The organism is Aquirufa rosea, from assembly GCF_004118285.1.
Lineage (GTDB): Bacteria > Bacteroidota > Bacteroidia > Cytophagales > Spirosomataceae > Aquirufa > Aquirufa rosea.
The window spans coordinates 57,672-115,342 of the sequence record NZ_SDHY01000001.1 but is presented as its reverse complement, the minus strand read 5'-3'; the positions used below and the strand labels follow the sequence as shown (position 1 = coordinate 115,342).

The window sequence follows — 57,671 nt, the reverse complement described above, 5'->3', positions numbered from 1 at the left end:
AAGCACCAGTTACTAATACAACTTTGTTTTCAACTAATTTCATACTAATTATTTAATCGATTTATAGGTTTTTTCTTGTTAAAACTAAATCTGTAGCTCCCTCCGGGAAATCTAACTCAATCACTTCATTCTCTGCCAAAGGTCCTTTCAAAATTTCTTCTGCAAGCGGATCTTCTACATATTTTTGGATAGCCCTATTTAACGGCCTTGCACCATATTGAGGATCATATCCCTTTTCTGCAATATAATCTTTTGCCTTTTCGGTCAATGTTACCGTATATCCAAGATTTGAAAGTCGAGTTTTTAATTTAACCAACATCAAATCAATAATTTGATGCAGATCAACTTTTTCTAGAGAATTAAACACGATGATATCATCCAATCGGTTAATAAACTCCGGAGCAAAAGCCTTCTTCAGCGCATTTTGAATGGTGGATTTTGCATGCTCTTCTACATTATCTAATCTTGACTTAGTAGAGAAACCGATACCTGTACCAAAATCCTTTAAATCTCTAGCTCCAATATTGGAAGTCATAATGATAATCGTATTTCTAAAATCGACTCTTCTTCCAAGACCATCCGTTAAAATACCATCATCTAACACTTGAAGTAATAGATTAAAAACGTCCGGATGCGCTTTTTCAATTTCATCTAACAATACCACAGAATAAGGTTTTCTGCGAATTTTTTCTGTCAATTGCCCACCTTCTTCATAGCCCACATAGCCTGGAGGCGCACCTACTAATCGCGATACACTGAATTTCTCCATGTATTCACTCATATCTATTCGCACTAGAGAGTCCTCTTTATCGAACAGATAAGTGGCTAATACCTTGGCCATCTCCGTCTTGCCTACACCCGTTGGGCCTAGGAAAATAAATGAACCAATCGGCTTTTTAGGGTCCTTTAAACCAACGCGAGTACGTTGTATGGCTTTAACTAATTTCTTGATGGCATCACCTTGTCCAATCACATGTTTAGACATTTCTTGCTCCATCAACAAGAGTTTTTCACCTTCTTTGGCAGCCACACGATTTACCGGAATACCCGTCATTTGTGCAATAACTTCGGCAACATGTTCTTCGGTAACCGTAAATTTCTGCTTCTTGGACTCTTCTTCCCAGATGTTTTTAGCTTGCTCTAATTGATCGATCAATTTCTTTTCACGATCCCTCAATTGAGCAGCTTCCTCATATTTCTGCGACTTAACAACTTGATTCTTTTCTTTCTTAACAATCTCAATCTGAGACTCTAATGCCACTATATCAGCAGGCACATTGATGTTAGAAATATGTACACGAGCCCCTACCTCATCCATGACATCAATAGCTTTGTCTGGAAGAAAACGATCAGACACGTAACGATCCGACAATTTAACAGCGGACACAATGGACTCTGGAGTATACATCACATGATGATGTTCCTCGTATTTATCTTTAATATTATTCAATATTTCAATCGTCTCATCCACGGTGGTAGCATCTACCATGACGGTTTGGAAACGACGAGCTAAAGCTCCATCTTTCTCAATATACTGACGGTATTCGTCTAGAGTAGTTGCTCCAATAACTTGAATATCACCCCTTGCTAAAGCTGGCTTAAACATGTTGGAAGCATCTAAAGACCCCGATGCTCCACCTGCACCAACAATGGTATGCAGCTCATCAATGAACAAAATAACGTCTGTTGACTTCTCTAATTCATTCATCACCGCCTTCATACGTTCTTCAAACTGTCCACGGTATTTAGTACCAGCCACTAAGGATGCCAAATCTAGAGTAACTACGCGTTTTCCAAATAATACGCGAGAAACTTTCTTCTGAATAATCCTCAGAGCTAAACCTTCTGCAATAGCCGTTTTACCTACACCAGGCTCACCTATCAAAATCGGATTGTTTTTCTTGCGACGAGATAAAATCTGTGCTACACGCTCGATTTCTTTCTCACGACCAACAATTGGGTCTAATTTGCCATTTTCCGCTATTTTGGTCAAGTCTCTACCAAAATTATCTAAAACAGGAGTTTTACTTTTTTCTGCGCTTTTGGTGCCCGATGAAGTAGAACCCGATCCAGATGAACTGCCTGAACCAGAAGAATATAAACGACTGTCATCATCGTTGTCATCCGTATCCGAACTAGCTTTAGGTGAATTTTCTTGACCAGCACCATTTTGGAACTCCACCATTTCTTTGATCAAATCGTAATACACCTGGTACTTCTCTAAAATCTGAGTAGCGACATTGTCTTCATCGCGTAAAATGGCCATTAATAAATGATCTGTACCTACCAAATTGGTTTTAAAATACTTGGCTTCAAGGTAAGTCAATCTCAGTACCTTCTCCGCTTGTTTGGTCAAAGGTATGTTTAACATATTTTGCCTGTCAAAGGAAGAACGACTCGTAGATGCAGTTGAATGCTCAATGCTTTGCCTTAGTTGATCCAATGACACACCTGTCTTTAACAATAAATCAATACCTGGACCCTCACCATCACGAATCATTCCTAACATCAGGTGTTCTGTCCCAATGTAATCATGTCCTAAACGCAAGGCCTCTTCTCTTGCTAGAGAAATCACTTCTTTCACTTTATTTGAAAACTTAGCCTCCATATATATAATTTTTATGCCGAGAACAAGAACACCGTTCTATTTGTTCAATTTTTCTTCATTTAACCTAAAAAAAGATTAGCATCCCTTCCTTGATTCATCAATAAATCTAAGAGCGACAAATTGGCTTGGAATTTTTCTCCAAAACATTGTGTGTAAGCTAACTCTTTATAAACGCTTCTATTCTTCCAATCTTGCTTAGCCTGAATATAATTCCAAAATACATCATTCTCTTCAATTTGAAACGATTCTGTCAAAGAATAATTCCACTTTTTACCCAAAACTCTGGCGTACAATTCGAGAAATTCGATATTTAAATCTACTAAAAAATTTATTTTTTTCGCAAAAATAGCACGTATAAATGGCTCAAAATGTTCAAAATAAGGAGCTTTTCCATAAGCCGCTTGGATGGCCCCTTGATGCACTTTAACCCAATTTTGGGCATAATCAATTCGTACCTCTTTCGTTAATTGTTTTCCTTGCGGAGCGTGTTGAATAGGAACAATTAAAGTCTGGACTCCATTAGCTCCTAAAATATGTGCCCTGTTTCGAAATGTTTGCTTGGGGAAATTTTCGTGCACTTCAAATTGAATATCTTCTTGACGAAGCAATAGGCTTACATATTCAATGTTAGGTAAATAATGAATCTCAATGCGCATTCCCAAAAATTAATCGGATATTTGCAAAATTAATAGATTACCGCCAATAAGCCCCCGAAAGCTCATGATGTTTTTCTTCAAATTACTAGGCAGCTTACCTTTGTTTGTGTTGTACGGAATTGCCAACTGTTTGAAATGGATATTTTACGCCGTAATCTCTTATCGTAAAAAAGTCATTAAGGAAAACTTACAGCGTTCATTCCCAGAAAAATCTGCCAAAGAAATCAATGAAATTGCCTTTAAATTTTATGGTTATCTAACGGACCAATTGGTTGAATTCTTCAAAGGGGTTTCTCTCTCTGAAAAACAAGTTTTGGACCATGTGGAATTAAAAAATCCAGAAATAGTTCAAATTTACTTGGATCAAGGAATTCCTGTCATCATGGTAGCTGGCCATCAAGGAAATTGGGAATGGGCTATTCATCGATTGGCCTTAACAAAAAATACCTATGATATCGTCTATCAAAAATTAAACAACCCCGCTTTCAATCAGTTTAGCATGGAAGTAAGACAGAAATTTGGACATATCGTTTTGATGGAAAAGCGAGAATCAGTCATACTTACTCGTGACAGGAAATTAGTTCCCAGAGGAATTTGCTTGGCCGCAGATCAAGCTCCACAAAAACCAGAGTCGGCTTATTGGACGAATTTTTTGAATCAAGATACAGCCTTCTTTACAGGTATGGAGCGTTTTGCTCGGGAATATCAATATCCCGTAGTATTCGCTGAATTACTCAGAAAAGGTAGAGGTCAATATTCCATGACTTATGAAATTTTAGCAGAACCCAGTTTTGCAAATTTACCTCACGGAGAAATCATTGAGCGCTTTGCTCGTCGACTAGAAAAGTCCATAATAGAAAACCCAGAACAATATCTATGGTCACATCGAAGATGGAAGCATAAAAAACCTGCAAAAATCAGTACCAAGTGGAATTAAAGGAAATCAATGCAATCTCCTGCCCCTTCCCGTATCACCTCAATTTCATCGTTTTGTAAATCAATGATACTGGAAGCTTGTATTCCTCCAAAGTCACCGTTGAGAACCAAATCGACTTTATTTTGATAGGCATCAAAAATCAAACTTGGATCTGTGAAATCCTCAATATCTAAACCCTCTTGTGGTAAAGTAGTCGTCAGTAAAGGGTGCCCCAAAGCTTTCACAATTTCCAAAATAGGCTCATAATCTGGTATTCTGATACCGACAGTTTTTTTACCTTGAACTAAGATAGAAGGCACTTTAGAACTAGCTGGTAACACAAATGTATATGGACCTGGCAAATACCTTTTAAGAATTTTAAATGCAAAATCACTCACCTTAGCAAAACCAGCAATAGAACTTAAGTCAGCACAAATAAATGAAAAGCGATTTTTATTAGGCTTAATTTGTTTGATTTCACAGATTCTTTCTACCGCCTGCGTGGATTGAATAGAACAACCCAAAGCATACATGGTATCTGTAGGATAAATAATTACCCCATTTTTCTTCAATATTTGAACGACTTGGTCAATCAGTGCCTCCGAGTTATTCTTCTCGTAAATCTTTAAAAAAATTGCTTCCATTTTCTATGCGAGAAGGTGGATAAAAGAAATCATTAGGTTCTTGCTCATTATCCTCGATTTTTACCTGATCGATACTGGCATTAATTTCAAAACCTACCAATAGAATTAAGGCAAAAAAGTACAACCAAACCATCAGAGCTATCAGTGAACCAATAGAACCATACACCTTATTGTAACTTGCAAAATTCAACAAATAATATGAGAATATATTGGTAATCAAAATGGTCATAATGGACGCAGTAATGGAACCTGCATTAAAAAATTTCCATCTTTTGTGAATAGCAGGCGCATAAAAATAGATGATGGAAATGGTCAAAAAGAAGACAGAAAAAATAACAAAATAAGTTAATATCTTGATGATATAAAAGGTAAAGTCATAGTTGATCAAACCCCGATTTGCCAAGCTATGAACAATTAAATTCCCAACGATAAAAACCAAAAAAGCAGTTATCAGCACAAATGTTAATAAAAAATTCAGAGTGACAGCTATGACTCTTTCCTTGATAAAACCTCTATTTTCATTGGTCTTATAAGTTAAATTGAAAGACCTAATCAAGGCCATTATACCACTTGTAGAGGCGTATATAGCCAAAATAAAACCAAAGGAAAGAACACCTCCCCGCTTTTTACTTACCAATTCTACAATTAACTCAGATAAATCCTTCAACATGCTTTTGGGTATGGAACCCTTCAAAAAGCCAATCATTTTTGTGTCTAAATGATCAATGGGTAAATAGGCCAATAAAGAAAAAAGGAAAATAATGGCAGGAAAGAAAGCTAAAGTGAAATTATAAGCCACAGCTGCGGCCCTCACATCGATATCAAACTGGAATATTTTTTGATAAAGTATACTTAAAATCCGAGCCAAAACATAGTGCTCTTCTAGTTCCTTCCAAATTACTTTAAGTTCACGAAGTATACTTTTTTTCATATTAGAAATAGGGCTTCAAGACCTCAATCAAGTAATCTGGTGCCTTGACCATTTTTTGCCTTTTCATATCCATAAAAACCAAAGTCGTTTTTCCCTCGTGAATCAGTTCATTTTTTGAATTGAAAATTTGATAGGAAAATTGAATACGCACTTGTGGCAAAGACAACAACGTACATTTAATGGTCAACAATTCATCATAATACGCCGGAGCCAAAAACTTGGAATAATTTTCATAAACTGGTAATCCAATCTGTTGATCTTCCAATTCCTTATAGCTTACACCTAAACTACGAAGTGTCTCCACACGAGCTATTTCGAATAAGCGGGCATAATTACCATAATATACATATCCCATCTGATCCGTATCAGCATAACAAACTCGATATGTTACTTCATGGCTGTACATAATTACTTGATTTTCAATGCATCTAAGGCATTTTGGTATCTCTTGGCATTCTGCATATGTTCCTCATAACTTGTTGCAAAAGAATGGTATCCAGAGAAATCCTCTTTTGCGCAAAAATATAGGTAACTGTGTTTCTCTAAGTTTAACACCTTATCCATTACTTGAGGCGATGGAATGGAAATGGGGCCAGGAGGCAAACCACTTAAACGATAAGTATTGTAAGGTGAATTAATGGCCGTATACTTTCCCGTTACTCTTTTAATAGTAAAATCCTTCCAGGCAAAAACGATGGTAGGGTCAGCTTGCAAAGGCATACCTGTTTTTAATCGGTTCCAATAAACACCTGCAATTCTAGCTTGCTCATCCGATTTTTTACTCTCTCCTTCCACAATAGAAGCTAAAATACCCACCTCCGTAGGTGATAAGGCTAATTTTTCAGCTTGTGTTTGTCTGTCTGTATTCCAAAATTTCTTGTATTCTTTATTCATTTTCAACATAAATGAGTCAAATGAAGAGGTCCACAGAATTTCATAGGTGTTTGGAATAAATAAGCAGGGAACCGTTTCTTTGTTAAAGCCATATTGACTTAAATAAGCATTGGAATCTAATTGTTTGAGAATAAATGTAGAGTCAAATGGTAATTGTTTAGAAAGTTTTCCAGCAATATCCTCTTTCAAACGAAACGTATTGATAACCAATCTAATAGCATCTTGTCGACCGTTTCTTAATTTCCTTAAAATCTCAAAATTACCTGATTCTGAATAGATCAAATATCTACCGGCTTTCACCTTTTCAGGATAAGACATCAATTTAGCTAAAAAGCGAAAACTCAATTGATCTCGAACCAATTGATGCTTATTGAGGGTATCTAAGACCGTTTGGAAATTTGCTCCTTTAGGAATCAATAAAACAAATGGTTTTTCAGCCTTTACATCAAAATTAGGTGTTTTAAATACTTGCCAAACATAATATGAAAACATGGCAGCAAGCAATGAAAAAACGAGAATGGCGATTTTGATTTTTTTATTATCCATCAATTTAGGCGATCGAAAAAGGTAAATTAAAACGTTTTGACAATGCTTTTAAATCAGCGACAACTGGCTCCAACAAAGGAATTCCCATGGATTTTCGTTCAGCTTCTAAAATTCTTTCTGGGTCACCAGGAATGATCACTTGCTTCCCGTCCACTGCTTCTGCCGACCTAAAACGCTGAATCCATTTATCCATATCGTATTTAAACTCTTCTGCCGGACGGAAGGAATCTACGCGCATAGCGCCAAGAAAATGGCCTGTTCCTATACCTACGGATTCACCTGCTGACATAAATCCTGCTGTGGCAAATGGAGGCACCCAAGGACCAAAATTAGCTCCTGATAAAACACCTGAAAGTATGTCTACCATAGCGCCTAAAGCATAACCTTTATGTGAACCATGTTCTCTATCACCTCCTAATGGCAACAATGCACCACCATTTTTTATCGCAAAAGCATCGTTACAAGGATTCCCATCAGCATCTTGCACCCAACCATCAGGAGTATCTAATCCTTTCCTTTGAAGAATTTCTAATTTTCCATAGGCTACCGCAGTGGATGCGAAATCCGCTACAAAAGGAGGTTCCGTTTGAGCAGGAATAGCTATGGCAATTGGATTCGTTCCTAATAATCTTTCTCTCGAAAAAGTGGGCGTTACCAATGGAGCCGCATGTGTCATAGCCCAACCGATCATTTCATGGTCTAGGGCTTTCATAGCATGATATCCCGCGATACCAAAATGGTTAGAATTTCTTACTGCCACCCATCCTGTACCTGCCAAATTGGCTTTTTCACAAGCTATTTCCATAGCACGAGGCGCCACAACCAATCCCAAACCTTTATCACCATCAATGACAGCCGTGGAGGGCGTTTCATGAACAATAGCAATTTGAGGATTAGGATTTAAACGCCCGTGGTCAAATAATCGGATATACCCAGCTAATCTAGCTACCCCATGTGAATCTATTCCTCGAGCGTCAGCTGATACTAAAACTTCAGCGGCTAATTGAGCTTGGCTTTCGGGAGTCCCGATGGACTCAAAAACGGAAGCCACAAAATTTTGTAAGCGATGATAATCTGCTTGCATAGTCTTCATTCAAAGCACAAAGATAAAAATATTATGGGCTAATAAAACTTTTAATGGCATGCCACCGTTGTTTAGTATATTCGCTTTGTCGAAATAATACTTCATCAAATTATGCTACTATCCTACCTTTTTGAAATCGCGCAATCTTTCTGGTTTTGGTTCATTTTAGTCGTTATTGCTGTCGTTATTAGAGACATTTTTATACAAAAAAGCCATACCATTACGCACAATTTTCCTATCATTGGACATTTTAGGTACTGGATTGAAATGATTGGTCCAGAAATTCGTCAATACATTGTGGCCAATAACCGGGAGGAACTTCCTTTCAATAGACAAGAAAGATCATGGATTTACGCCTCTTCGAAGAATGAAAATAACCTTCAAGGTTTTGGCAGCGACCAAGATTTTAACTCACCAGGCTATATTTTCATCAAAAATGCCATGATGGGATTTAATCCTCCCAAAGATCATCCATTTAGAACTAATCCCGGAGTAATTCCAGCAGCCAAAGTTATTGGTACATATCATGGAAGAAAAAGACCTTTTAGACCCTATTCAATAATTAATATTTCGGGTATGAGTTATGGATCTTTATCAGCAAAAGCTGTAGAATCTTTAAACAAAGGGGCTTACCTAGCAGGCTGTTTCCACAACACCGGTGAAGGTTCTCTTTCACCATATCACCAAATGGGAGCGGATGTTGTCCTAAATATTGGAACAGCTTATTTTGGAGTGAGGGATTTAGATGGAAAATTTTCAATGGAAAAATTAGTTGAAAAGGTAAATGCTAATCCAAGGTTAAGAGCCATCGAATTAAAACTTTCTCAAGGCGCCAAACCAGGAAAAGGTGGCATGTTACCTGCAGCCAAAGTCAATAAGGAAATTGCCGAAATTCGTCATATCCCTGTGGGTAAAGATGCCTTTTCTCCTGCCTTTCATGCTGAATTTACCACCATTCCAGAAATGGTAGATTTTATAGAAAAAATGGCCGATGCCACGGGATTACCTGTTGGTATAAAATCAGCCATCGGGAAATTAGAACAATGGGAAGAGCTTGCCTTATACATGAAGAAAACAGGCAAAGGACCCGATTTTATCACCATTGATGGAGGTGAAGGAGGAACAGGAGCTGCACCCCATGCCTTTGCTGACCACGTTTCCATGCCATTTACCTTTGCCTTTGCCAAGGTGTATCAAATATTCCAAAGACAAGGATTAACAGAACACCTATTTTTTATTGCCTCAGGAAAATTGGGATTTCCAGAAAAAGCCTTGATGGCTTTTGCTATGGGAGCTGACTCTATCAATATTGCCAGAGAAGCCATGTTGTCTATTGGATGTATTCAAGCGCAAAAATGCCATACCAACCACTGCCCTACTGGAATTGCCACCTCTAATAAGTGGTTGCAAGCAGGTATCGATGTGACCTTAAAAAGTGAACGATTTTATTTATACCACCATACTTTGGTTAAGGAAATAGGAGAAATAACACATGCCTGTGGCTATGAGCATCCTTGCCAAATAACCATGGATGATATTGAATTTTCCATGGGTGACAACAACCGTACTATTGCCCTGTCCAAGTCTTTAGGTTACCATAAAGACCCAGTCAAATATGACGGATTCCGAGAATTATTGACTTGTTCTCATTTAGGGGGTGAAGGTGCTAGAAAACGATTGGCATTTGCACCACAGGTTTAAAAAGGATTGGTTATCTTTGTGGCATGTTATCCATATCCAATTTAAGTTTCTATTTCGGTAGCCGGGCATTATACGAAAATGCCAATTTACATATCAAACCAAAAACCAAGATTGGCCTTATCGGGGCCAATGGTACTGGTAAATCAACTTTACTTCGGCTCATTTCTGGGGAATATACTCCTGATGGAGGAACCATTTCCAAATCGGGTGAATGTACCATTGGGTTTTTGAACCAAGATTTACTTTCCTATCAAACTGATGACAGTATCTTGGAGGTTGCCATGCAAGCTTTCGAAAAGCAGCTGGAGCTCCAACACAAAATAGATGCCGTCTTGCAGAAGATGGAAACCAATTATGAAGACAAGGACATCGACACCCTTGCTCATCTTCAAGAGGAATTCGAGCGTTTAGATGGATATACCATCCAAGCGAAAACAGAAGAAATATTAGAAGGACTAGGTTTTTCTACCGAGGATTTATCCAGACCACTTCGATTATTTTCAGGAGGTTGGCGAATGCGGGTCATGTTAGCCAAATTACTTTTACAAAAACCGGCTTTACTATTATTGGATGAACCTACCAACCACTTGGACTTACCTTCCATTGAATGGGTAGAAAAATACATTCACGATTACGAAGGTTCCATAGTTGTTGTATCTCACGACCGCTATTTTCTTGATAGAACCATAGATCATATTGCAGAAGTATCTAATGCCAAAATCACCTTATATCCAGGGAATTATTCCTTTTATTTGGAAGAAAAAGCCTTGAGAAATGAAGTACAAAAAGGGGCATATGAAAATCAACAGGCGCAGATACGCCAGACGGAAAGGTTTATTGAACGCTTTAAAGCTAAGGCCTCTAAAGCTCGACAGGTTCAATCTAGGGTAAAAGCCTTGGATAAAATTGAGTTAATTGATGATGTCATCGATGAAAAAGCCAAAGTAAATTTCAAATTCAATTTTGGTACTCAGCCTGGTAGATTCATTCTATTTTTAGAACAAATATCGAAGGCTTATGGAGAGAAAATTATTCTAAAAAACACCTCAGCCACTATCAATCGCGGAGATAAAATTGCGCTGATTGGTGCTAATGGAAAAGGTAAATCTACGTTACTTCGAATTATATCAGGAACAGAGGATATTGAAGGGGTTAGAAGATTAGGACATAACGTTATTGAATCCTTTTTTGCCCAACATCAATTAGAAAGTTTGCAAGTTGAAAACACGCTGCTGGATGAACTAAAAATGACAGGTACGACCAAAACCGAAATGGAATTGAGGAGTATTTTGGGTTGTTTCTTATTCTCCGGAGAAGAAGTATTTAAGAAAATCAAAGTACTTTCTGGGGGTGAAAAATCCAGAGTAGCCTTAGCCAAAGTATTGATTTCGCAGGCCAATTTTTTGTTGTTGGATGAGCCTACCAACCACCTCGACATGCAGTCGGTCAATATTTTAATTCAAGCATTGCAACAGTATGAAGGTAGTTATGTAGTTGTTTCACATGACCGTTTCTTTGTTTCACAAATTGCCAATAAAATCTGGTACTTAGAGGATTATGAAATAAAGGAATACCCTGGAACATTTGAAGAATATGAAACTTGGCAAGAGAGCAGAAAGGGAGAAATAAGTGCTGATAATAAAAAGCCCGTTGAGAAACTAAAACCTGAACTTGAAAAAACGGTAAGTCCGAAAACACCAGTCATCAACCAAAGCAAACAAATTGAAAAACTGGAAGGGAAAATAATGGAATTAGAAAATGCTAAAACTGAGATGGAGACTAAAATGGCTGAATTAGCTCAAAATAAGGAATTCCAAGAGTTAAAGAATTTAGAGAACGACCTAAAAAACATTTCCGATGAACTAAATCAAGTGATGCAGGAATGGGAAGAATTAATCGCTTAAATCATGTTGAACCGGATTTTTTTTTCTTGGCTTTGTCTACTCTTGAGTTCAATCACCTATGGACAAATATCCAGTAAAAAATTCAAGTCCGATATTCAAACCATCTTGTTAAGCAAGCCGGAGGAAAAAAGCATTTTAAATGATAATCCTGTCATTGATCTATCGAGTCAAGGAAATTATCAATTATCCTTTGATGACTTAGGCTTAAAAAACTTAAATTATCAATTGAGAATTATACATTGCCAAGCCGATTGGCAAGCGTCTTCACTTTCTGAAATAGAATATTTGCAGGACTTCAATGATGTTCCAATTCGGTCTCCAAGAAATTCATTCGGAACTAAAATTCCCTATTTACATTATCAAATACCATTACCAAAAGTCAGAATATCAGGCAATTACATAGCCATGGTATATGCCCAAAGAAATAAAAGAGATACTGTATTTACCAAACGATTCTCGGTTTATGAAAATGCGATAACCATTGCTGCTAAAATATCATTTGCTCGACCTAACCACCTTAGAAATACACATCAGGCCATTGATTTAAGCCTCCTGTACCCCAATGATATCATGCTTAATTCGGAGGAGGGTTTACGCATCATTTTGAGAAAAAATTATCAAAATGAGAATTACTTACACAAAATACCGCGGGCACAAATTAACGGACAAGAAAGACGCATTAGTTTTCCATTTTATGAAAATGAAAATGTAATTCCAGGCGGAAATGAATTTAGATTGATAAATCTATCTAGTACCCAACAAAAAATGACCTTTGTGGAAAGTATTCGTCAAAGCGATGCATATACAGAAATCAGCACCATGCCCGAAGTTCCACAAGGGAATTACTCCTATATTCAAAGACCCGACTTCGATGGCTCATTTGTTATTGATAACTACGAAAATGGGAATTCATCGGTTGCCTCGGATTATATATGGTGTCTTTTCCAACTTAAAACGGAAGAAATACCTGATAGTAAAATATATGTCGTTGGAGGATTTAATCAATTTGAGAAAGGCCCTCTTAATCTTATGGAATACGATGCTACTAAGCAAATGTATACCAAAAGGATTTTGTTAAAACAGGGTATATATAACTATTTGTTTGCAAGTAGCCCTTACCATGAAAAATTGGAAGGAAATTACTCACAAACTGAAAATACCTATGAGGTATTAGTCTATTTTAAAAAACCTGGCGACCGCCATGATTCCTTATTAGGCTACCAAAAATTGATTTATCCATGATTTAAACATTAAATCTAAAGTGCATGATATCACCATCTTGCACGACATATTCCTTACCTTCCACACTCATTTTACCCGCCTCTTTACATGCTAATTCAGTTTTAAGAGCTTGATAATCTTCTAATTTAATTACCTCAGCACGTATAAAGCCTTTTTCAAAATCGGTATGAATAACCCCAGCTGCTTGTGGAGCTTTCCACCCCTTCTGAATGGTCCAAGCACGAACCTCCTGTACACCTGCTGTAAAATAAGTAATCAAATTCAGTAAATAGTAAGAACTACGAATCAACTTACTCAAACCAGATTCTGTTAAACCATATTCACCTAAAAACATAGCTCTTTCCTCTGGATCCTCTATTTCAGCAATTTGAGCTTCAAGTGCCGCACAAACAACGATTACTTCCGCATTCTCTGCCTGTACATTTTCTCTAAGCTGATCAACGTACTCATTTCCTCCATTAGCTAAGGCAGATTCATCCACATTGGCCACATAAATTACAGGCTTATCAGTTAATAAGAATAAATCACCAATGGCTGCCGATCTAATTTCAGGATCCAATACGACTGTTCTGGCAGATTTACCAGCCTCTAAAGCCGCCTTAAACTGTTGCAAAGCTGCTAATTCTTGCTTCGCTTTGGCATCTCCAGCTTTGGCAGCTCGTTCTGTTTTGGAAATTTTTTTATCTACAGAGTCTAAATCTTTCAATTGCAACTCCATATCAATGATTTCCTTATCGCTTACGGGATTCACACGTCCTTCAACGTGAACTATGTTTTCATCTTCAAAGCAACGTACCACATGTATAATTGCATCTACTTCACGAATATTGGCCAAGAACTTATTTCCTAAACCTGCACCTTGAGAAGCTCCTTTCACCAAGCCCGCAATATCAGTAAATTCTATCACGGTTGGTAAAACACGTTGAGGCTTTACCAAAGCCTCTAATATTGACAAACGCTCGTCAGGAACAGTTACTATTCCTACGTTCGGCTCAATAGTACAAAATGGATAATTGGCTGCTTCTGCCTTGTTTGAAGAAATAGCACTAAATAGAGTTGACTTTCCAACGTTGGGTAAACCCACAATGCCACACGTTAATCCCATATAATTTAATTAAATAAAATACAAAAGTACGGCTAAAAATTAAAAAGCCCCTGCTGTGGCAGAGGCTTTTCACAAAATATTGATCTTTTTTTATTCCCACTTCAAATCAGATCCTCCAAATTCATCCTCATCGCGGTTAAACTGAGAAAAATCTACATCAGGCATTAATTCAGTCTTCACATGATCTACTGCCTCTTTCAATCCATCCATAAATTTGTCAAAATCCTCTTTATAAAGGAACATTTTATGCTTTTCATACACAAAGCCATCCTCTTTCTGGTGACGGCGGCTTTCAGTTATGGTAATGTAATAATCTTGTGAACGAGTTGATTTAACATCAAAAAAATAAGTTCTTTTACCAGCACGAATTCTCTTTGAAAACAATTCTTCTCTATCTCTTTCTTCCACTTGAAATAAGTATTTAAGTTGTACAATGCGTAAATCTACTATTTATTCTTATTCACTCAAAAATTTAAATAGAAATTTCATGGTAAAAATTATGCTATTTTTGCACAAAAGATAGAATAACTTAAATTATAAGCATAAAAATTAAACAATAAGCAGGTTATTTGATAAGTTGCAGCATGACTTCGATCCGGATCATACTTTTCCTTCTTTTCTATTACTCGACATTTCAAGCCGTTTCACAAAACCTTGGAGATGAAAGTTATGGGATAGCATCTTACTATTCGCGAAGTTTTTACAACAAAAAAACTGCAAATTCTGAGGTCTTAAAACGTAAAGAATTTACTGCGGCACATAGGGTTTACCCATTCAATACCTTAGTGGAAGTCACTAACCTTCAAAATAAAAAATCTGTTATTGTTCGTATTAATGACCGAGGCCCCTACAAATCTGGAAGAATAATTGATTTGACTGAAATTAGTGCAAAGCAATTGAATATTCGAAAAGTAGGACTAACTAAAGTCAGATTAAAAATCATTGGTTTTGAAAATGAACAAATGCTAATTCCTTATCAATATTTAGAAATGGAAACTAGCCCAAAGTTTAGCACCAAATACTATCAAAAAACACGTTTAAAATACAATAAAAAATACCGCCTAAAAAGACATATCAGACATCGCTCCTACCTGAAAAAAGGAAGAAAAAAAGGAAGTAAAGTCAGACAAAATCAAATGAATTCAAAAAATGCTAAAAAAAGTAGCCGAGGAACAAAGTAGCAACCGTCTGGCCATTTTGGCGGAAGAAATAAGTCATGAACTATTTCATGGAAAGCATCGGAGTATTTTCCATGGCTACTCCTCTGAATTTAAAGAATACAAAGCTTACGAAACAGGTGACAATTTAAAGCTTGTCGATTGGAAATTATATGGTAGAACGGATAAACTATTTACCAAACATTTTCATGATGAATCCAATCTAAGTGCATTCTTTTTTATCGATCTATCTTCTTCCATGTATTTCCCCAGCGAAAGCAAGGAGAAAATTCAAAAGTCAATTCAAATTGTGGCTGTTTTATGCAAAATATTCCATAAGCAAAGAGATAAATTTGGCTTATTAGGCATTTCAGATGATGTCATTTGGGAGAGTCCACTTTCCAATTCTAAATCTCACCTTCAAGCTACTTATCATCAGTTAGAAACACTTTTGGGTAGGTCATCCATCGATGAAAGAAGTGAATTACCTAGTGCGCTAGCCTCTAAAATCCTGTCTATTGGGCAACGGAAAATGATCTTTGTGGTCAGCGACCTGTTATTTGATAACGCCAGCTACGATTTGTTTTTGAAAAGCTTAAGTGAAATTAAAGCCAACAAAAACACCATCAAAATCCTTCACATTTGGGATCAAAGTGAACATGCCATTGAAAATGATCCCAATAAAATAATGCAGTGGAAAGATATTGAGACAAATCAAGTGATATCGCTCCACTCAGAAGAATGGAATCAATTACAAATCAAGCAAAAAACACAATTTTTGGAGCAAAGAATCAATCCTTTACTTAATAAAGGATTTAAATATTACTCATTATGTGCCAATGAAAGCTTATATGAGCTGATTCGACAAATTATTTAATACCCAATTCCTTTTGACGGTTCTCATAAAAAGAAATAAAATCCTGAATCTTATCAGTAGGAATCTTCTTACCAATAATGCGCTTATTTTTATCTAAAATGTAAATGATCGGGGTTGAATAAATATCAAATTTCTTTATAAAATCTGTGTAATATTCATCTTTCCCTGTCTTAGGATTGGGATGAATATCGATTCCGTTATAGACTGATTCCATTTTAAATTCCTTAATAAAATCAGTCCACTGTTTTTTATTCCTAGCTATGGAAGTAGCTAAGACAGAAATATTTTTTGATTTAAAATAATCTACTTGGGCCATCAATTTAGGTGTTTCCTCTCTACAATGACTACACTCTGGATCATAAAAAAAAACGATAGTATACTCTCCAGGAATACTTGAAGTAGTTACTCTTTTACCAGAAGCATCCGTTAAAAACAGCTCTGGTAATCTTTTACCAATCAATAAAGGTTTTAGAACATTAATACGATCTCTCATTTGTCGGACAGTCACAGTATCCCATAAGGCAGGTTCACCCACGTAATATTTCTCGCCCATGTGGGCAAAAGCCGCATCAGTTCCCACAATATTACTTGTTTCATAGGTGCTGGAAATTTTATAAATCACATAGCGCCTAACCTCCGAATTTTTAATTTTAGTTAACAGCAAATCAGCATCTTTTATAATAGAATCAGGTTGCTGCACCACTAAATCTTCAAAATATTTATCCAATTTTCTTTGTAAAAAAGGAGTTCGAATAAATCGAGCATCATTTAAATCTAAATTGTCAAAATAATGCTTTTTAAAATAAGAGAACTGATACTGATACAGTTCGGTGCTGTCTTTAGCACTACTAACTTTTTTCTTGAAGGGAGGAATTTCTGGCTCAAAAGTTGCCTTTACAAGCTTTGAAACAAATAATTGTTTATTTTTCTCAAACCAAGTTTGCTGATATTGTAAAATTTCTTTTCGAAGGGTGGCTATTTGATTGACATCCTTTTTAGCCAATTCTATATTTCTTAATTCAGAATAACGCTTTCCCATTTCCTTTTGAAAAGCAAAAAAAGCCTCATTCTCTACTGAATTTTGAAATTTCATATGATTAATAGGATCCAAAGTATCCGTCTCAAAAGAAAATTGGGTATTCCCAATAATGATATCTAGGTATTTATTTTTTAAGAAGGAGATCAAATATAGTCCTTGGGGTAAATTCTCTTTTCCTTTAAAAACAAAATTACCTTGTGTATCTGCTAGTGCAGTGTCTTTAATAACTTGTTGAGTAGAACCAAAATAATGAGCTAAATATATATCGGAATTACTGACACCATTGATCTTACCCTTAATTAAAAAACCTTGATTAGATGAATTGAGCGTAGAAGACTTTTTAACTTGAGCATGGGAGATAAAACTACTCAGGAGTACCAGCGATGCCAAAAAAAATACTTTCATATAATTAATTAATTTTACAGCTAACGAATTTAAAATTACAATGTTTTTCATACTATCTAAAATATTAGACCTCATACTTTCTCCAATAGTTTGGATAATTACTCCCCTCCTATTTTCACTCAGATCTAAACAAGTAAAGAGTATGAAAAAAGGGATAGGAATATCCATTTTGATCTTTTTTTTACTGACTAATAGCTTCATTTGTAACTCGCTTTTGAAACTTTGGGAAATTGATGCTCCAGACATTCCTATTGGCAAAAAATATACCTGGGGGATTGTGCTAACAGGAGGCATGGTCAAAAATGCTGATTTGCATCCCAATCGAATAGCGATGGGGCAAACCTCCGACCGAATGTTACAAACCTTCCATTTGTACCAACAGGGAGCTATCAAAAAAATATTAATCACTGGTGGAAGTACGAGTATTCCCAATTTGATAGTTGATGATAGTAATGAATCTGCTAATGTTAAAAGGCAATTAGTAGCTATGGGAGTGCCTTCCAAAAACATTTTTGTAGAAAACAAGGCAAAAAACACTTATCAAAATGCATTATATAGTGCACAAAAACTTAAAAATTACATAGATAAGGATTCTGTGGTTTTAATTACCTCCGCCAATCACCTGCGCAGGGCTATTTTATGTTTTGAAAAACAAGGATTTAAAGTAAGGCCCTACAGTGCCGACATACAAAAAAAGGATACTCCTATGAGTACCCTCCATTTTATAAAACCTAATGAGCAATGCTTGGATATTATATTCAAACTAAACCGTGAATGGGTAGGAATAGTGGTATATAAATTACAAGGCTATCTCTAAGTAGACAAAATCTCCACCATTCGAATCAAATCCTCGGACACTGGTTTCTTCTTAGTAATGGTATCATGGAAAGGTGTATAAACTAATTGATTGTTAACTACACCCGCCATGACATTTTTCTCTCCTCTTAGTAAACCTTCCAAAGCACCTAAGCCTAATCTACTGGCTAAGATACGATCGGCGGCTGTGGGAACACCTCCACGCTGAATATGTCCTAGGGTTGTCACCCGAATATCTAATTCAATTTTGGTAATGTCTTTGATTTTCTGAGCCACTTTTTGTGCATTACCTTCTTCATCACCTTCTGCTACAATGACAATAGACGATGATTTTGCTTTAGAGAAACCTTTCTGTAAGGTCTCCATCACTTCACTCACGGGAGTAAGATTTTCTGGAATCATCACAGCTTCTGCTCCTCCAGCAATAGCGCATTGAATTGCTATATAACCTGAGTCACGACCCATCACTTCAATAAAAAAAACACGATCGTGTGAATCGGCCGTATCGCGTATCTTATCGATGGCATCCAAAGCCGTATTTACTGCCGTATCGTAACCAATCGTATAATCTGTACCATATAAATCATTATCAATAGTCCCTGGAGCCCCCACACAAGGTATCTTAAACTCATTGTAGAAGATTTCAGCACCCGTAAAAGTACCATTTCCTCCAATAGCCACTAAGCCTTCAATCCCTCTGGATTGTAATTGATCGTAGGCTTTTTTACGTCCTTCGGTAGTTAAAAACTCCTTAGAACGGGCAGATTTCAAAATGGTTCCTCCTCTTTGAATGATATTGCTAACAGATTGGGAATTCAAAGGAATAATATCGCCATTGATCATTCCATTGTACCCTCTTACGATTCCAAAAACTTCTACTCCATGATATGCTGCCCCACGAACGATGGCACGAATACATGAATTCATTCCTGGTGCATCTCCGCCTGATGTATATACTGCTATTTTCTTCATCAAATGTTGTTTTACAAATAAAATGATAAAAACTATCCTAACTAGAATAAATTTTCACTAATAACTACAAATTTAAGCTTTAAAATGGCTCTCCAAAACTCTTAAATTTATTTTTTCGATAAAATTCAAATATAAATAAGCCTTAGTAAATTGCGCATTCAATAAAACATATCCCTTATGTCACATAAATCCAATGACTTTTTATACGAATATTTAAATAATGCATCCCCTACCGGCTTTGAGATGTCTGGTCAAAAAATATGGTTAGATTACCTAAAACCCTATTTGGACGAGAAAATCATTGATGTTTACGGAACAGCCGTTGCGGTGATTAACCCAGGGAATCCATATTCCGTGGTTATTGAAGCACATGCTGATGAGATTTCTTGGTTTGTCAACTACATTGATGAAAATGGTTACCTCTTTTTACGTAGAAATGGTGGTTCAGACGCCTTAATTGCCCCATCTATGCGAGCCAACATCCATACCAAAGATCAAGTAATTAAGGGTATTTTTGGATGGCCAGCTATTCACGTTCGTGATACAACCAAAGATAAAACCCCTACCGTAAGTGATATTTTTATCGATTGTGGAGCATCGAACAAAAAAGAGGTAGAGGAAATGGGAATTCATGTAGGTACCGTGGTGACTTTTGAAGATGGCCTTATGGAACTAAATGACAAATATCTAGTAGGCCGTGCCTTAGATAACCGAATTGGTGGCTATATGATTGCGCAAGTAGCCAAGCGTCTCAAAGAAAACAAAGTCGAATTACCTTACACTTTGTATGTAGTCAATGCTGTGCAGGAAGAAATTGGGTTACGCGGAGCAGAAATGATTGTTAAGCGCCTTAAACCTGATTTGGCCATTATTACTGATGTTACGCATGATACGCAATCGCCAATGTATAACAAAAAAACTCAAGGTGATATGGCATGTGGCAAAGGCCCTGTGATTTGTTACGGACCCGCTGTTCAAAATAATGTGCGTGATTTCATCATTGAAACAGCTCAGGAAAACAAAATAGAATTCCAAAGACAAGCTGTATCTAGATCAACAGGAACTGATACTGATTCTTTTGCCTATGCTACTGAAGGTGTTGCATCCGCATTGATTTCTTTACCGCTAAAATACATGCATACTACGGTCGAAATGATTGCCAAATCAGACATGGAGGCAGTTATTGACCTTATTTATGCTTGCTTACTAAAAGTGAAAGGCAACGAAGATTTTAGATATTTTTCGTAAAAATATATCAATAAGAAAGTAGAGTTAATCCAACATTAACTCTACTTTCTTCATTTTATATTCTACATTATTTGATATATCTCTGAAAGAACTCGTAAGTTCTCAACATCTGGTCCAATCGTTGTCGATTGTTACCTGAACGGGTGATTTCATGGTTTGCGCCTGGATGACGAACATACTCTACATCTTTACCCATGACTTTTAAGCTTTTAAAAAGCATTTCAGACTGAATAACTCCTGTTCTGAGGTCTTGTTCCCCATGGAAAATAATGAGGGGTGTTTTAATATTTTGCACATAAGTCAAAGGAGATTCTTTATCCAAAATCATTCTTGCTGGCTTTTCCCAAGGATAGCCTCCGAAATAATTAGGAACTAATCTCCAAGCATTTCCCTCACCAAAAAAGGTAGACAATTCATATACTCCCCTCTGTGAACAAGCTACTTTGAAACGATTCGTATGGCCTAACATATATGTCACCAAATAACCCGCGTAGGAGCCTCCAGTTACTGCCAATTTAGTGGTATCAGCCCAACCTTCTCCTATAGCCAAATCCAAGGATTGTATCACGTCCGACATAGGACCTTGTCCCCAATCCTTTACATTAGCAGCCATAAATTCAGTACCATACCCTCCACTACCTCTAGGATTAGAATAAACAACTCCATATCCTTTTGCCGCAAAATACTGAAACTCATGCCACATGCTAGCTTCACCCGTTCCCCACATAGCTGTAGGTCCCCCATGAATTTCTAGTAATAATGGATATTTTTTGGCGGGATCAAAATCAGCAGGCTTCATGACCCAATAATCCACATTCATACCCTTCTTGTTTTTAAAGCTATGCTTGGTTGCCAAACTAAGCACCTTAGATTGAAGCCAAATAGCATTCCCCTGTGTCAATGCTCTCGGATTAGGCTCGGTCGTAGTAAAATAGTATAGTTCAGAAGGATTGGAAATTTTTGTCATGGCACAGATAAATTGTTGGTTCAATTGATCAAATCCCAAAACACCCTCCTCGTGAGAGCTTAACTTTCTTAATTTATTTAAATTGATATCAAATTCATACAAAGGAACCCCACCTTGATCTTGAGCTGTAAAGTATAATTTGCTTGCGTCTTTTGCCCAAGACCACTGAGTGATTACACGATCCAAAGGAATCACTTTCTGGTAAGAAGCACCAGGATTTAAAGCTAGTATTTTGGCAACAGGGTTAGCTACAGCACCCACTTTGGATTCAAAAAAGGCTAAAAATTTACCATCTGGAGAAACAGATAGATTGGAATATCGATATCCAGGCTTTTCCACCAATGTTTTAAAGGTATTATTCTTAACATCAAAAAACGAAATGATATTCTCTAAAACCCGATTAGGATGCTTTACGGTATCAGATGGTATAGTTACTAGGTAGCTTTGCCCAGAAACATGTTCTTTCATCTCTTCAATTCTCCGAAAAGGATTAATTAATAATTCAGGTTTGGCATTTTCTAAGATTTTAATCTTAAAATATGCATTCATTTTTAGGTCACTCGTAGTAAAATTTTCTTCCTGAAAATTTAATTGATTGATGACTTTAGCTTTTTTCTCACGCTCATTTTGAAATAAATAAGCCCTAATCTCCTCCAAATTACCATCGGGATTTGCCTTTGCTTTCAGCTTAATATCACTCCATTGTAAACCAGGCTTTTCATAGTTCCACGATGGTATTTGACCCGTACGATTGTATAAAGTATCGCTTAAAAACTCCCTGGGAGAAATAGAAGATGTAAAATGTAGACTGGAACCATCCTTAGACCACTCAGGAGAACTTGCACCATAAGGTAAGTGAGAAATAGGATATGCCTCACCACCCTGAACGGGCAATATGAATACCTGTGGTTTATCTCCAACCTGACGAACAAAACTGATATATTTTCCATCAGGACTCCAAGAGGCTGATGAAACCGACAATTTTCCTGAGGTCAAGGCTCTAGTCTCCTTATTACTCAAATCACCCAAATACAAATTTGTGAGATAAATATACTCCCCCTTTCTTTCCGAATCCTCTATGATGGATTGCTGTAGGTAAAGGTACTGTTTACCGTCAGGTGAAAATTGAGGTTGTAATATTGTCTTAATTTTCAATAAATCAGTTAGTTCAATTTTGGAACTATTTTGAGCATTAGTAACCGTAAAACAGGTTAAACCAATAAGGAGGAAAACTATTTTTTTCATATCCATAAAACTAATAATACAAACCATTGTTTTTTATCTGGGCAATGGCTTTTTGTTCATGTGCCATCAAAGATGCCAATTCAGGTAAGTCAGCCACATGTTCCACCCCAAAATACTCTCTATCCCAAGAAGATAAAATTATATCAAAAATAAGTTTTACCCTTTCCAAATGATAATTTGATGTAATAATTTGAAGCGTAGCCACCGCATAATTCTGTAAAATAGCCAGGCTTTTAGTGGCATCTTCCACCGTATTGGCAGACAAGGCTAAAGGCAAAAAATAGTCATCATTAACTCCTAGTTGAAGCAATTTGTTCTTGAGCAATTCAGCGTGTGGCCAAGGACTCAAATTAAAATGATTTCCAAAACCACCTGTGCATAAAATTGGCTTTGGTTCTTGTTCAAATAAATGAAAACAATAATTAACCCGATCTAAGGCTATTTGACCAAGCTGACCATTCGGTGTATTGGGTGAGCCTAAAACAATAAGCAATTTGGGTATGTACATAAAAAAAGGGTCCACAAGGGACCCAAATTTATCTAATATTTAATGACTATAATAATTTAAGTATCTCTTCACCGATAGCATCAGTACCTAAAATCATAGAAGGATCCGTATCTGCATTGGCGATATCTCGAGTACGATATCCCTTTTTCAAGACCTGATCTACGGCGGAAATAACTGCTTCAGATTCTTCTTTCAATCCAAAAGAAATATCTAACAATAAAGCAGCGGATAAAACCGAGGCCATCGGATTAGCTAATCCTTTACCTGTGATGTCGTGGGCAGAACCATGTATCGGCTCATAAACCCCTGTTCCATCACCGATCGATGCGGATGCAAGCATACCCATAGATCCTGCGATTTGCGATGCTTCATCAGTTAAAATATCTCCGAATAAATTTGCCGTAACAACCACATCAAATCGAGTTGGCTCTTTGATTAAAATCATGGCCGTGGCATCCACAAACTGGTATTCTACCTCTACATCTGGATATTCTAAGGCTAACTTTTGAATTTCTTCTCGCCAAAGACGAGATGATTCCAACACATTGGCCTTGTCTACAGATACTAATTTTTTACGACGCGTTCTAGCAGCATCAAATGCTTTACGACCGATGCGTTGAACTTCGTAACGACTATATTCGGCTACATCATAAGCAGTATCCCCATTATTTTTGCGACCCTTTTCTCCAAAATAAATATCACCTGTTAATTCACGAAAGAATAAAATATCCGCTCCTTTTAAAATCTCAGGCTTGATACTGGAGGCTCCTAGTAATTCATCAAATAACTTGATAGGGCGTAAATTGGCATATAAACCCAATTCCTTACGCATTTTCAATAAACCCTGCTCTGGACGAACCTTAGCTGATGGATCATTATCATATTTGGGATGTCCAACCGCACCAAACAATACCGCATCCGAATTTTTCATTTTTTCCAAAGACTCAGCAGGAAGTGGATCCCCTGTTGCCTCGATCGCTACGTGACCAATTAATGCTTCATCATAAGTAAATTCATGATTAAATCTAGCCGCAATCTTGTCTAAAACCTTCTTACCTACAGCGGTAACTTCTTGTCCAATTCCATCTCCTGGAACAATTAATATATGCTTCTTAGCCATTTTTATGTTTGTATTTTACTAAATCAAATTCAACATTTTTTGAGTTGCCTTTATGGCAGAAACCGTCTGATCGCAATCTAATCCCCTGGTAATCAATTCTCTACCTTGGTGAGACCAAGTAATGATGGTTTCACAAAGAGCATCAGAATCACCCCCTGGAGGAATTCTTACCGCATAATCTTGTAATTGAGCTAATTCCTTACCATTCTTTTTAAAGATAATTTCTAAAGCATTAACAAAGGCGTCGTATTGACCATCTCCTTGGGCATGTTCTTCATATATTTTGCCATCTATGGAAATCTTCAAAGTCACCGAAGGTCGTAATTCTTTGGAATGCGTCAGCACATAATTTAACACTTGTACCCTTTCTTCTGTCGTTGGACTATCCAATACATCGGAAATGATATAGGGCAAATCATTAGGCGTTACTACTTCCTTACGATCCCCTAATTCAATAATTCTTTGGGTTACCTTTTTTAAATCTTCATCCGACAAATGAATGCCTAATTGGGCCAAATTATTTTCAATATTGGCTTTCCCACTGGTTTTGCCTAATGCATATTTTCGTTCACGACCAAAACGCTCAGGCATCAAATCATTGTGGTATAAATTATTTTTTTTGTCTCCATCTGCATGAATTCCAGCCGTTTGCGTAAACACATTTTCACCCACGACCGGCTTATTGGCTGGAATTCTAAATCCAGAAAAAGATTCTACTAATTTACTGACTGAATAAAGCGTCTTCTCGTCGACAGACACTTCCACATCTTTCTGATAATCATTTAGAACCGCAATGACACTAGCTAAAGGTGCATTTCCAGCTCTCTCTCCCATTCCATTTACCGTTAAATGCAATCCATGCACACCATTTCTAACAGCTTCTAATGCATTAGCAGTACCCAAATCATAATCATTGTGCGCATGAAAATCAAAATGAAAAGATGGATAACGTGCAACCAACTCGGAAATAAAAGCAGCAACTTCGGAAGGAATCAAAACACCTAAAGTATCAGGTAACAAAACACGATCCACAGGTAATTGACTCAAAAAATCTAAATAAGAGATCACGTATTCCTTGGAATTACGCATACCATTTGACCAATCTTCCAAGTAAACATTTACCTTTAAGCCTTTAGAAAGGGCTAATTCAATGGTCGCTTTTACCTCAGCAAAATGCTGTTCGGGAGTCTTTTTTAATTGAAATGTTAAATGGTTCAAAGAACCTTTAGTCAAAAGATTCATCACTTTAGCACCAGCATCCAACATCCAATTCACGGAAGTTCCCCCATCCACAAAAGTCAACACCTCCACCTGGTCTAAATAACCATTTTTTGATGCCCAATCCGTAATTTTCTTAACTGCCTGGAATTCACCTTCAGACACGCGCGCAGAAGCAATCTCAATTCGGTCAACCTTTAACTCGGTTAAAAGCAATTGAGCAATAGTTAATTTTTCACTAGCCGAAAAGGATACCCCACTGGTCTGTTCACCATCACGAAGGGTGGTATCCATGATTTCAATATGTCGTCTCAAGGAATTAACGATTGGAAGCAAATGATACGATTTCGTCCTTCATAGCTTGTAGGTAATCTATGTCGTCGAAACCATTTAATAAATTATGTTTTTTATACCCATTGATCTCAAAACTCTCTGAAGCTCCGGTTGACAGTATAGTTATACGCTGCTCAGGAAGATTGACTTCTAATTCCGTTTGGGGATCTTTCTCGATGGCTTCGAAAATTTGATGCAAAAATTCAGGACTCACTTGAACAGGTAAAATACCTACGTTGATGGCATTACCACGGAAAATATCCGCAAAAAATGAAGAAACAACGCAACGAAAACCATAATCATAAATAGCCCAAGCGGCGTGCTCACGACTACTACCTGATCCAAAATTCTTACCACCCACTAAAATTTTTCCTTGATAGGAAGGATTATTTAACACAAAGTCAGACTTAGGCTGATCATTTTTATCAAATCTCCAATCTCTAAACAAATTATCCCCAAAGCCTTTACGCTCAGTTGCTTTCAAAAAACGAGCTGGAATGATTTGGTCTGTATCCACATTTTCAATAGGTAATGGAACAGCAGAACTTCTTAATACACTAAAACTATCGTAAGCCATAATGGTCTAATTTTAAACAACTTATAAAAATTCTCTTGGATCAGTTACTACTCCAGTTACAGCAGCAGCTGCAGCTACCAAAGGACTAGCCAATAAAGTTCTAGCACCTGGACCCTGACGCCCCTCGAAATTACGATTCGAAGTACTTACTGCATATTTACCAGCAGGAATTTTATCATCATTCATGGCCAAACATGCTGAACAGCCAGGTTGACGAAGCTCAAAACCTGCTTCGGTTAAAATATCATAGATTCCTTCGTCTTTGATTTGTTTCTCTACAATATGTGAACCTGGAACTACCCATGCGGTAACATGATCCGCCTTCTTACGCCCTTTCACAATGGAAGCAAAAGCCCTAAAATCTTCGATACGTCCATTTGTACATGACCCTATAAAGACATAATCCACTTTCTTGCCAATCATGGCATCATTTTCAGTGAAACCCATATAATCCAAGGATTTCTCGTAAGTGGCAACACCACCTTCAACTTCAGAAGCCGTTGGAATATGCTTGGAAATACCGATACCCATACCTGGGTTAGTACCATAGGTAATCATGGGCTCAATATCAGCCGCGTCAAAATTCACTACCTGATCAAAAACTGCACCCTCATCCGTTTTTAAGGTTTTCCAATAAGCTAATTGCTTATCCCAATCTGCACCTTTAGGTGCCAATTCACGACCTTGGATGTAATCAAAAGTTGTTTGGTCTGGTGCGATCATACCCCCACGAGCTCCCATCTCAATGGAAAGATTACATACGGTCATTCTACCCTCCATGGTCATGTTTCTAAAAACATCACCTGCATACTCCACAAAATAACCCGTGGCACCCGAAGTAGTTAATTTAGAGATAATATATAATGCTACATCTTTGGGTGTAACTCCTTTACCTAATTGACCATTCACGTTAATGACCATTTTTTTAGGTTTAGACTGCATAATGCACTGTGAAGAAAGCACCATTTCTACTTCTGAAGTACCAATTCCAAAGGCTATAGCTCCAAATGCACCATGAGTAGAAGTATGGGAATCACCACATACAATGGTCATGCCTGGTAAAGTAATACCATTTTCAGGTCCTACCACGTGAACGATTCCATTTTTTGGATTACCTAATCCCCAATGAGAAATACCATATTTAGCGGTGTTTTTCTCTAACTGCAACAATTGGTTGGCGGATAATGGATCCTCCACTGGTAAGTGCTGATTAATCGTTGGGGTATTGTGGTCTGCAGTAGCGAATGTTCTTTCAGGAAACAACACACCTATACCACGTGTCTCTAAACCTAAAAACGCCACTGGACTCGTTACCTCATGAATGAAGTGACGGTCTATAAAAAAAACATCTGGACCATCTTCGATCTTTCGAACGACGTGGGAGTCCCAAACTTTATCAAAAAGGGTGCTGGGAGTATTGCTCATTATTCTAATAATTAATTATTTACCTAAATCAAGCTACAAAAATGCTACTTTTTTGGGGAAACACCAAGATATATTGGCTCAAAAACAGAGATTTGCCATAGAAAATTTGGGCACTACCTTATTAAAGAGAAGCTCTAGAAATTAAACAGAAAGGATTTTCTATGTGTACTTTAGAATTGGTTTTGATTAATTCGGCAGCCGTCCTTCCTAATTGAGCAAAGTCTGTTGAGATCGTACTTATACCTTTAAAAAGCAAGCGTTTAAGTGGGGTTTCATTGTAGGATATCAAACCGACATCTTCACCTAAAATCAATTCCTTTTCTAGTATTTTCTCTAGGAGTAAAATCAAATCATCTTCCATCACGTTGATATAGGCTTCCCCAACTTCCGGTGTAATAGCCGCAGCCGAGGAGACAACTTCCATATCAAAAGCAAAATCTCGACAAAAATTGGTGAAACCCGTTATAATTTCCTGAGGATAATAGGAGGTATTCGGAAATATCATTTTGATGACATGATATTTACTCAAATCATCTTTTGCCTGAATTAGAGCGGAATAAATATCTTTCTCAAAATTTTCATAAACTGCCCCAAAATTCCCTTGAATACCTGGAAGCAATTTATCCATCAAGATTAATTTCTCCTTGGGTAATTGATTGATTAATTCCCTGGCGCTTTGTTCTCCTTCCATAAAATGTGGAATAATCACAATATGCGAATAATCACGATCACGTGATTGGATTATCTTTTTGAATAAGTTAAAGTCATTATTGTAGATATAAAAGTCGATGGTGGCATTCTCTCCCATCGCTTCGACAAATGAATCATAGACTAACTTTTTGTGACCACTTAACTTATTAAAAAGCAGAAAAATCCTAAAGTCGACAGGTAATTTATCAATCTTAATAAAAAAGCCTTTGCCCCTGACAGAATCAATGACTCCTTTGGACTTCAAATAGTTATATCCCTTTTCTACGGTAATCCTAGATATATAATACTCAAAACTTACCTCATTAATTGATGGTAAACTTTCTCCTTTTTTAATACGCTTGTTGCGAATACCTTCAATAATGGAATTTGCCAATTGCTGGTACTTAGGGGTGGATGAAAACTCATCGATATGGATTACGTCAAGAATATTTGAATGACTCATTTATAAAGAATTACCTATACCCACAATAATTACAGAAATCAAAATTACGACAATTCCCGCTAAGACTGTCCTGAATGTTTGCTTTGAAACACCCTTCCACTCTTTGAAATACAGACCCCAAAAATTAGAAGTCAAAATGATGGTAGCCATATGTAATATCCATGAACTAGCTCCATTGCCCAATTTACTTTCTCCCATTCCGTAAAAAAAGAATTGAAGAAACCAAGTAGTACCTGCCACTGCCGCAAAAGTGTAATTCTTTCTCAAAGATGATTTAGCATTTAAATAATCTCCAAAAGTCTTATTGGAAAAATTCAGGTACATACACCAAATAAAATTGGTTGTAAATCCACCCCAAAGTACCACGATAAATATGACATTATTTTGAAACAAAGGATCACTTCCTTTAGCTACAGCTTCGACCGCCATCAATTTTCCGGCCTCAATTCCAAAATTAAAACAAGCACTCAGTAAACCTGAAATAGTGGCTACCACTAAACCTTTCACCAAACTAAACTCCTTGATACTCTCCTTCTTTTGTTCATCAGACAACTCGTTCTCCTTCATCATCCCAGCCTTACCACAGAGATAAATACCAAAAATACAAACAACGATTCCCAATAAGACCAATCGACCACCAGAACTGCCGGCTATCTGAGAAATGGTTATTCCCTCCATTCCAGACAATTCTCGGTAAATAGGCGGCACCAATGCTCCGAAAATACTACATAAACTCAAGGCAATGGACATACCCAATGACATACCCAGATATCGCATGGCTAAACCAAAAGTTAAACCTCCGATACCCCATAAAACGCCAAAAACATAGGTCCAAAATATGGTAGAAGAACTGGCCTCTTGTATAATCAACATGAAGTCTGGTACAGTTAGATAAGCTGCAATATAAGGTACTAAAATCCAAGAGAAAACACCACCCACAATCCAGGCACTTTCCCAAGACCACACCTCAATTTTTCGGTAAGGAATGTAAAAACTACCCGAAGCAAAACCTCCCAAACTATGAAAAAACAATCCTAGCAATGAACCCATATAAGTGAATATTAAAGTATCTAAAATAAAATTTTAAAGGCTCTAAACTGATATTTTCTAATGATTAAAAGATGTAGAAATAAAATTCCCACCATTTAATCAATCAAAATAGCTGAATTAAAAAATTAAGAGCCCTAATGTAATAGAAGAAATGAAAAAAACAATTCAAGTATGGCTAAGGTAAGTCCTATTAATTATTAAATTAAGCCTATGAAAAACAAACTCCTTCTAACTTCTATACTGATTGTTACCTTATTAAGCGCTTTCAACCGTCTTAAAATTGTTTCTAGTGATGAAGATTGGCCTTCCTATTTGGGTGGAAATAATCGAAACCACTACTCTACATTAAAACAGATCAATCTTCAAAATGTGCATCAATTACAAGTCGCATGGACCTATGCTAGTGGAGATTCTGGACAAATTCAGGCCAATCCGATCATTATCAATGGGATTCTTTATAGTGTAAATGCCTCTGTGCAAGCATTTGCGCTTGATGCTAGCACGGGTAAAGAAATTTGGCGATTTGGCGATCCTTTGAAAAATTGGGCAAGCACTAGTCGGGGAGTAAGTTATTGGTCAGATGGACATGAATCCCGTATTTTATTTACCGCAGGTCCTAATTTATGGGCTCTCGATGCAAAAACAGGCAAGCCTATTTCCTCTTTCGGTCAAGGAGGGAAAATAGATTTACACGAAGGTTTACCAGAAAATGCCAAAAATAAATTTTTAGTATCCAATACTCCGGGAACTATCTACAAAGATTTAATCATCATGCCATTGAGATTGTCGGAAGGAGAAGATGCCGCACCGGGTGATATCCGAGCATTTAATGTAAAAACAGGAAAATTAGCTTGGACATTTCACACCATACCCTACCCAGGTGAATATGGTTATTCCACTTTCCCCAAAGATGCCTATCAAAATACGTATGTGGGGGCCGCCAATAACTGGGCAGGTATGGCCTTAGATGAATCGAAAGGAATTGTCTACGTACCTACTGGATCGGCAGGCTATGATTTTTGGGGAGGAAATAGACCCGGAAGTAATTTATTCGCTAATTGTTTACTTGCTTTAGATGCTACAACGGGAAAGAGAATTTGGCATTTTCAAACCACACACCACGACTTATGGGATAGAGATTTACCTGCTCCCCCTAACTTAATTCGGGTGAAGCATCAAGGAAAGTATATCGATGCTGTGGCGCAAATTACCAAACAAGGCTTTGTGTTTTTATTTGATAGAAGCAATGGTAAACCGCTATTTCCCATTGTAGAAAGAAAAGTTCCTGTGAATGGGTTGCCTGGAGAAAAAGCATGGTTTAGCCAGCCCTATCCCTTAAAACCAGCTCCTTATGCTCGCCAATCCGATGAAATTAGCCCTAAGGACGTAAATCCTTATGCAGAAAACAAAGCAGAACTTAGCCAACAGTTAAAGGCCTTAAAAAGAGCATGGTACGCCCCACCAAGTGAAAAGGGAACTTTGATTTTACCAGGTTTTGATGGAGGTGGAGAATGGGGCGGTGCCGCGGCTGACCCTAAAGCAGGAATCATTTACATCAATAGCAATGAAATGGCTTGGATACAGAAAATGGAAAATCAAGCTAATAAACAAAAGCATAAAATCAGTTTAGCCAAAAGCTTATATCAAAACAACTGCCAAAGTTGTCATGGGGCGAACCTAAAAGGAAATATACAAAGTGGCTACCCTACTTTAGTGGATATTTTCCAAAGAAAAGATAAAGCCTTTGTGAAACAAATTATTCAACAAGGCAAAGGCATGATGCCTGGATTTACCCAACTTAAAGCCACGGAAATAGATGCTTTGTTGTCATTTTTAGGTCATGAGGATAAACAAGAAATCACGACTAACATAAAATCAACGGCCTCAAAAATTCCATATCGAATGACGGGATACAATAAATTTTTAGATAAACAGGGCAAGGCAGGTATTAGTCCACCCTGGGGAACCTTGAATGCTATAGATTTGAATACGGGAGAATATCTATGGAAAATTCCGTTAGGTGAAGATATCGATTTGGCCAAAAAGGGAATCAAAAATACAGGAATTGAAAATTATGGAGGTCCATTATTGACTGAAAATGGTCTATTATTTATTGCTGCCACCAAGGATGCTAAATTCCGTGCCTATGAATCAAAAACAGGAAAACTAGTTTGGGAAACTACATTACCCGCCGCGGGTTTTGCTACCCCCTCCACCTACATGGTGAAGGGTAAACAATTTATAGTCATCGCATGCGGAGGTACCAAGTTAGGCACACCCAAGAACAATCAGTATGTTGCTTTTGCCTTACCTGACTAATCTACATAAAGACAATTATGGAGGAATTTATTTGAGCAAAACCACTTAACCCGCTTTTTCAAAATGGATATAGATTTTTAAGTCTATAAGGATTTCCCATTTTTCTATTCCCATATCCTCACACAGAAGTGATTACATGGGTTAATAATTATGGTACATGGTATGTCAATACAAATTCCTCTCCAAAAACTCGTTTCTCCACCTCCTTTGAGGGTCTAAACGCTTGGCTAAGGCTTGAAAATCCTTAAATTTAGGATAACGTGCATGCAATTTCTCTGGACTTAAAGTAAATAATTTACCCCAATGCGGCTTCACTTCAAAGGGTTCTAAGGCTGCTTCAATCTTGGGTAAAACCGCCATGACATGGGGAGTATCTGGCTTCCAAGTAAAGTGAATAGCTATGGTATCTTGCTGATAAGCAGGACTTAACCAAAGGTCATCCGCGGCCATACTTCTAATTTCTGAAACATATAAATAAGGCGCAAACTCAGCATGTATAGCCTCTACAGCCATAATGGCTTGAAAAGCGTATTTTCGGGGAATAAAATACTCGGCTTGTAACTCGTCCCCATTACTCGGAGTAAATCCCATCTTAAAGTGGGGTAAACGCTCATACCACGGACCTGAAACGCCCATCTGTTCTGTACAATTAATGGGTGAATTCACCTTAATTGGATGTAAATTATTGGTAGCAGCTGAAGCACCAAAAAATTCTTTCAAGGGATGCAAATTTTTAGCATCCGATCTCTTCTTAATCCACAATTGGTTGATGTTTTCGTTCTCCCAATGCGTAAACATACTTACCGAATATCCCTCTTGGTAAATTTCATCAAAATGTTCCTTCAACTTATCCATAGATAGATTCTCAAAGACAAACTGACTGACCTCAAATTTAGGCTGAATGGCCAAGGCCATTTTAGTCACAATACCCAAAGCCCCAATATTTACCACGGTACCAGGAAAATCAGGATGCCCTTGCTCCCATTGGTGCAAAGTCCCATCCGCTTTCATGATTTCAATGGCTCTCACAGCAGAAGAAAGATTACCATTTTTATCACCAGAACCATGGGTGGCAGTAGCACAAGCACCAGCCACGGAAATATGAGGCAAAGAAGCTAAATTATGAAGAGCAAAACCCTCCTTATCCAATAAAATTCCTAAAGTACCGTACTTAATTCCAGCTTCTACCCAAACCCACATTTTTTGGCGATCTATCCGAATCAATTTATCCAATTTGGAGGTAGAAATTAAGGTACCTGTCGTATTGGCAATGGTATTGAAAGAATGTTTTGAACCAAGTCCTTTCACATGCTTGGTAGATAGTACCTCCTTTTTCAATTGTTCCAAATTAATTGGATAGACTATTTTCTTAGCCGAATAGGTCAAATTACCTGCCCAATTCGTTTCAGAGGATGCCGGAACATGCCATTGACTAGCCATAAAAAGAATGCTGGATTTTTGTAGAAATTCTTGACGGTTCATAAAAATGAATTTTTGCCCATTAATTTTTCATAATTAGGACAAAAAAATCAATAAACCTTCAAACTTGAGATAAAAAAACAATACCTCGTTTCCAAGGTATTGTTTTATATGTGGGGTGGACCAGCATGGGCTCGAACCATGGACCCCCTGATTATGAGTCAGATGCTCTAACCAACTGAGCTACAAGTCCGCATTGAATTAATCAATGAGGTGCAAAAATAAATAATCAAGAGCTTTTTAACTAATTTCCTGAATAAATTTATAATTTAAAGGTTAATCATTAAGAAGCCATCTCACATTAACTTATGCGACCAAAAACATTCATTAGCGATCTATCAAAAAAAATTTACCCCACCACTGAGATGGTCAAGGGAAGTAACATTCAAGAGGGGATTTTACAATTAATTCAAAAAGATTACCCCAATTTTAGTGATGAAAATTATCTATCCATCACAGAGCTGAATATCTTCCGTCAAATTTATCTATCAGATTTTCTAAAAAAAGAAACCGGAGAATTAAGTGCCTTAGAACAAAGTGTAAAAAAGAATAAAGCTGAACATCATTTGATTACCCAAGCGGTAGACATGGATGAGAATAGCGAATTAACCTTAGGGCAAAAAATAGCAGACCAAGTAGCTACCTTTGGAGGCAGTTGGAGTTTTATCATTTCCTTTTTTATATTTTTGGCTATTTGGATCATAACAAATGTATTTTTGTTTTTGAACAAAGGTTTTGACCCTTATCCTTTTATCCTACTAAATTTGATACTATCCTGCATAGCTTCCTTACAGGCTCCAGTGATCATGATGAGTCAAAATAGACAAGAAGAAAGGGACCGTGAAAGATCAAAGAAAGACTATTTAATCAATCTGAAATCGGAACTGGAGATTCGTTTGTTGAATGAAAAAATTGATCATTTAATGACTCATCAGCAACAAGAATTATTAGAAATTCAGAATATCCAAGTTGAAATGTTAAATGAAATAACCAATTTGGTGAAAAATAAGAAAGTCCGCTAAGTTATGTATCCAACCAAAATCATCAATGATCCCATTTATGGATTTATTAAAATCAATAATCCATTCATTTTAAGGCTCATTGACCATCCATATTTCCAACGATTAAAACGAATCAAACAATTAGGCTTAGCGGAATTTGTTTATCCTGGTGCACATCATACCCGTTTTCACCATGCGCTAGGTGCTATGCACCTTATGGATCAAGCCCTAAATAATTTACAAGCAAAGGGATATTCCATATCAGATGATGAGCGCGAGGCAGCGGAAATTGCAATTTTATTACATGATATTGGCCATGGGCCTTTCTCACATGTATTGGAATATACATTATTGGAAAATGTACACCATGAAGATATATCTCAACTATTAATGGCCACCTTGAATAAGTATTTTGAAGGTAGGTTAGATTTGGCTATTGAGATGTTCTCCGATAAATACCATCGACCATTTTTTCATCAATTGATTTCTAGTCAATTGGATGTAGATAGGTTAGATTATTTGAGTCGAGATTCTTTTTATACCGGTGTAAGAGAAGGCTTTATTGGCTCTGAAAGACTTTTATCCATGTTGGATTTAGTGAATGAAAGACTTGTGTTGGAGGAAAAAGGAATTTATTCCATTGAAAACTTCTTAATGGCTAGACGCCTTATGTATTGGCAAGTATACTTACACAAAACAGCTATCGCAGCTGAGAGTATGTTAATTCAAATATTAAGGAGGGCCAAATACCTAATTAATTCAGGAGTTCAACTGGAATGTTCTACTCCTTTATACACTTTTTTAAGTAAGGTTTATACCTGGGAGGAATTTACACAAAGGAAGTCCTTGCTCATTGCCTTTACTGATCTTGATGATCATGATGTGTGGGCTGCCATAAAAAGCTGGAAATCGGCTGAAGACCTTATATTAAAAAATTTATGTCAGCACTTTTTGACCCGTAAACTCTTTACTTGCAAACTAGGAAGCCAACCTATTTCTCGAGCAAAAAAACAAGAAATCGAGCTATTGATTCAAAAAAAACTAGGATTAAGCTCAGAAGAAGTTGGTTATTTTGCCGTAGAAGGTTCTACAAGTAATGCCGCATATATACAAGGAGACAATACTATTAAAATCGTCGATAAACAAGGTCAGGTCGTCGAGTTACTCGAAGCATCCGACTTACCGACTATCCAAGCTTTGAGTAAGATTGTAAAAAAATACTATTTTTGTTGCCCAAAGAGCGTATATTTGCAAGGTGAATTACGTTAATTGAGTACCTAATTCCATTATTACCTGAAAATCAATTCATCTCTGCATGAAATTTACTGTTAATCAAATTGCCGGACTAATTCATGGAACAGTAGATGGGAATGGAGCTGATATTATTTCAGAATTCGGTAAAATTGAGGAAGGTAAGTCAGGCGCCATATCTTTTTTGGCCAATCCCAAATATGAAGCTTTCCTGTATGAATCAAAGGCAACAGCCGTCATTATTTCAAATGATCTAAAGTTGAAAAAAAAGCCATTGGCCACCTTAATTCGTGTAGAAAATCCTTATTTAGCTTTTACAATATTACTTCAGAAGTACCAAGAAATGATTGCCTATGTTGAAACTGGTATTCAGGAGCCCTCTTATATTGACCCTAGTGCTACCTTAGGCGAGAACATATACATTGGCACCTTTACTTCTGTCAAACAAAATGCACAAATAGGCTCAGGAACACAGATAATGAACAATGTGAGTATTGGAAAAAATGTTCAAATTGGTGAAAATTGCGTCATTTATCCAGGAGTTATCATATATTCTGATACTAAAATAGGAAATCATTGTACCATTCACGCTAATGCAGTCATTGGTTCCGATGGATTTGGGTTTGCCCCTCAGCCAGACGGCACCTTTACTACCATTCCTCAATTAGGAAATGTCGTGATAGAAGATCATGTAAGCATTGGAGCTAATACCACCATTGATCGAGCTACCATGGGATCTACTAAAATTGGGAAAGGTTCAAAAATTGATAATTTGGTACAAATAGCCCATAACGTGGAGATTGGACAAAATACTGCCATTGCAGCACAAGTCGGAATATCCGGTTCAAGTAAAATAGGTAATCATTGCCTATTGGGTGGCCAAGTGGGTGTTGCAGGGCACTTGATCATTGCTGATCATACCATAGTCACGGCACAATCAGGTGTTACCAAAACCGTCAAAACACCAGGCCAAACATTGGGCGGTACACCTGCCTCCCCTAATGTAGATTATTTAAAAAGAAATGCACTTATTCGTCAATTACCCGATTTGTTTGAGAAAATAAATCAAACCATGAATCTGAGTAATTAGACATATAATTCATATGAACAATAAGCAACATACCATCAGTAAATCTGTCACTTTGAGTGGAGTGGGTCTTCATACGGGCGTTACGGCTAATATGACCTTTTTACCAGCACCTGCCAATCATGGAATAAAATTTCAGCGTGTTGACCTTCCGGATCAACCTATTGCCGATGCTGATGTAGATTATGTTGTAGACACTTCCCGAGGTACTACCATCGAGCACAATGGGGCTAGAGTCAACACCGTTGAACACGTATTGGCTGCCATGGTGGGCATGGAAATTGATAATATTTTAATTCAATTGGATGGTCCAGAACCTCCTATCATGGATGGTAGTTCCATAAAATTCGTCGAGGCTTTAGAAGAAGCTACTCCATTAGAGCAAGAAGCTCACCGTAAATTTTTTGAATTACCTGAAGAAATTAGATTCAAAGATTTAGACAAAGGAATTGAATTAGCAGCCTTGCCATTAAATGATTACCGCATCGCGGTTATGGTGGATTATAATTCCAAGTTTTTATCCAGTCAGCATGCTAATCTAACTCATGTCTCTCAGTTCAAGGAGCAATTTGCCATGTGCCGGACTTTCTGTTTTGTACATGAATTAGAAGTATTATATAAGGCGGGATTGATCAAAGGTGGAGATCTAAGTAATGCCATCGTAATTGCAGATCGTGATTATACAGAGACGGAATTATCCCACTTATCTGAAGTATTAGGCAAACCTAAAGTGAGTATTTCAAAAGAGGTTGGTATTTTAAATAACACACATTTACATTATAATAATGAGATGGCTCGTCATAAATTATTGGATGTAATGGGAGATTTAGCCTTGGTGGGTAGACCTATCAAAGCTCAAATTTTGGCCTCTAGACCTGGTCATGCTTCTAACGTAGAACTTGCCAAAAAAATCAAGAAGTTGATGTTGGAAACAGAGAAAAACAAAGTACCTGTTTACGATCCCAAACAACCTCCGATATGCTCACACGAGCGAATTTATGAATTATTGCCTCACCGTTATCCATTTCAAATGATTGACAAAATCACCTATTTGGATGAAAATAGTGTGGTGGGCATCAAAAATGTGACTATGAATGAAAGTTATTTCATAGGACATTTTCCTAATAATCCTGTGATGCCAGGAGTTATGCAAGTAGAAGCTATGGCGCAAACTGGTGGAATTTTAGTATTAAGTTCCGTTCCTGATCCAGAAAATTATTGGCCATATTTAGTAGGTATCGAAAATTGTAGATTTAGAAAAAGTGTAATTCCAGGAGATACAGTTATCTTCCGATGTGAATTAATTTCTCCCATACGTCGTGGAATTGCTAAAATGACTGGTAAAGCCTATGTAGCAGGCCAAGTGGTTTGTGAAGCTGAAATGACTGCCAGTTTAGTAAGAAAATCATCCTAACACACATGACATATCCATTGACACATATAGATCCATCAGCCAAAATTGGCGAACATGTGACTATTGATCCATTTACCATGATACATGGAGATGTTGAGATTGGTGATGGAACTTGGATAGGTTCTAACGTAACGATCTTCCCCGGAGCACGCATTGGTAAAAATGTTCGAATTTTTCCCGGGGCAGTTATATCTGCCATCCCTCAAGATTTAAAATTCGGAGGTGAAATTACCACGGCAGAAATTGGCGACAATACAACTATCAGAGAATGTGTGACTATCAACAGAGGGACGGTAGATAAACATCGTACCGTAGTTGGAAAAAATTGTCTCATCATGGCATATGTACACATTGCACATGATTGTTTCATATCTGACCATTGTATTTTAGCTAATTCGGTTCAAATGGCAGGTCATGTTACGGTGGGAGAATTCGCTATCATAGGTGGTTCCACTGCCATACATCAATTTGCTCAAATTGGGAAACATGTAATGATATCAGGAGGTTCTTTAGTGAGAAAAGATGTTCCCCCATACACTAAATCTGGTAGAGAACCTTTAACCTATGCCGGTATCAATTCTGTGGGACTTCGCCGAAGAAATTATAGTGATACGCAGATTGCTGATATTCAGGAAATCTATCGATATGTTTATCAAAAAGGCTTGAACATTCAGGCCGCCATTCAAGAAATTGAAGAACATATCAATCCTTCCATTGAAAGGGATGAAATCCTTACTTTTATTCGTAATTCTGAACGCGGAATTATGAAGGGATAATGAATTATTTCATGAAAATTCTTGCCGAACATGTTGAAAAAAAATTCCGTAAAGAATGGGTATTTCGTTCATTTTCATACACTTTCGAATCTGGCAAATCTTACGCATTAACAGGTCCCAATGGCTCAGGAAAGTCAACCTTACTTAAAATTTTAGCCCAATACTCCTTACCTACCAAAGGCAAAGTAAGCTTTCTGTCAGAGAGCAATAATTCTATAATTCTAGACGAGTGTCACCGCATGATTAGCTTTGCTGCTCCTTATGTAGAACTCATTGAAGAATTTACTTTAACTGAATTATTGAACTTTCTCATCAGCTTACAAGCACTTCCTGCGCATATCAACTTAGTGGGTTTTCAAGACTATGTGGAAATGAGACCCGATCAAGGAAAATTCATTAAAAACTATTCCTCTGGAATGCGTCAAAAAATCAAGTTGGGCATTGCCTTACTAGCAGAAAAACCCATTTTGATGTTAGACGAGCCAACGACCAACTTAGATGAAAAGGCAAAGAATTGGTTTTATCAAAAAGTAAATGAGCAAAAGGAACGCTTAATCATTATTGCATCCAATGAAAGCCAAGAAATCAACCTTTGTCAATTCCAGATTTCAATTCTGGATTTTAAATAAACTTAAGCTTTAATTGGTAGCCTAATAAACCAATTGCTATCAAATTAAATCCCACAAAAAAAGCTATATCAGCTATACCCAGTACACCTTTGGAGATGTTTCTATAATGAAAGTTTAGACTAAACAGGTCTATATCCCAAGTAGCAAAAACTGGTATCAAGGCTAATTCTTGGGGACCTTGCCAAAAAATAAAATTAAACACTACCCCCAAGACAAAAGCCAAAGTTTGTTTGTTGGTCAAAGAAGAAGCCAATGCACTCAAACAAACAAATGCAAGTCCCAATAGTGCCAAAGAAATATAGCCCCCTGTCACCAAAGTAGAATCGTAATTTGCTACAGGACTACCCAATCGACTGATTGAATACACAAAAAATAAGGTGGGAATTAATGATGTAAGAACTACGGCAAAAGTTCCCAAAACCTTGCCTAGAATGATATCTAAACCGGAAACGGGCAATGATCGCAATAAATCAAAAGTCTTCAAGGCATATTCCTCAGAAAACAATCGCATACTTAGTGCAGGAATGAAAAACAAAAAGAACCAAGGAGCTAAATCAAAAAATACACTTAACTCAGCAAATCCGAAGTCTAATACATTCCCTTCAAAGACCCAAGTATAAAGTCCGGTCAACAAATAAAATGCGACCATCAAACCCATTCCAATCAAAGAACTAAAAAATGCTTGATATTCTTTTTGAACGATTGCCCACATACACTTACTCAAAAACTGGTTTTTCTTTCTTTAAGACAGCAGAGATAATCAAACCTAATAGGAAAATAAATAAGGTAGAAATCAGAACTATAATAACAAACTGAACACCAGGGCCCATCATCATGGTAGAGACCTTCATTGCTTCAGAAATTTGACTTTCACTAAGTCCTTGTTCCTCCATTTTCTCTCGAGCTAAATCCATTTGTTTTTGAAGGACCGTTGTATCAATAAAATTCAAATAGATGTAATTATAAGCCCCTGAAACTAATCCCCATAATGCTCCCAATAAAGTAGATATCCCCAACCCTTGACTATAACCCATAAAACCTTGATTTTGGGTTCTAAACTCTTTCAGCGTCATGAATAAAATAGTGGTGTCTAAGCCTATAGTGACTAAAAAAGTAATCCAACCTAAAGACTCAGAAAATTGCTCTTCTAAACCCGTGTACTTAGTCAATAAAGTGTATAAAAAACTTAAAGTCCCCCCAATTAAACCCCATTTAAGAGCAATTAACGAGGTAGATGGATTAGATTCAGAATGATTTTCCATAAATTTAAGAACGTTTATAATAGAGTGATATTAGTAGATTAGGCAGAAAAGATAAGGCAATTTTTTGAAAAAAATCATCCTTGGCAATACTTTTTGCATTAATCATGGATATATTTTGTCGTAATTCCTCAAAATATGCACCTCCCTCCTGCTTTACAATAACCTGCTTATAGGTTGATAATTCTTGTAAACTTAATTGAATGTATTGACTCAACACATCCAGACCTGGACTAGACAAATAAAAAACATAAAAAAAAGTGGCTGAAATTATGCCTACCATCATGACAAAAATGTATTGGTAAGCAAATAAATGCAAAAAATGAATTTTTTCATTCGCTCTCTGCTTCATAATTCTTTGCACCAAAAACCATTGGAAAAATATTACAATAACAAAACTTGGCGCTTTTTTACCACCTATGGGTATAATACCATTTTGATATAAAACATAGCAATAGAGTAAAATGAGAGCCAAGGAAATAAAAGCAGCCAAAATTAATTCTGGCATTCGTTTTAAATTCAAAACCATGTTAGAATGTCGTATAGAATGCGCCGTGTAAAATCCCTATGATTTGATGATCAAAGTGATGGTTCAAAAATGGAGTATTTTTTGATTTACTTTGAATGAGTGATGCTAGATATACTTGACTGGTTTCCTTAACAAAAACCCCTTTGCAATCGGCACCTATTTGAAGTAAAGAAGGACTAATACCTAATAATTTAGCCGGTTGATGATGTATCCAAGAACTGATGGATTTAATTCCCCTTTGGGTAGCTGCTTGTAAAAGCGCTGGTAAAAATGTTTCTAAACCAATGATTCCAAAACTCGCCTGATCAAATTCAATCTCTTTATGCTCAACCTCAATAGGATGATGATCCGATACGATGGCGTCAATGGTTCCATCTTGTAAACCCAACCATAAGGCATCTTGATCTTCTTTTGTTCTAAATGGTGGATATACCTTTTTGTTCGTATCAAAATCTGCCATATCATCCTCTGTGAAAACCAATTGATGTACAGCCACATCTGCCGAAACAGGTAAACCTTCTTTCTTTGCCTCCTGGACTAAATCCACTGAATCCTTAGCAGAAAGACATGAAAAATGCAACCTAAAACCTGCATGTGCATGACCAAAACTATTATTCCGCACATAACGTAGTAAATCTAAATCTCTTTTGATACTCAGTGTTTCAGACAAAACAGGAATTCCTTTTAAACCTGTCAATGTACTTTGTAAACCTTCGTGAATTTGTCCATACAATGACAAAGCCTCGGTATGAGCTTGACTTACAATAGTAACTGGCAATGTCTGCAAATATTGCAGGCATTTAAGCATTAAGTCCGTATTCTGCAAAGAACTTGCTCCATGACTAAACCAATTAGCACCCGCCTGATGTAAATCATACAAATCAGTGAAATTCTCACCTTTGTTATCAAAACTTAAAGGAGCAATCGGATAATAATTTATCTGTGAAGATTGATCAATAATATAGCGAATCGATTCAGCTTGTTGAGGAACAGGATTTCCCGTTGGTAATAAAGCCATATCCAAAACTCCACCTTTTAGTGCCGAAGCTCTTAATGAACTCCAATCCTCCCTAAACTCTCCACCAGGAAGTGTGTGATGAACCCGAAGGTCTACAATACTGGGAAACCAAGTTAAACTAGGAGCATCTACTATCTGGTCAGCTAAATTTGTAATATTCTGACCAATTTCTACCCAAACACCATTTTCGGCCAATAAATCAACTCTTTGTTGAAAATACGGTGATGTATTATCTGCTATTAAAACCGATTTAAATAAAATACGCATGATGGTTTTGTATAAAAAAAAACCCTGAAAAACAGGGTTTAAAAATCAATGTCCAATAAATGATTTATACTTGCTAACATCCATTAATTCGGATAAATCACCCGTATTATTAGGTTTTATTTTCACAATCCAACCTTCTCCATAAGGATCGGTATTAATTAACTCTGGACTATTATTTAATGCTGTATTAAATTCAACTACCTCACCCGCAACAGGTAAGAATAAATCAGAAACAGTTTTTACAGCTTCTACCGTACCGAATACCGCATCTTTTGCGATACTTTTACCTACTGTTTCAACTTCCACAAATACAATATCACCCAACTCACCTTGTGCAAAATCAGTAATTCCTACAACAGCTACATCACCTTCTAGGCGAATCCACTCATGTTCTTGGGTATATTTTAATTGTTCTGGAAAATTCATGTCTTTTATTTTATTGATGACACAAAGGTCATTAAAGTTATCATTTTTTGCAAATCGAATTTGAATCAGAAATTAATCCTATTCAGATAAACTGTATCTAATTTGGAATCCACCTGCCACCGTAGAGCGATAGAAAGAATTAGAAACCAATGGGTTATTCATCATTTTATCAAAATAAGCCGTCACAGATAATTTATTATTTACAGAGTAAGTTATTTGAGGTCTAAACTGGAAATTAATAAAGCCCTGTGTCACAATGGTCTCAGCATCTAATTTTCTTTGTAAAGTTCTAGTATCACGTACAGTCAGGTTCATATTAAATCTCAAGTCATTCGGCAGGCGAACATAAGCTCCATTAATTTTAAATGGTATCAACATGTTGGCACGAGTGAAACCAACAGATACAGTAAAGTCTTTATTGGCCAATTCAGCTACCTGTGAGTTGGATAAATTTAGTCCTACATTTCTATCCTGATTATATTCCAATCGCAATGAAACCCTACTTTTAGTAATGGCATTAAACCCAACCAATGGAGAAAATCTTTCCGAAAACGAAATGGTACTCATGACATATACTGGAATCAAGGTATTTGTCTTAGGATCAAATCGAGATGATAATGGATACAATAAACTGTTTAACGTCAAATTCATATAATCATTCTCAAACTGACCATATTCCAACGACGAAATAAAATTACCCACGCTGTAAGTGCTAGAATACATGTGCGTGATGGTAAATGAACTAAACTTCTTTTTTAACCAAGGTATTAAATTGATGCCATTATAATCCACTTTCCAATTAGGCAGAGGTATGTCGTAAAATGGAGAATATTTAACCGTTTGAGCAGATACTCCCGAATAAGCCGCAAAAAAGGATGGAATTAAGACATCTTGTGAATTAACATTGTAGCTACCATCAGCCGCTTTAGCTCTTTTCAAACGAGCCAGTAATACTTCACGGTTCGACTTAAATTCATCAAATACTACTTGTGGATCTTTAAAAGCCGTCAAGAAGGACAAAAAAGACATCGAGTAATTTCCAGACCTCAAAGGATTTTGACTCACAAATTTACCACCTGCTGTGGTAGGCCTAAAGAATTCTTGATAATTGTCTCCCCTATTGTAATTACCTTCCAATTGAATCCTCAAATCTTTATTGGGTTCCAATTGGGTGATATAACTAAACTTGGTATTTCGTATTTGAGTAAAAGGTACATTCTGAACTGTGCTTTTGGTCAACCATCCTTCTTGTGCTGCTTTAAAGCGAATACCATCATCCTGACTACCTGTGACAAAATCTAATCCAGGAGCTGAAGTATTTCCATTTAATCCAAATAATCCAGGTTGCTGAAGGAAACCTGGTAAGGTTGTAGACTCATTCACTGAGTAATTCACCTGAATACCGCGTAAAGTCAATAAAAGGCGAGCAAAAGATTTCACCAAAGATTTACTTGGTATCGTAATCTCTTCCTCATCCCCTGGATTTCTCGCCACGTTTTTACCTTCTGCCGCTGGAGTGTTTGCCCACCTCAATGCTCTAATTCGATTATACAAAGAAACAAAATCCACCTTTCCACTGATGGCCCTTTCGCGGGTATTTTTAATAATATCTCCAAATGGTAAATTCAATGAATCTCGTATATTGAAAGAATTAGCAAAATAATTGTAACCTATTCGATGCGTATAATCTGCATTCATCCAATCTGTCAAAGGAAGCTTTTGTAAAGGCAATCTCCACACAATACCTGCTTGTTGATCAAAATTCTTGGCACGACCAAATGACCTCAGATTTTTCGTCACAGAATCTCTTTTAGCTTGCGTATCAATATCACCAAAAGGTTCGTCGATGATAGCATTCACTTGAGTGTTATAATTAAAGATGACACTCTTAGTCAAATTCCAATTCAAGGCATATTGCCTGTTAAAGAACCAATACTTTTCAAACTGAGGAGCTACCCCAATCGTATTTAAATCCTGATTTCGTAATTGAGTTTTAATAAAACTACGGTCCATTTCGGCTCTTACTGTAAAGGAACTTGGCTTCCAATTAAAACTAAAATCCTTAATGATATCCAACCAGGATGAACCTACAATTAATTTACTAAAAGGCTCCCAAAAAGAGGAGTTGGTGGTAAAGGAATATAAAATACTACCGCGTTGACTGTATTGCTGATAGGCATCTATCATAGTACTAGAGCGGAGCATTTCAGAATAAGCATAAGAAAAAGTAAAATTAGATAAATCCCACAGATAGGCCCGTTTGGATAGATTCGACTTTACCTTTCGAACATTGGTGAAATTAAAACCCCGTCGTTCTGTATTATCCTCCACTAATCTAGCATAAGCTGCTCCCTTAGTATCCAATGAATTCGACAAGAAGATATCTGGGTCTAAGGGATCAAATTGTGGAGAAATATTTCTCTTGTCATAGGTTATAAAAAATGGAATACGAAGTCCCCAATTAGCCGGTAAAAACTTCTCTAAGTTCAAATTAGCTGTAATACCATATTCCACATAATTTTCTCTGGAACGATCAGAGATTTTCGACTGCACACCTCCAAAACCATAGTTTTTAAAACTACCATTCATGGTTACCGTACCTAGATCTGCCAATTTTAAACCTAATTTACCCACAGCAGCTTCTCCTGAAGTTTGGTCAAAATCAGAAGCCCTCAATTCATTTACCCAAATACAAAAACTTTTTGGGCCATCAGTACTGATATTACGCATACCAATCATCATAGTCATACTGGCACTTTGGTCAGGTCTACCCATGACAGTTACCCGATACTGCTTTCCGGAACCACTAGTCATAATGATGGAAAAACGATCATTCAATGATCTACCTTGCTTGTCTCGTTCCATTTTAGCCCGCTTCAATAAATCAAACTCTATATCGAATTCATTTTCAGCTGGCCAAATCTCTATATCTAAACTTTGTCCCTTTTGGGTTTGAATCAATCCCAAAGATTGAACCTCATAATAATTATCAGTCAAATCTGTACCAATACGCAAAAATGCAGCCACCTTCCCATTGATTTGATCTTGGCTTTGCATGGAAACAAACATGCGTAAACGTTTGTAATTGATAAAATCAAAGTTAGTATTCTTAAATACCGCACGCGCATCCCCTGGACGTAAGTTCTCCACGCATAAACTCATGGATTGTTCATTCAATCGAGCATTGTTGATAGTGGTTATGTCTTGATCCCGTACAAATCCAGGAGGAACCACATAGGGTATAGTATTATTTCCTTTGGCAGCAGGACCATTTTCCTCAATATTTACGGAGGAAACCTTGAATTTTGCATCATAAGGTTCGGGAATATCAACCCCATTCTTTTTATCTAGATCACCTAAGAATTTTCGATAAGAATATCCCGAAAGTTGTAGTTGAGCAAAACGCAAAACAACTGGATCTTGGAATTGAGTCAACAGCATTCTGAAGAAACGAATGGATTTAAAGCTATTCATACCACCTACAGAAGTAGGTTTATCTTTGATTGGTATCCTAAACAAGTACCAATCCACTCCATTTTCCGTCACCTTATCTACGATATAACCCTTACCCACTTCCAATTGCCCAGGTTTAAGGTCAACCTCGTATTTAAAGTAAGATTCAACTTCATTGACTGTATTATCCGTATTTAAATCTTCTCGATCTGGCGACATGCTATTGGCCTCCGTAAAGTTGGTATTACTCGGGTTAGCGGTGGTTGGAGAGTTATTTTCCAAACCCATAAAGTTTTTATATCGCTCAATTAAACTTTCGGTACCATTAAATTTTTCATTCAAGTAATACTCAAAGTCATCTCCTGCAGGATCCCTGACAATAGAAGTTAAAGCAGCTTGATCGGTAACTTTAGTACGTATTTGATTAAGATATTCTTTAAAATAAGTTTCTTCTGAAATATTAGTAGTCTCTGTTACCTGATTAGCTAAACCGTCTAAACCCACATCTTGCATCGATCTACCTCCTTGATTATCAAAGGCATTGATCACAAACTGTCTCTTAGGAGCAATTCCCCAAGGGGTAACTTCTACATTTTGGGTATTGCCAGAAGTAATCTTTTCACCAGCTGGTATACCGTTCTCAAAATTAGAGAATCCATCAGGTATAAAGTCCTCTGAGATATCTCCCAAATGGAAGACAAGTTTACCACCCGTTTCATTGTTTTTATTGAAAATACCATCTCTTACTTTACCCGTCTCACCGGTAACGAATGGGTTCATCAACCAAAATTCAATTTGCTCGACATTGGCATTGTCAAAATCTGTATCGGAATTGATGGCCCTAGTAATAGCCCCAAAATTATTTTTAGGATCACCTGCCAGCAAACCCCGAGTAGTTAAATTAGGATTAAAATTATAAATACCTCGTTCTTGAGGGAAATAGGCCACATCCAATACTCCAAGCGGTAAATTGGTGATGTTATTGGCAAAATCTTTATTGGGGAATAGTCCTTTGGGAGTAACTACCCTTTCATAGGCATAAGCATTCACCTTATTGGGATCAATACCCGGAATGTCTAAACCAAATCCACCTTGCCCATAAATACTGGCATCTACATTATAAGCAGAAATTTTGGCTCTTTTAAAATTAGAAGATATATCTCTCGGATTACCTGGAATAAACTCCTTGGGTGTTGCAGCAGGCTTCCAAAGCGTTGGCTGAGATGAAAAATTATACACAATACGAGCTGCCTCAAAATCATCAATAAAGGCGTTACCCTGTACCCGGTCATTCACATTGGGAATTAATTTGGCGACCTCTCCCTGGAAATCGATCACCGACGCTTCTTTGGTAGAAACGAACGGTAAGGCATCCAATGCTCGAGTAATGGCATTTGATTTTCTAAATACACTTGCATCAAAACCAATCAGGGTATTATTAACTGGCTCATTTCCTATGGCCACACGACGGAAAAATGCAGGTGGGCTCTCGCTCATGTTTTGGAAGGTAGCCCCTAAATGAAAATCAGCACCTAAATTGTAATCCAAGCGGGTTCCTAATAAAGTCCGTACTTGATTGGAAAACAAATCAGGTTTCTCATAACAAATCTTCAATTCTCTACCTGATGAAAAAATACTTTCATTGATGATTTTCACACGGCCAGACATCCCTTCTACAATGAAATCAGTACCAGAAGTTAAAAGCTGTCCTCCGGCTGAAACAGTGACCGATTTGGCTTCTACCCCAAATGGTAACATAATATCACTGCCCATACCAGATTGAAATGAGCCTTTCAAGAAAAACTTATTTTTACCAGCCAACTGCAAGGCATCTGTCTGAGTTTTTCGGTATAATTCATCAAAGACATATTTATTGACAAGATTGCTCTCTCCAGCTGTAAAATGTGATTTCAAATTTTTACCAAAGGGTTCTAAGACCGGAAATATGATTCGACCATTTTTGGCATCAATCGTTATTTCATCTACAAAATCAAAATTACCATCAGGCTGCGGGTCACCTGCAAAATTTAACTTGTCCAAACCTAGGACTTTCACCAAAGGAATGTCCTTTAAATTTTGCCCCTCTATCAAATTGGAATTGTCGATACCTGAGGCATCATCTTTATATACAATGCGCAATTGAAAATTTTGCTTAGCCAGTCCATTGGTATTTAATGAATAAATATTCTTCATCATCAAATCCCACATAGGATGGTACAAATTATTGCGAATGGTGGAAGATTTAAGCATTTTTAATACCAAGACCTCATCATCTCTCCTAGCCTGATAATCCTCAGTCAATTCTCCTACTTTATACTTTCTACCATTTAAGGTGTACTCATATGCCACCGCCAAAACCTCATCATTTCTAAGTGGGGAGACCAAAGACAAATAACCTAAAGTTGGGTGAAATTTAAATTCACGCTCATTGAGACGCTTAGCACCTTTTAACATGTCAAAATCAGTTCCTCTTTGCAAATTATAGGCAGACTCCAAGCGATAAGATGCTTGATCTGATTTCCTGATTTCCACATCATTTACCAATTTATCATAAAGTCCATTATTCTTATTATCAACGGGTTGATTGGGAATAATGGGCGATAAACTCGGGTTACTTATATTGTAAGGAGCAGACTCCCCTAAATCGGATAGTGAAATCAAATTTCGTAAGGTTTCTGTGCTTTGTGTACGGTTTGTGACATACACCTCTACCCTGGTAATCGTAATTCCGCTTGATAAAACGGGAACATTTTTTAATGCCTGTTCATATTGGTTTCTAAAATAAGAAGATAGAAAAAAATGTCGATTCTCATCATACTGATCTGCTCTAATCTCGAAAGATTTACCTTGTGCACCGCCTTTTAGGGTGATACAATCCTGCTTGGAACGTTGTTGGGCAGCCACCACCGTTACATCCAAATTACCAAATCGCATCAGTGTCTTTAATCCAAACAAGTTTTGAACTCCGGGAATCAATTGAGAATTGAGCGTCCAAGAAGTATTTCCCAATTCAATATTTTGCAAAATATCTTCTTCCTGAGTTTTCCAATTTAATTTCAATTGGTTCTGAAAATTAAAACTTGCCTTGGTATCAAAATTGGTATTTAAATTCAGCTTTTCTCCAATCTTACCCTGGAAGTTAATTTGCGCTTGCTCATTGAAAAACAAGTTACCCACATAACGCAATTGTACAGGTATGGCTGGATTATCCACAAACTGTCCCATATAGCCAATATCCAACAATAAACTACCATTGGGCTTAAAGTAAACTTCATTTCCTCCAAATATTCGATCGATGGCAGGTGGTAACTCTATTTTAGGAAATAAGCCTCTAGATTGTAATGAACTACTTCCATCTAGGCTTTTGGAATAAGCATTCCAGAAACTTCGATTTACTTGTCGGTCTTGTTCGCGTGCGTATTCCTGAAAAGAAAATGGACGCACAGGCTGAACTGAAATATTTCCTAATTGCTGAGACTGAACGAGCTGGTTTTGATTAAAAAAAGAATAGGCGGTTTTAGCGCCTTTAATAGAGTAGATTGCAAAAGGAGATTTTGCTTGATTGGGTAATAAAGAAAAGGTACTCGACGATTTAAGTGTATATCTAGGCCTTTTACCACTTTTCTCCAAAGTGGTGTCTTCTTCCCAAAAATTCCTACTACCCAAGCCTGCTCCTTGAACTACATCTATGGGTAGCATAAAAGCAAACATGACAATAAGAACACGTGATAGAATATTTAAAGGCACAATTTTCCGAAAATAAATTTAAACCAATTTAACGAAGGGCTAACTTAATTAATTGCTCAATCGAAGCATCTGGATGATTTTTTAACAAAGTATCCAAACTTTTCTCCGCAGCACCCCGAGCAATACCCAAAGTAACAAGAGCGGCTAATGCTTCTTGTTTAACACCAAAGGATTTGTCTTGAGCACTTAATCCTGCCTCGACAAAAAGAGCATCTTTTTTACATTTATCTTTTAATTCTAAAATAACTCGTTGAGCAGTTTTAGATCCTATGCCTTTGATCGACTGAATCATGGCAATATTCTCATTCATGATCGCCGATCTAATTTCACCTGAAGAAAATGAGGAAAGCATGACCAAAGCGGTACTCAAACCAATTCCCGAAACACTTATTAAATCCAGAAATAACAGCTTTTCGTCCATACTATGAAAACCTACCAAAGTATGCGCGTCTTCCTTAATCTGTAAATGAGTAAACAATTTAATGGACTCATGTCCATCAGATAGACTATCATAAGTTTGAAGTGATATCCTTACTTCATATCCTACCCCATTGACATCAATAATGACATAAGTTCTGTCTTTGTGAGCTAATTTTCCTTGTAAATATGCAATCATCTTTAGGAAATTCTAAGACGCATCCCGGGTTTCAACACAACTGAACGCAATCGATTTAATTTTTTAATTTTTGCTACGGTCAATCCGTCATGCTTTTCTGCAATATCTGATAAAGTATCTCCTGAACGCACCAAATAATATTTAACTTTCTTTTTCTTCGAAATCAATGATTTAGTTGTCACCTTAACCGACTCAGAATCAGACAACTGAACATTTGACTTAAGAGGAAACCATTGCTTCTCCAAAACAAATAAATTTTGGCCTTTTTTCAAGCGATTTCTTTTTAAACGGTTAATCCTTTTTAACTCAAAAACTGAGATTTCATATTTCCGAGCTACCTCATAAATGGTCTCACCTTTTTTAACTTTATAGCGCACTTTTACTAAACGCATTTTCATGCTGGAGTTGCTATCCAATGCCACTGATGGCTGAAAAGTGATGGGAGCTATTCCAGCAGAATCTAAGATGTACTTTCGATTTAATTGGATGAACTCAGCCCTATCCTTGGGAATTTTTAAGACGAATGCCCTAGAATCTTTTGGCAAGAAATGTGTTAATACATGCGGATTCAATCGTTTCAAGGTATCCATGGAAACCTTTGATATAGACGCAAAAACACTAAGGTTCAAATAGCCATTGATTTGAATGGTATCTGAAGGCACATGGCTTACCCATGTTTCTGGGTGAATGGCATGATCCCAATGAAAGTTCATCATGTATGCCATGGCAATAAATTGAGGTACATAGGCTCTCGTTTGCTTGGGCAAACAAGGATAAATTCCCCAAAAATCATCTGTTCCCTTACAATTTCTGATGGCACGCTTGACATTTCCAGGACCAGTATTATAGGCCGCTAAAGCTAAATGCCAATCGCCAAAAATTCGGTATAATTGTCTAAGGTATTTACAAGCAGCCTCTGTTGCCCTTTCTGGATCAAATCGTTCATCAATATAGGAATCTACCCGAAGACCAAAATCACCTCTAGCAGTGTAGGGCATAAATTGCCAAAGTCCACCTGCACCTTTGTTGGAAATGGCTTTTGGATCTAATCCCGATTCAATCAAAGACAAATATTTTAACTCATCAGGTAGATTATATTGTTTCAGATACTTTTCATAAATAGGAAAATATAAATCTCGCTTTTCCAACATGCGTTGTGTAAAGTCTGATTTACGGAATGCAAAATATTCAACAAACTGATGAACGTAGAAATTGTAGGGTAATGGGATTTGATTATTAATTTGTTTTAAGCGACTCTCAATCAATAGCGGATCGATCATCCATGCGGTGGGAGAACCTTGCTCATATTGAGCCAAAGAATCAATCACCTTTTCATCTAATATGGGTTTAAAAGAATTCCATACCTGTGCCCTTCCTAATGTATTAACAATAAGAATTAAACCAAAAGCAATATGTAAAACTCTATTTATCAAAGTATTAGACTAATTCACTCGCCAAATTTAATAATGCCTCTTCCTGAAACACATCCCCCATTATCTGAAAGCCCATAGGTAAAGCAGATGAATCCTCTCCCATAGGAATAGAAACAGCAGGAAGTCCTGCTACATTAGCCTGAACTGTAAACAAATCACCTAAATACATCTGCAATGGATCCAAGGTTTTTTCCCCTAGTCGATATGCCGTAGTCGAGGTAGTTGGCGATACGATAAAGTCAAATACTTTCAACAATTGTTGCGTATATTCTTTAATCAAACGCCTAACCTTTTGAGCTTTGGTATAATAGGCATCATAATAATCAGCACTTAGCACAAAAGTCCCTAACATAATTCTTCGTTTAACCTCCTCCCCAAACGCTTCATCCCTGGTCTTCTTATACATATCCAATAAATCTTTCACTGGAACCTCGGTCCTATGACCATATTTCACCCCATCAAATCGAGATAAATTAGAACTAGCTTCAGCAGTAGTAAGCACATAATAGGTAGGCAATAAAGCATCCACAAAAGGAAAATCAACAGGAATTATTTCATATCCCTTTAGCCTTAAATACTCCAATCGTTCGAAAAAAGCCTGTTTAATTTCCGGTTGTAGACTTGAATGTTCAGCCATTTCCTTTATATAGGCTATTTTCTTACTAGAAGTCAAAGGCGCTGACTTTGAAATTTCATCCACTGAAACTACCGTACTATCATAACTATCCTTTCCAGAAATGTATTTCATCACACAAGCCAAATCCGAAACATTTCTGGCTATTGGCCCTATGCTATCAAAAGAAGAAGCATAAGCTATTAAACCCCATCTAGAAACTCGACCATAAGTAGGTTTCAAACCCATGACACCACAAAAAGAGGCAGGCATTCGAATGGAGCCCCCCGTATCAGTGCCTAAGGAAACATGGCACATATTGGCTTGTACTGCCACAGCAGAACCACCAGAGCTACCACCAGCCACATGAGCCGTATTTTTAAAATTGAGTGCAGGACCAAATGCCGAATTTTCATTAGTGGACCCCATACCAAATTCATCACAGTTTTGTCGACCTATGATGATCGCATCTTGATCAATTAATCGTTGAACTGCTGTAGCAGAAAATGTAGACTTAAACGTCTGTAAGATTTTACTTCCAGCATACGAACGATGATCCTCATAGCAAAGTAAATCTTTAATACCTACCACCAATCCCGCTAGTTCACCAGCTGTACCACTAGCTATCTTCTGATCTATTTGCGCAGCTTTATCTAAAGCTTCCTCAGAGTAAACCTCCAAAAACGCGTTCAGGCTGGCATTATAAGCCTCTATTTGACTTAAATAAAAGGTTACTATTTGAACACAAGATAATTTACCTTGGTCTAATAAATTCCTTAATTCACTATATGTAAGTTGGGATATATTCATCCAATGAAGCTATTCAATAAAACACAAAAGCATAGTTGGACAAGTCCAACTATGCAGATTAATTAGGTTAAGCTAGGAATTACTTCTTTGTCTCGTCTAGTTCTTTATTGATTTGATCTTTTACTTCATTCTTGGCATCCTGAAACTCACGAATACCTTTTCCTAGTCCACGCATTAATTCAGGTAATTTTTTACCACCAAAAAATAATAGGATGGCTAAACCGATTAATAAAAGCTCTCCTCCTCCTAAACCATTCAAAAACAACAATATACTTGCTATGCTCATCATTTTCTTTAATTAAAAATTTTGTAAATATATTCAATACTAATCAGAAATCCTTCTCAAATGGCCAAAGATTACATTTGTTTTTCAAATTCATCCAGTTCCTCTTTGATGGATTTACCTACCCATAATACTAAAGCCAAATCATCAGTGAATCCTATAATAGGCAATAAGTCGGGTATAAAATCAAACGGCGATATAAAATAAATTAAAACCGCGGCAATTTTAGCCAATGTAATAGCGGGTAATTTTCGATAAGTTCCTTGTACGTATGCTTTAATCATTTGACTAAACAAAACAATATAATGATTTAACAAACGAACTACAGATATATTACTTTTTGAAGCTGTTTCATTGACCTTAATCAACGCATTCTTTACTAAATTTAATAATCCATATTTATTGTTTACCATTAAATTCTCACCCTTCACCAAGGCTTCTTTAAAAAATGATGAACTCAATATGCGGTCAATAAAGGTGGCGCCTTTCGTCATAAACTTAGATTTATCCATAAATATACAAACTGAATACTAAAATCTAATAGGCTTTGTCCTTATTTGTATAATCTATCTGATTTTAGAAATATTTAATGCTTTTGTTGTAATTTAGGAAAGTTTTTTTGCTCAATAAAAATCATTAAAATCATACCACAATGAAAATTACCGTAGTAGGAGCTGGTGCTGTAGGTGCTACATGTGCTGACAACATCGCTAGAAAAGAATTAGCTGATGAATTAGTATTATTAGACATCAAGGAGGGAATTGCAGAAGGCAAGACTTTGGATATGTACCAAACTGCCTCTCTTTTAGGTTTTGATACCAAATTGGTAGGCTCAACCAATGATTATTCCAAAACTGCTAATTCAGATGTTGTTGTAATAACCTCTGGATTGCCAAGAAAACCAGGCATGACCCGTGAAGAACTCATTGGCGTAAATGCAGGTATTGTGAAGAGTGTGGTGGAGAACATCTTAAAGTATTCCAAAAATCCAATCATTGTGATTATATCAAATCCAATGGACACCATGACTTATTTGGCTAAATCTGTGGCTGGTTTAGACAAACACCGCATTATTGGTATGGGTGGAACATTAGATTCCGCTCGTTTCAAATGCTATTTAGCTAAAGCCATGGATGTTTCTATCAATGATATTCACGGAACTGTTATCGGTGGACACGGGGATACAACTATGATTCCATTGAAAAGATTAGCTACTTATAATGGTGTTCCAGTAAGTCAGTTCTTATCTGCTGAGACATTAGATAAAGTTGCAGCCGACACCATGGTAGGTGGCGCTACTTTGACAGGCTTATTAGGCACTTCTGCATGGTATGCCCCAGGTGCAGCTGGAGCTGCACTAGTAGAAGCTATTGTACGTGATGAAAAAAAGATTATGGCTTGCTGTGTTTCCTTAGATGGAGAATATGGACAATCTGATATCTGCTTAGGTGTACCAGTAGTTTTAGGCAAAAACGGGTGGGAGAAAATTGTTGATTATAAATTAACAGCAGACGAACAAGCTGCTTTCAACAAATCTGCTGATGCTGTACGTAATATGAACTCAGTTTTAAGTACTTTGAGTTTATAAAAAGCCCAAATAAATTTCAAATGAAAAGGCCATCAAACGATGGCCTTTTCCTATTTAGAGCGGATCGCAATAACAGGATCCATTTTTGCTGCCACCCAGGCAGGAATGATACCCGATAAAATTCCTATGAAACTAGAGATCATTAAACCACTTAATACATTTTTAAAACTTAAACTAAGTGGCAAAGCATCCTGGGGTATAAATGTAATCAAGACTACTAATCCAATCCCAACTAATCCTCCAATCAAACTCAAAAACACGGCCTCAAACAGGAACTGGAATAGTATGAAATAATTTTTCGCCCCCAAAGATTTCTGGATACCTATGATATTGGTTCTTTCTTTCACAGAAACAAACATAATATTGGCTATACCAAAACCTCCCACAAGCAGAGAAAATCCTGCAATCAAGGCCCCTGCTACATTCAAAACAGAAAAAATACCATCAAAAAACTGGTTCAATCCATCCATTCGATTAATAGAAAATGAGTCTTCTTGCTTAGGTTTAATTGACCGTAGACTGCGCATCATACCTGTAATATCTCCCTCCAAATTCTGCTGATTCACATCATCTTCGAATGCTTTAACTGATATATCTGGTTGCGGACGATCCTTTTGAAAAATACTAGCATAGGTCAGGTAAGGTATAATCACTTTTTCATCTGGTGAGCCACCAAAGCCCAACATGTCATTTCCTTTTTGTTCAATGACACCAATCACAGCAAACTTAATTCCATTTAATTTAATAATTCGACCGATAATTGGCTCCCCATTAGACAAATTAGCTGCTACTTTAGAACCAATGATAGCTACATTTAATCCATTATCTGCCTCAATGGGTAAAAAATACCTTCCATCGCTAATTGGACAACTTGTCACTTGATTATAATCATAACTAGCTCCTGTGATATTAATATCCATGCTGTTACTACCACTGGAAACAGTTCCAGTTCTACCTCCATCAATAATCGCTACAGCCTTAGCAGAAGTCAGATTTTCTTTTAAGTACCTAAACTCTGAATATTTAATTTCCGGACGATTCAAGTATTTCCACCAAGGATAATTATTCTGCATTAACCATGGCCATTTGCCCACATATAAAACACCTGATCCAGCAAATGAATCAATTTCCGAACGGATTTTTCCGTTCAAGGAATCTACAGCTGTAAATACAGCTACAATAGCAAAAATCCCAACACTTACCCCCAACAAAGACAAGGTAGTGCGCATGATATTAGATCTAAGGGCCTGATAGGCAAATAATAGACTCTCAAATACTTGTCTTAAAAATTTCATAAAGTATCAATTTGCACAATAATCTTAAAGTTAATAA

49 protein-coding genes and 1 tRNA gene (1 of these 50 only partly in view) are annotated in these 57,671 nt (G+C 36.9%); 16 read left to right on the top strand and 34 right to left on the bottom strand.

Annotated elements, in window-relative coordinates; translation table 11 throughout:
* The 3 genes in view from fabG to ESB04_RS00510 are tightly spaced (at most 59 nt apart) and all read right to left on the bottom strand, a layout consistent with a single transcriptional unit that may run on beyond the window.
* Positions 1-43: the 5' portion of a 3-oxoacyl-[acyl-carrier-protein] reductase gene (gene fabG, locus ESB04_RS00520; RefSeq protein ID WP_129025170.1), read on the bottom strand. The gene continues 704 nt to the left of window position 1, outside the view; 43 of the gene's 747 nt are visible here — the first part of the coding sequence; its start codon is at positions 41-43; the stop codon falls past the left edge of the window.
* Between the two features lie 18 nt (positions 44-61).
* Positions 62-2,608 (bottom strand): ATP-dependent Clp protease ATP-binding subunit, encoded by a 2,547-nt coding sequence (locus ESB04_RS00515; protein WP_129025168.1) that lies wholly within the window; start codon positions 2,606-2,608, stop codon positions 62-64.
* 59 nt (positions 2,609-2,667) lie between these two features.
* Positions 2,668-3,264, bottom strand: a complete 597-nt coding sequence (locus ESB04_RS00510; protein ID WP_129025166.1) for a WbqC family protein — start codon at positions 3,262-3,264, stop codon at positions 2,668-2,670.
* Positions 3,265-3,328: 64 nt separating this feature from the next.
* Between ESB04_RS00510 and ESB04_RS00505 the strand changes: the two genes are divergently transcribed.
* The gene (locus ESB04_RS00505) at positions 3,329-4,201 is read left to right on the top strand and encodes a lysophospholipid acyltransferase family protein (RefSeq protein ID WP_129025163.1); all 873 of its coding nucleotides are present in this window, start codon (positions 3,329-3,331) and stop codon (positions 4,199-4,201) included.
* Here ESB04_RS00505 and ESB04_RS00500 read toward each other — a convergent pair.
* From ESB04_RS00500 to ESB04_RS00480, 5 genes are read right to left on the bottom strand one after another with little or no spacing between them, the layout of a single operon-like run.
* On the bottom strand, positions 4,198-4,824 hold the full coding sequence (locus ESB04_RS00500; protein WP_129025161.1) for an L-threonylcarbamoyladenylate synthase: 627 nt from the start codon (positions 4,822-4,824) through the stop codon (positions 4,198-4,200). The two genes, ESB04_RS00505 and ESB04_RS00500, sit on opposite strands and share 4 nt — an antisense overlap.
* Complete coding sequence (locus ESB04_RS00495) at positions 4,787-5,755, bottom strand: YihY/virulence factor BrkB family protein (RefSeq protein ID WP_129025159.1); 969 nt, start codon at positions 5,753-5,755, stop codon at positions 4,787-4,789. The genes ESB04_RS00500 and ESB04_RS00495 overlap by 38 nt, the downstream gene beginning before the upstream one ends.
* A gap of 1 nt (position 5,756) precedes the next feature.
* Positions 5,757-6,161 carry an acyl-CoA thioesterase gene (locus ESB04_RS00490; protein WP_129025157.1) on the bottom strand — a complete coding sequence of 135 codons (405 nt, stop codon included), beginning with the start codon at positions 6,159-6,161 and terminating at the stop codon, positions 5,757-5,759.
* 2 nt (positions 6,162-6,163) lie between these two features.
* Positions 6,164-7,195 carry an endolytic transglycosylase MltG gene (mltG, locus tag ESB04_RS00485; protein WP_129025155.1) on the bottom strand — a complete coding sequence of 344 codons (1,032 nt, stop codon included), beginning with the start codon at positions 7,193-7,195 and terminating at the stop codon, positions 6,164-6,166.
* 4 nt (positions 7,196-7,199) lie between these two features.
* Entirely contained in the window at positions 7,200-8,288 is a 1,089-nt protein-coding gene (locus ESB04_RS00480; protein ID WP_235832151.1) for an Ldh family oxidoreductase, read from the bottom strand.
* Positions 8,289-8,390: 102 nt separating this feature from the next.
* Between ESB04_RS00480 and ESB04_RS00475 the strand changes: the two genes are divergently transcribed.
* From ESB04_RS00475 to ESB04_RS00465, 3 genes are read left to right on the top strand one after another with little or no spacing between them, the layout of a single operon-like run.
* The gene (locus ESB04_RS00475) at positions 8,391-9,980 is read left to right on the top strand and encodes an FMN-binding glutamate synthase family protein (protein WP_129025151.1); all 1,590 of its coding nucleotides are present in this window, start codon (positions 8,391-8,393) and stop codon (positions 9,978-9,980) included.
* A 23-nt stretch (positions 9,981-10,003) separates the two neighbouring features.
* A complete protein-coding gene (locus ESB04_RS00470; RefSeq protein ID WP_129025149.1) occupies positions 10,004-11,884 on the top strand; it encodes an ABC-F family ATP-binding cassette domain-containing protein in 1,881 nt (626 codons plus the stop codon).
* Between the two features lie 3 nt (positions 11,885-11,887).
* Positions 11,888-13,126 (top strand): type IX secretion system plug protein, encoded by a 1,239-nt coding sequence (locus ESB04_RS00465; RefSeq protein ID WP_129025147.1) that lies wholly within the window; start codon positions 11,888-11,890, stop codon positions 13,124-13,126.
* A 1-nt stretch (position 13,127) separates the two neighbouring features.
* Here the strand turns inward: ESB04_RS00465 and ychF are convergent, their stop codons facing one another.
* Together ychF and ESB04_RS00455 are read right to left on the bottom strand one after the other, a co-directional pair.
* On the bottom strand, positions 13,128-14,231 hold the full coding sequence (gene ychF / locus ESB04_RS00460; protein ID WP_129025145.1) for a redox-regulated ATPase YchF: 1,104 nt from the start codon (positions 14,229-14,231) through the stop codon (positions 13,128-13,130).
* Positions 14,232-14,321: 90 nt separating this feature from the next.
* Positions 14,322-14,639, bottom strand: coding sequence for a DUF3276 family protein (locus tag ESB04_RS00455; protein WP_129025143.1), 318 nt, complete (start codon positions 14,637-14,639; stop codon positions 14,322-14,324).
* A 176-nt stretch (positions 14,640-14,815) separates the two neighbouring features.
* Between ESB04_RS00455 and ESB04_RS00450 the strand changes: the two genes are divergently transcribed.
* Positions 14,816-15,412, top strand: coding sequence for a septal ring lytic transglycosylase RlpA family protein (locus ESB04_RS00450; RefSeq protein WP_129025141.1), 597 nt, complete (start codon positions 14,816-14,818; stop codon positions 15,410-15,412).
* Positions 15,381-16,265, top strand: a complete 885-nt coding sequence (locus ESB04_RS00445) for a DUF58 domain-containing protein (RefSeq protein ID WP_129025139.1) — start codon at positions 15,381-15,383, stop codon at positions 16,263-16,265. The genes ESB04_RS00450 and ESB04_RS00445 overlap by 32 nt, the downstream gene beginning before the upstream one ends.
* On the opposite strand, the gene ESB04_RS00440 is transcribed toward ESB04_RS00445, so the two are convergent.
* The gene (locus tag ESB04_RS00440; RefSeq protein ID WP_164969553.1) at positions 16,258-17,709 is read right to left on the bottom strand and encodes a redoxin domain-containing protein; all 1,452 of its coding nucleotides are present in this window, start codon (positions 17,707-17,709) and stop codon (positions 16,258-16,260) included. The two genes, ESB04_RS00445 and ESB04_RS00440, sit on opposite strands and share 8 nt — an antisense overlap.
* Before the next feature lie 142 nt (positions 17,710-17,851).
* On the opposite strand from ESB04_RS00440, the gene ESB04_RS00435 reads away from it, so the two are divergent.
* Positions 17,852-18,526 (top strand): YdcF family protein, encoded by a 675-nt coding sequence (locus ESB04_RS00435; protein WP_164969552.1) that lies wholly within the window; start codon positions 17,852-17,854, stop codon positions 18,524-18,526.
* Here the strand turns inward: ESB04_RS00435 and pfkA are convergent.
* Complete coding sequence (gene pfkA, locus ESB04_RS00430) at positions 18,523-19,497, bottom strand: 6-phosphofructokinase (RefSeq protein WP_129025133.1); 975 nt, start codon at positions 19,495-19,497, stop codon at positions 18,523-18,525. The genes ESB04_RS00435 and pfkA overlap by 4 nt on opposite strands.
* 177 nt (positions 19,498-19,674) lie before the next feature.
* Here pfkA and ESB04_RS00425 point away from each other — a divergent pair, with 177 nt between their 5' ends.
* Entirely contained in the window at positions 19,675-20,745 is a 1,071-nt protein-coding gene (locus ESB04_RS00425; RefSeq protein ID WP_129025131.1) for a M42 family metallopeptidase, read from the top strand.
* A gap of 67 nt (positions 20,746-20,812) precedes the next feature.
* Here the strand turns inward: ESB04_RS00425 and ESB04_RS00420 are convergent, their stop codons facing one another.
* The 8 genes from ESB04_RS00420 to rhaT form a co-directional block, all read right to left on the bottom strand.
* On the bottom strand, positions 20,813-22,957 hold the full coding sequence (locus tag ESB04_RS00420; RefSeq protein ID WP_164969551.1) for a S9 family peptidase: 2,145 nt from the start codon (positions 22,955-22,957) through the stop codon (positions 20,813-20,815).
* A 10-nt stretch (positions 22,958-22,967) separates the two neighbouring features.
* Complete coding sequence (locus ESB04_RS00415) at positions 22,968-23,465, bottom strand: YdcF family protein (protein WP_129025127.1); 498 nt, start codon at positions 23,463-23,465, stop codon at positions 22,968-22,970.
* A 46-nt stretch (positions 23,466-23,511) separates the two neighbouring features.
* On the bottom strand, positions 23,512-24,585 hold the full coding sequence (gene leuB, locus ESB04_RS00410) for a 3-isopropylmalate dehydrogenase (RefSeq protein WP_129025125.1): 1,074 nt from the start codon (positions 24,583-24,585) through the stop codon (positions 23,512-23,514).
* An 18-nt stretch (positions 24,586-24,603) separates the two neighbouring features.
* Positions 24,604-26,097, bottom strand: a complete 1,494-nt coding sequence (locus ESB04_RS00405) for an alpha-isopropylmalate synthase regulatory domain-containing protein (RefSeq protein ID WP_129025123.1) — start codon at positions 26,095-26,097, stop codon at positions 24,604-24,606.
* 25 nt (positions 26,098-26,122) lie between these two features.
* The gene (leuD, locus tag ESB04_RS00400; RefSeq protein WP_129025121.1) at positions 26,123-26,713 is read right to left on the bottom strand and encodes a 3-isopropylmalate dehydratase small subunit; all 591 of its coding nucleotides are present in this window, start codon (positions 26,711-26,713) and stop codon (positions 26,123-26,125) included.
* 21 nt (positions 26,714-26,734) lie between these two features.
* Positions 26,735-28,138 carry a 3-isopropylmalate dehydratase large subunit gene (gene leuC / locus ESB04_RS00395; RefSeq protein ID WP_129025119.1) on the bottom strand — a complete coding sequence of 468 codons (1,404 nt, stop codon included), beginning with the start codon at positions 28,136-28,138 and terminating at the stop codon, positions 26,735-26,737.
* Between the two features lie 121 nt (positions 28,139-28,259).
* Positions 28,260-29,291 carry a GntR family transcriptional regulator gene (locus ESB04_RS00390; RefSeq protein WP_129025117.1) on the bottom strand — a complete coding sequence of 344 codons (1,032 nt, stop codon included), beginning with the start codon at positions 29,289-29,291 and terminating at the stop codon, positions 28,260-28,262.
* Complete coding sequence (gene rhaT, locus ESB04_RS00385; RefSeq protein WP_129025115.1) at positions 29,292-30,341, bottom strand: L-rhamnose/proton symporter RhaT; 1,050 nt, start codon at positions 30,339-30,341, stop codon at positions 29,292-29,294.
* Between the two features lie 210 nt (positions 30,342-30,551).
* On the opposite strand from rhaT, the gene ESB04_RS00380 reads away from it, so the two are divergent.
* The gene (locus tag ESB04_RS00380) at positions 30,552-32,660 is read left to right on the top strand and encodes a pyrroloquinoline quinone-dependent dehydrogenase (protein WP_129025113.1); all 2,109 of its coding nucleotides are present in this window, start codon (positions 30,552-30,554) and stop codon (positions 32,658-32,660) included.
* A gap of 165 nt (positions 32,661-32,825) precedes the next feature.
* Here the strand turns inward: ESB04_RS00380 and ESB04_RS00375 are convergent, their stop codons facing one another.
* Together ESB04_RS00375 and ESB04_RS00370 are read right to left on the bottom strand one after the other, a co-directional pair.
* Entirely contained in the window at positions 32,826-34,142 is a 1,317-nt protein-coding gene (locus ESB04_RS00375; RefSeq protein WP_129025111.1) for a D-arabinono-1,4-lactone oxidase, read from the bottom strand.
* A 116-nt stretch (positions 34,143-34,258) separates the two neighbouring features.
* A tRNA-Ile gene (locus ESB04_RS00370) sits at positions 34,259-34,332 on the bottom strand.
* A 172-nt stretch (positions 34,333-34,504) separates the two neighbouring features.
* On the opposite strand from ESB04_RS00370, the gene ESB04_RS00365 reads away from it, so the two are divergent.
* The 6 genes from ESB04_RS00365 to ESB04_RS00340 are packed head-to-tail and all read left to right on the top strand — an operon-like array spanning position 34,505 to position 40,297.
* A complete protein-coding gene (locus ESB04_RS00365; protein WP_205749449.1) occupies positions 34,505-35,161 on the top strand; it encodes a DUF1003 domain-containing protein in 657 nt (218 codons plus the stop codon).
* Positions 35,162-35,164: 3 nt separating this feature from the next.
* Positions 35,165-36,409 carry an HD domain-containing protein gene (locus ESB04_RS00360; protein WP_129025107.1) on the top strand — a complete coding sequence of 415 codons (1,245 nt, stop codon included), beginning with the start codon at positions 35,165-35,167 and terminating at the stop codon, positions 36,407-36,409.
* Between the two features lie 46 nt (positions 36,410-36,455).
* Positions 36,456-37,481 carry a UDP-3-O-(3-hydroxymyristoyl)glucosamine N-acyltransferase gene (lpxD, locus tag ESB04_RS00355; RefSeq protein ID WP_129025105.1) on the top strand — a complete coding sequence of 342 codons (1,026 nt, stop codon included), beginning with the start codon at positions 36,456-36,458 and terminating at the stop codon, positions 37,479-37,481.
* Between the two features lie 13 nt (positions 37,482-37,494).
* Positions 37,495-38,892, top strand: coding sequence for a bifunctional UDP-3-O-[3-hydroxymyristoyl] N-acetylglucosamine deacetylase/3-hydroxyacyl-ACP dehydratase (locus ESB04_RS00350; protein WP_129025103.1), 1,398 nt, complete (start codon positions 37,495-37,497; stop codon positions 38,890-38,892).
* A 5-nt stretch (positions 38,893-38,897) separates the two neighbouring features.
* Positions 38,898-39,668, top strand: a complete 771-nt coding sequence (lpxA, locus tag ESB04_RS00345; RefSeq protein ID WP_129025101.1) for an acyl-ACP--UDP-N-acetylglucosamine O-acyltransferase — start codon at positions 38,898-38,900, stop codon at positions 39,666-39,668.
* Between the two features lie 11 nt (positions 39,669-39,679).
* Positions 39,680-40,297 carry an ABC transporter ATP-binding protein gene (locus tag ESB04_RS00340; protein WP_164969550.1) on the top strand — a complete coding sequence of 206 codons (618 nt, stop codon included), beginning with the start codon at positions 39,680-39,682 and terminating at the stop codon, positions 40,295-40,297.
* Here the strand turns inward: ESB04_RS00340 and ESB04_RS00335 are convergent.
* The 11 genes from ESB04_RS00335 to ESB04_RS00285 all read right to left on the bottom strand — a co-directional run bounded on the left by ESB04_RS00335 (position 40,290) and on the right by ESB04_RS00285 (position 55,263).
* Positions 40,290-41,009, bottom strand: coding sequence for an ABC transporter permease (locus tag ESB04_RS00335; RefSeq protein WP_129025097.1), 720 nt, complete (start codon positions 41,007-41,009; stop codon positions 40,290-40,292). The two genes, ESB04_RS00340 and ESB04_RS00335, sit on opposite strands and share 8 nt — an antisense overlap.
* Before the next feature lie 4 nt (positions 41,010-41,013).
* Positions 41,014-41,559: a DUF4199 domain-containing protein gene (locus ESB04_RS00330; RefSeq protein ID WP_129025095.1), complete on the bottom strand. Its 546-nt coding sequence runs from the start codon at positions 41,557-41,559 to the stop codon at positions 41,014-41,016.
* Between the two features lie 4 nt (positions 41,560-41,563).
* A complete protein-coding gene (locus tag ESB04_RS00325) occupies positions 41,564-42,064 on the bottom strand; it encodes a DUF4199 family protein (protein ID WP_164969549.1) in 501 nt (166 codons plus the stop codon).
* A gap of 22 nt (positions 42,065-42,086) precedes the next feature.
* Positions 42,087-43,370, bottom strand: a complete 1,284-nt coding sequence (locus ESB04_RS00320) for a dihydroorotase (protein ID WP_129025090.1) — start codon at positions 43,368-43,370, stop codon at positions 42,087-42,089.
* A 45-nt stretch (positions 43,371-43,415) separates the two neighbouring features.
* Positions 43,416-43,796 carry a glycine cleavage system protein GcvH gene (gene gcvH / locus ESB04_RS00315; protein ID WP_129025088.1) on the bottom strand — a complete coding sequence of 127 codons (381 nt, stop codon included), beginning with the start codon at positions 43,794-43,796 and terminating at the stop codon, positions 43,416-43,418.
* A 78-nt stretch (positions 43,797-43,874) separates the two neighbouring features.
* Complete coding sequence (sov, locus tag ESB04_RS00310) at positions 43,875-50,960, bottom strand: T9SS outer membrane translocon Sov/SprA (protein WP_129025086.1); 7,086 nt, start codon at positions 50,958-50,960, stop codon at positions 43,875-43,877.
* Positions 50,961-51,024: 64 nt separating this feature from the next.
* Positions 51,025-51,612: a Holliday junction branch migration protein RuvA gene (ruvA, locus tag ESB04_RS00305; RefSeq protein ID WP_129025084.1), complete on the bottom strand. Its 588-nt coding sequence runs from the start codon at positions 51,610-51,612 to the stop codon at positions 51,025-51,027.
* 2 nt (positions 51,613-51,614) lie between these two features.
* Positions 51,615-53,045 carry a lytic transglycosylase domain-containing protein gene (locus ESB04_RS00300; RefSeq protein WP_129025082.1) on the bottom strand — a complete coding sequence of 477 codons (1,431 nt, stop codon included), beginning with the start codon at positions 53,043-53,045 and terminating at the stop codon, positions 51,615-51,617.
* A 4-nt stretch (positions 53,046-53,049) separates the two neighbouring features.
* A complete protein-coding gene (gatA, locus tag ESB04_RS00295; protein ID WP_129025081.1) occupies positions 53,050-54,468 on the bottom strand; it encodes an Asp-tRNA(Asn)/Glu-tRNA(Gln) amidotransferase subunit GatA in 1,419 nt (472 codons plus the stop codon).
* A 79-nt stretch (positions 54,469-54,547) separates the two neighbouring features.
* Complete coding sequence (tatA, locus tag ESB04_RS00290) at positions 54,548-54,754, bottom strand: twin-arginine translocase TatA/TatE family subunit (protein ID WP_109322843.1); 207 nt, start codon at positions 54,752-54,754, stop codon at positions 54,548-54,550.
* 71 nt (positions 54,755-54,825) lie between these two features.
* Positions 54,826-55,263, bottom strand: coding sequence for a YkvA family protein (locus ESB04_RS00285; protein WP_129025079.1), 438 nt, complete (start codon positions 55,261-55,263; stop codon positions 54,826-54,828).
* A 140-nt stretch (positions 55,264-55,403) separates the two neighbouring features.
* Between ESB04_RS00285 and mdh the strand changes: the two genes are divergently transcribed.
* Positions 55,404-56,339 (top strand): malate dehydrogenase, encoded by a 936-nt coding sequence (gene mdh, locus ESB04_RS00280; RefSeq protein ID WP_129025077.1) that lies wholly within the window; start codon positions 55,404-55,406, stop codon positions 56,337-56,339.
* A gap of 50 nt (positions 56,340-56,389) precedes the next feature.
* Here the strand turns inward: mdh and ESB04_RS00275 are convergent, their stop codons facing one another.
* Positions 56,390-57,634, bottom strand: coding sequence for an ABC transporter permease (locus ESB04_RS00275; protein WP_129025075.1), 1,245 nt, complete (start codon positions 57,632-57,634; stop codon positions 56,390-56,392).
* Positions 57,635-57,671: the final 37 nt, after the last annotated feature.

Excerpts from the sequence above, each read along its gene's own strand:
- ESB04_RS00515 (WP_129025168.1), bottom strand. The coding sequence starts at position 2,608 with ATGGAGGCTAAGTTTTCAAATAAAGTGAAAGAAGTGATTTCTCTAGCA.
- ESB04_RS00510 (WP_129025166.1), bottom strand. The coding sequence starts at position 3,264 with ATGCGCATTGAGATTCATTATTTACCTAACATTGAATATGTAAGCCTA.
- ESB04_RS00505 (WP_129025163.1), top strand. The coding sequence starts at position 3,329 with ATGATGTTTTTCTTCAAATTACTAGGCAGCTTACCTTTGTTTGTGTTG.
- ESB04_RS00500 (WP_129025161.1), bottom strand. The coding sequence starts at position 4,824 with ATGGAAGCAATTTTTTTAAAGATTTACGAGAAGAATAACTCGGAGGCA.
- ESB04_RS00495 (WP_129025159.1), bottom strand. The coding sequence starts at position 5,755 with ATGAAAAAAAGTATACTTCGTGAACTTAAAGTAATTTGGAAGGAACTA.
- ESB04_RS00490 (WP_129025157.1), bottom strand. The coding sequence starts at position 6,161 with ATGTACAGCCATGAAGTAACATATCGAGTTTGTTATGCTGATACGGAT.
- mltG (WP_129025155.1), bottom strand. The coding sequence starts at position 7,195 with ATGGATAATAAAAAAATCAAAATCGCCATTCTCGTTTTTTCATTGCTT.
- ESB04_RS00480 (WP_235832151.1), bottom strand. The coding sequence starts at position 8,288 with ATGAAGACTATGCAAGCAGATTATCATCGCTTACAAAATTTTGTGGCT.
- ESB04_RS00475 (WP_129025151.1), top strand. The coding sequence starts at position 8,391 with ATGCTACTATCCTACCTTTTTGAAATCGCGCAATCTTTCTGGTTTTGG.
- ESB04_RS00470 (WP_129025149.1), top strand. The coding sequence starts at position 10,004 with ATGTTATCCATATCCAATTTAAGTTTCTATTTCGGTAGCCGGGCATTA.
- ESB04_RS00465 (WP_129025147.1), top strand. The coding sequence starts at position 11,888 with ATGTTGAACCGGATTTTTTTTTCTTGGCTTTGTCTACTCTTGAGTTCA.
- ychF (WP_129025145.1), bottom strand. The coding sequence starts at position 14,231 with ATGGGATTAACGTGTGGCATTGTGGGTTTACCCAACGTTGGAAAGTCA.
- ESB04_RS00450 (WP_129025141.1), top strand. The coding sequence starts at position 14,816 with ATGACTTCGATCCGGATCATACTTTTCCTTCTTTTCTATTACTCGACA.
- ESB04_RS00445 (WP_129025139.1), top strand. The coding sequence starts at position 15,381 with ATGCTAAAAAAAGTAGCCGAGGAACAAAGTAGCAACCGTCTGGCCATT.
- ESB04_RS00440 (WP_164969553.1), bottom strand. The coding sequence starts at position 17,709 with ATGAAAGTATTTTTTTTGGCATCGCTGGTACTCCTGAGTAGTTTTATC.
- ESB04_RS00435 (WP_164969552.1), top strand. The coding sequence starts at position 17,852 with ATGAAAAAAGGGATAGGAATATCCATTTTGATCTTTTTTTTACTGACT.
- pfkA (WP_129025133.1), bottom strand. The coding sequence starts at position 19,497 with ATGAAGAAAATAGCAGTATATACATCAGGCGGAGATGCACCAGGAATG.
- ESB04_RS00425 (WP_129025131.1), top strand. The coding sequence starts at position 19,675 with ATGTCACATAAATCCAATGACTTTTTATACGAATATTTAAATAATGCA.
- ESB04_RS00420 (WP_164969551.1), bottom strand. The coding sequence starts at position 22,957 with ATGAAAAAAATAGTTTTCCTCCTTATTGGTTTAACCTGTTTTACGGTT.
- ESB04_RS00415 (WP_129025127.1), bottom strand. The coding sequence starts at position 23,465 with ATGTACATACCCAAATTGCTTATTGTTTTAGGCTCACCCAATACACCG.
- leuB (WP_129025125.1), bottom strand. The coding sequence starts at position 24,585 with ATGGCTAAGAAGCATATATTAATTGTTCCAGGAGATGGAATTGGACAA.
- ESB04_RS00405 (WP_129025123.1), bottom strand. The coding sequence starts at position 26,097 with ATGGATACCACCCTTCGTGATGGTGAACAGACCAGTGGGGTATCCTTT.
- leuD (WP_129025121.1), bottom strand. The coding sequence starts at position 26,713 with ATGGCTTACGATAGTTTTAGTGTATTAAGAAGTTCTGCTGTTCCATTA.
- leuC (WP_129025119.1), bottom strand. The coding sequence starts at position 28,138 with ATGAGCAATACTCCCAGCACCCTTTTTGATAAAGTTTGGGACTCCCAC.
- ESB04_RS00390 (WP_129025117.1), bottom strand. The coding sequence starts at position 29,291 with ATGAGTCATTCAAATATTCTTGACGTAATCCATATCGATGAGTTTTCA.
- rhaT (WP_129025115.1), bottom strand. The coding sequence starts at position 30,341 with ATGGGTTCATTGCTAGGATTGTTTTTTCATAGTTTGGGAGGTTTTGCT.
- ESB04_RS00380 (WP_129025113.1), top strand. The coding sequence starts at position 30,552 with ATGAAAAACAAACTCCTTCTAACTTCTATACTGATTGTTACCTTATTA.
- ESB04_RS00375 (WP_129025111.1), bottom strand. The coding sequence starts at position 34,142 with ATGAACCGTCAAGAATTTCTACAAAAATCCAGCATTCTTTTTATGGCT.
- ESB04_RS00365 (WP_205749449.1), top strand. The coding sequence starts at position 34,505 with ATGGTCAAGGGAAGTAACATTCAAGAGGGGATTTTACAATTAATTCAA.
- ESB04_RS00360 (WP_129025107.1), top strand. The coding sequence starts at position 35,165 with ATGTATCCAACCAAAATCATCAATGATCCCATTTATGGATTTATTAAA.
- lpxD (WP_129025105.1), top strand. The coding sequence starts at position 36,456 with ATGAAATTTACTGTTAATCAAATTGCCGGACTAATTCATGGAACAGTA.
- ESB04_RS00350 (WP_129025103.1), top strand. The coding sequence starts at position 37,495 with ATGAACAATAAGCAACATACCATCAGTAAATCTGTCACTTTGAGTGGA.
- lpxA (WP_129025101.1), top strand. The coding sequence starts at position 38,898 with ATGACATATCCATTGACACATATAGATCCATCAGCCAAAATTGGCGAA.
- ESB04_RS00340 (WP_164969550.1), top strand. The coding sequence starts at position 39,680 with ATGAAAATTCTTGCCGAACATGTTGAAAAAAAATTCCGTAAAGAATGG.
- ESB04_RS00335 (WP_129025097.1), bottom strand. The coding sequence starts at position 41,009 with ATGTGGGCAATCGTTCAAAAAGAATATCAAGCATTTTTTAGTTCTTTG.
- ESB04_RS00330 (WP_129025095.1), bottom strand. The coding sequence starts at position 41,559 with ATGGAAAATCATTCTGAATCTAATCCATCTACCTCGTTAATTGCTCTT.
- ESB04_RS00325 (WP_164969549.1), bottom strand. The coding sequence starts at position 42,064 with ATGCCAGAATTAATTTTGGCTGCTTTTATTTCCTTGGCTCTCATTTTA.
- ESB04_RS00320 (WP_129025090.1), bottom strand. The coding sequence starts at position 43,370 with ATGCGTATTTTATTTAAATCGGTTTTAATAGCAGATAATACATCACCG.
- gcvH (WP_129025088.1), bottom strand. The coding sequence starts at position 43,796 with ATGAATTTTCCAGAACAATTAAAATATACCCAAGAACATGAGTGGATT.
- sov (WP_129025086.1), bottom strand. The coding sequence starts at position 50,960 with ATGTTTGCTTTTATGCTACCCATAGATGTAGTTCAAGGAGCAGGCTTG.
- ruvA (WP_129025084.1), bottom strand. The coding sequence starts at position 51,612 with ATGATTGCATATTTACAAGGAAAATTAGCTCACAAAGACAGAACTTAT.
- gatA (WP_129025081.1), bottom strand. The coding sequence starts at position 54,468 with ATGAATATATCCCAACTTACATATAGTGAATTAAGGAATTTATTAGAC.
- tatA (WP_109322843.1), bottom strand. The coding sequence starts at position 54,754 with ATGAGCATAGCAAGTATATTGTTGTTTTTGAATGGTTTAGGAGGAGGA.
- ESB04_RS00285 (WP_129025079.1), bottom strand. The coding sequence starts at position 55,263 with ATGGATAAATCTAAGTTTATGACGAAAGGCGCCACCTTTATTGACCGC.
- mdh (WP_129025077.1), top strand. The coding sequence starts at position 55,404 with ATGAAAATTACCGTAGTAGGAGCTGGTGCTGTAGGTGCTACATGTGCT.
- ESB04_RS00275 (WP_129025075.1), bottom strand. The coding sequence starts at position 57,634 with ATGAAATTTTTAAGACAAGTATTTGAGAGTCTATTATTTGCCTATCAG.